At 65.7% G+C, this 57,040-nt stretch carries 49 protein-coding genes (1 of these 49 only partly in view); 30 read left to right on the forward strand and 19 right to left on the reverse strand.

What is annotated here, in order from left to right:
* The first annotated feature begins 530 nt into the window (after window positions 1-530).
* Together CDN36_RS10780 and CDN36_RS10785 are read left to right on the forward strand one after the other, a co-directional pair.
* A complete protein-coding gene (locus CDN36_RS10780) occupies window positions 531-2,270 on the forward strand; it encodes an ABC transporter permease (protein ID WP_150554752.1) in 1,740 nt (579 codons plus the stop codon).
* A 10-nt stretch (window positions 2,271-2,280) separates the two neighbouring features.
* Entirely contained in the window at window positions 2,281-3,597 is a 1,317-nt protein-coding gene (locus tag CDN36_RS10785; protein ID WP_150554753.1) for an ABC transporter ATP-binding protein, read from the forward strand.
* An 18-nt stretch (window positions 3,598-3,615) separates the two neighbouring features.
* On the opposite strand, the gene CDN36_RS10790 is transcribed toward CDN36_RS10785, so the two are convergent.
* Window positions 3,616-4,521 carry an outer membrane protein gene (locus CDN36_RS10790; RefSeq protein ID WP_287496713.1) on the reverse strand — a complete coding sequence of 302 codons (906 nt, stop codon included), beginning with the start codon at window positions 4,519-4,521 and terminating at the stop codon, window positions 3,616-3,618.
* Between the two features lie 463 nt (window positions 4,522-4,984).
* On the opposite strand from CDN36_RS10790, the gene CDN36_RS10795 reads away from it, so the two are divergent.
* Entirely contained in the window at window positions 4,985-5,128 is a 144-nt protein-coding gene (locus tag CDN36_RS10795) for a hypothetical protein (RefSeq protein WP_174966289.1), read from the forward strand.
* Window positions 5,129-5,329: 201 nt separating this feature from the next.
* Here the strand turns inward: CDN36_RS10795 and CDN36_RS10800 are convergent, their stop codons facing one another.
* Together CDN36_RS10800 and kbl are read right to left on the reverse strand one after the other, a co-directional pair.
* Entirely contained in the window at window positions 5,330-6,313 is a 984-nt protein-coding gene (locus CDN36_RS10800) for an NAD-dependent epimerase/dehydratase family protein (RefSeq protein ID WP_174966290.1), read from the reverse strand.
* A gap of 2 nt (window positions 6,314-6,315) precedes the next feature.
* Window positions 6,316-7,533 carry a glycine C-acetyltransferase gene (gene kbl / locus CDN36_RS10805; RefSeq protein WP_287496714.1) on the reverse strand — a complete coding sequence of 406 codons (1,218 nt, stop codon included), beginning with the start codon at window positions 7,531-7,533 and terminating at the stop codon, window positions 6,316-6,318.
* A gap of 217 nt (window positions 7,534-7,750) precedes the next feature.
* Between kbl and CDN36_RS10810 the strand changes: the two genes are divergently transcribed.
* Window positions 7,751-8,341, forward strand: coding sequence for a helix-turn-helix domain-containing protein (locus tag CDN36_RS10810; RefSeq protein WP_174966291.1), 591 nt, complete (start codon window positions 7,751-7,753; stop codon window positions 8,339-8,341).
* A 224-nt stretch (window positions 8,342-8,565) separates the two neighbouring features.
* Window positions 8,566-10,185, forward strand: coding sequence for a methyl-accepting chemotaxis protein (locus CDN36_RS10815; protein ID WP_150554757.1), 1,620 nt, complete (start codon window positions 8,566-8,568; stop codon window positions 10,183-10,185).
* A gap of 165 nt (window positions 10,186-10,350) precedes the next feature.
* Here the strand turns inward: CDN36_RS10815 and CDN36_RS10820 are convergent, their stop codons facing one another.
* Window positions 10,351-11,091, reverse strand: coding sequence for a TetR/AcrR family transcriptional regulator (locus tag CDN36_RS10820; RefSeq protein WP_287496715.1), 741 nt, complete (start codon window positions 11,089-11,091; stop codon window positions 10,351-10,353).
* Between CDN36_RS10820 and CDN36_RS10825 the strand changes: the two genes are divergently transcribed.
* The 3 genes from CDN36_RS10825 to CDN36_RS10835 all read left to right on the forward strand — a co-directional run bounded on the left by CDN36_RS10825 (window position 11,090) and on the right by CDN36_RS10835 (window position 14,051).
* Entirely contained in the window at window positions 11,090-11,353 is a 264-nt protein-coding gene (locus CDN36_RS10825) for a hypothetical protein (RefSeq protein ID WP_287496716.1), read from the forward strand. The two genes, CDN36_RS10820 and CDN36_RS10825, sit on opposite strands and share 2 nt — an antisense overlap.
* A gap of 136 nt (window positions 11,354-11,489) precedes the next feature.
* Entirely contained in the window at window positions 11,490-12,776 is a 1,287-nt protein-coding gene (locus CDN36_RS10830) for an MFS transporter (RefSeq protein ID WP_150554758.1), read from the forward strand.
* A 150-nt stretch (window positions 12,777-12,926) separates the two neighbouring features.
* On the forward strand, window positions 12,927-14,051 hold the full coding sequence (locus tag CDN36_RS10835; protein WP_287496717.1) for an alkene reductase: 1,125 nt from the start codon (window positions 12,927-12,929) through the stop codon (window positions 14,049-14,051).
* 193 nt (window positions 14,052-14,244) lie between these two features.
* On the opposite strand, the gene CDN36_RS10840 is transcribed toward CDN36_RS10835, so the two are convergent.
* The 5 genes from CDN36_RS10840 to CDN36_RS10860 all read right to left on the reverse strand — a co-directional run bounded on the left by CDN36_RS10840 (window position 14,245) and on the right by CDN36_RS10860 (window position 19,161).
* Window positions 14,245-15,483, reverse strand: coding sequence for a mechanosensitive ion channel family protein (locus CDN36_RS10840; RefSeq protein WP_150554760.1), 1,239 nt, complete (start codon window positions 15,481-15,483; stop codon window positions 14,245-14,247).
* A 147-nt stretch (window positions 15,484-15,630) separates the two neighbouring features.
* Window positions 15,631-16,830 (reverse strand): osmoprotectant ABC transporter ATP-binding protein OsmV, encoded by a 1,200-nt coding sequence (locus CDN36_RS10845; RefSeq protein ID WP_287496718.1) that lies wholly within the window; start codon window positions 16,828-16,830, stop codon window positions 15,631-15,633.
* Window positions 16,827-17,474: an ABC transporter permease gene (locus CDN36_RS10850; protein WP_150554762.1), complete on the reverse strand. Its 648-nt coding sequence runs from the start codon at window positions 17,472-17,474 to the stop codon at window positions 16,827-16,829. Before CDN36_RS10850 ends, CDN36_RS10845 begins: the two co-directional genes overlap by 4 nt.
* Window positions 17,471-18,358, reverse strand: a complete 888-nt coding sequence (locus CDN36_RS10855) for a glycine betaine ABC transporter substrate-binding protein (RefSeq protein WP_287496768.1) — start codon at window positions 18,356-18,358, stop codon at window positions 17,471-17,473. The genes CDN36_RS10850 and CDN36_RS10855 overlap by 4 nt, the downstream gene beginning before the upstream one ends.
* A gap of 68 nt (window positions 18,359-18,426) precedes the next feature.
* A complete protein-coding gene (locus CDN36_RS10860; RefSeq protein ID WP_174966293.1) occupies window positions 18,427-19,161 on the reverse strand; it encodes an ABC transporter permease in 735 nt (244 codons plus the stop codon).
* Between the two features lie 878 nt (window positions 19,162-20,039).
* Here CDN36_RS10860 and CDN36_RS10865 point away from each other — a divergent pair.
* Window positions 20,040-21,422, forward strand: coding sequence for a GGDEF domain-containing protein (locus tag CDN36_RS10865; RefSeq protein ID WP_287496719.1), 1,383 nt, complete (start codon window positions 20,040-20,042; stop codon window positions 21,420-21,422).
* A gap of 48 nt (window positions 21,423-21,470) precedes the next feature.
* On the opposite strand, the gene CDN36_RS10870 is transcribed toward CDN36_RS10865, so the two are convergent.
* From CDN36_RS10870 to CDN36_RS10885, 4 genes are read right to left on the reverse strand one after another with little or no spacing between them, the layout of a single operon-like run.
* Complete coding sequence (locus CDN36_RS10870; protein ID WP_150554853.1) at window positions 21,471-21,893, reverse strand: VOC family protein; 423 nt, start codon at window positions 21,891-21,893, stop codon at window positions 21,471-21,473.
* Window positions 21,893-23,437, reverse strand: coding sequence for a SpoVR family protein (locus CDN36_RS10875; RefSeq protein WP_150554765.1), 1,545 nt, complete (start codon window positions 23,435-23,437; stop codon window positions 21,893-21,895). The genes CDN36_RS10870 and CDN36_RS10875 overlap by 1 nt, the downstream gene beginning before the upstream one ends.
* A 48-nt stretch (window positions 23,438-23,485) precedes the next feature.
* Window positions 23,486-24,748, reverse strand: coding sequence for a YeaH/YhbH family protein (locus tag CDN36_RS10880; protein ID WP_150554766.1), 1,263 nt, complete (start codon window positions 24,746-24,748; stop codon window positions 23,486-23,488).
* Between the two features lie 15 nt (window positions 24,749-24,763).
* Complete coding sequence (locus CDN36_RS10885; RefSeq protein ID WP_150554767.1) at window positions 24,764-26,686, reverse strand: PrkA family serine protein kinase; 1,923 nt, start codon at window positions 26,684-26,686, stop codon at window positions 24,764-24,766.
* Window positions 26,687-27,954: 1,268 nt separating this feature from the next.
* On the opposite strand from CDN36_RS10885, the gene CDN36_RS10890 reads away from it, so the two are divergent.
* The 16 genes from CDN36_RS10890 (at window position 27,955) to gloA (ending at window position 43,556) form a co-directional block, all read left to right on the forward strand.
* Window positions 27,955-28,077, forward strand: coding sequence for a hypothetical protein (locus CDN36_RS10890; protein ID WP_277396632.1), 123 nt, complete (start codon window positions 27,955-27,957; stop codon window positions 28,075-28,077).
* On the forward strand, window positions 28,074-28,856 hold the full coding sequence (locus tag CDN36_RS10895) for a metal ABC transporter ATP-binding protein (RefSeq protein ID WP_287496720.1): 783 nt from the start codon (window positions 28,074-28,076) through the stop codon (window positions 28,854-28,856). The genes CDN36_RS10890 and CDN36_RS10895 overlap by 4 nt, the downstream gene beginning before the upstream one ends.
* A complete protein-coding gene (locus CDN36_RS10900; RefSeq protein WP_287496721.1) occupies window positions 28,853-29,716 on the forward strand; it encodes a metal ABC transporter permease in 864 nt (287 codons plus the stop codon). The genes CDN36_RS10895 and CDN36_RS10900 overlap by 4 nt, the downstream gene beginning before the upstream one ends.
* A gap of 11 nt (window positions 29,717-29,727) precedes the next feature.
* The gene (locus tag CDN36_RS10905) at window positions 29,728-30,654 is read left to right on the forward strand and encodes a metal ABC transporter solute-binding protein, Zn/Mn family (RefSeq protein WP_150554770.1); all 927 of its coding nucleotides are present in this window, start codon (window positions 29,728-29,730) and stop codon (window positions 30,652-30,654) included.
* A 196-nt stretch (window positions 30,655-30,850) separates the two neighbouring features.
* A complete protein-coding gene (miaB, locus tag CDN36_RS10910; protein ID WP_150554771.1) occupies window positions 30,851-32,194 on the forward strand; it encodes a tRNA (N6-isopentenyl adenosine(37)-C2)-methylthiotransferase MiaB in 1,344 nt (447 codons plus the stop codon).
* Window positions 32,195-32,308: 114 nt separating this feature from the next.
* Window positions 32,309-33,367 carry a PhoH family protein gene (locus CDN36_RS10915; RefSeq protein ID WP_150554772.1) on the forward strand — a complete coding sequence of 353 codons (1,059 nt, stop codon included), beginning with the start codon at window positions 32,309-32,311 and terminating at the stop codon, window positions 33,365-33,367.
* A complete protein-coding gene (gene ybeY, locus CDN36_RS10920; RefSeq protein ID WP_150554773.1) occupies window positions 33,364-33,927 on the forward strand; it encodes an rRNA maturation RNase YbeY in 564 nt (187 codons plus the stop codon). The genes CDN36_RS10915 and ybeY overlap by 4 nt, the downstream gene beginning before the upstream one ends.
* A 20-nt stretch (window positions 33,928-33,947) precedes the next feature.
* Complete coding sequence (locus tag CDN36_RS10925) at window positions 33,948-34,646, forward strand: gamma-glutamylcyclotransferase (protein ID WP_287496722.1); 699 nt, start codon at window positions 33,948-33,950, stop codon at window positions 34,644-34,646.
* A 128-nt stretch (window positions 34,647-34,774) separates the two neighbouring features.
* The gene (locus CDN36_RS10930) at window positions 34,775-35,650 is read left to right on the forward strand and encodes a CorC family transporter (protein ID WP_150554775.1); all 876 of its coding nucleotides are present in this window, start codon (window positions 34,775-34,777) and stop codon (window positions 35,648-35,650) included.
* Between the two features lie 23 nt (window positions 35,651-35,673).
* Window positions 35,674-37,221 carry an apolipoprotein N-acyltransferase gene (gene lnt, locus CDN36_RS10935; protein ID WP_287496769.1) on the forward strand — a complete coding sequence of 516 codons (1,548 nt, stop codon included), beginning with the start codon at window positions 35,674-35,676 and terminating at the stop codon, window positions 37,219-37,221.
* A 176-nt stretch (window positions 37,222-37,397) separates the two neighbouring features.
* Window positions 37,398-38,336, forward strand: a complete 939-nt coding sequence (gene glyQ, locus CDN36_RS10940; protein ID WP_287496723.1) for a glycine--tRNA ligase subunit alpha — start codon at window positions 37,398-37,400, stop codon at window positions 38,334-38,336.
* Window positions 38,333-40,513: a glycine--tRNA ligase subunit beta gene (glyS, locus tag CDN36_RS10945; protein ID WP_287496724.1), complete on the forward strand. Its 2,181-nt coding sequence runs from the start codon at window positions 38,333-38,335 to the stop codon at window positions 40,511-40,513. The genes glyQ and glyS overlap by 4 nt, the downstream gene beginning before the upstream one ends.
* Before the next feature lie 34 nt (window positions 40,514-40,547).
* A complete protein-coding gene (gmhB, locus tag CDN36_RS10950) occupies window positions 40,548-41,141 on the forward strand; it encodes a D-glycero-beta-D-manno-heptose 1,7-bisphosphate 7-phosphatase (RefSeq protein WP_287496725.1) in 594 nt (197 codons plus the stop codon).
* Between the two features lie 83 nt (window positions 41,142-41,224).
* Window positions 41,225-42,010, forward strand: coding sequence for a lysophospholipid acyltransferase family protein (locus tag CDN36_RS10955; protein WP_287496726.1), 786 nt, complete (start codon window positions 41,225-41,227; stop codon window positions 42,008-42,010).
* An 84-nt stretch (window positions 42,011-42,094) separates the two neighbouring features.
* The gene (locus CDN36_RS10960) at window positions 42,095-43,024 is read left to right on the forward strand and encodes a M48 family metallopeptidase (RefSeq protein ID WP_287496770.1); all 930 of its coding nucleotides are present in this window, start codon (window positions 42,095-42,097) and stop codon (window positions 43,022-43,024) included.
* A 130-nt stretch (window positions 43,025-43,154) separates the two neighbouring features.
* Window positions 43,155-43,556, forward strand: a complete 402-nt coding sequence (gene gloA, locus CDN36_RS10965; protein WP_150554780.1) for a lactoylglutathione lyase — start codon at window positions 43,155-43,157, stop codon at window positions 43,554-43,556.
* Between the two features lie 83 nt (window positions 43,557-43,639).
* On the opposite strand, the gene CDN36_RS10970 is transcribed toward gloA, so the two are convergent.
* A complete protein-coding gene (locus tag CDN36_RS10970) occupies window positions 43,640-45,547 on the reverse strand; it encodes a sulfatase family protein (protein ID WP_287496727.1) in 1,908 nt (635 codons plus the stop codon).
* Window positions 45,548-45,601: 54 nt separating this feature from the next.
* The gene (locus CDN36_RS10975) at window positions 45,602-46,072 is read right to left on the reverse strand and encodes a rubredoxin (protein WP_287496728.1); all 471 of its coding nucleotides are present in this window, start codon (window positions 46,070-46,072) and stop codon (window positions 45,602-45,604) included.
* 264 nt (window positions 46,073-46,336) lie between these two features.
* Between CDN36_RS10975 and CDN36_RS10980 the strand changes: the two genes are divergently transcribed.
* Complete coding sequence (locus CDN36_RS10980) at window positions 46,337-47,227, forward strand: DMT family transporter (RefSeq protein ID WP_287496729.1); 891 nt, start codon at window positions 46,337-46,339, stop codon at window positions 47,225-47,227.
* On the opposite strand, the gene rsmA is transcribed toward CDN36_RS10980, so the two are convergent.
* The 4 genes from rsmA to CDN36_RS11000 are packed head-to-tail and all read right to left on the reverse strand — an operon-like array spanning window position 47,202 to window position 52,873.
* Window positions 47,202-48,035 (reverse strand): 16S rRNA (adenine(1518)-N(6)/adenine(1519)-N(6))-dimethyltransferase RsmA, encoded by an 834-nt coding sequence (gene rsmA, locus CDN36_RS10985; protein ID WP_150554783.1) that lies wholly within the window; start codon window positions 48,033-48,035, stop codon window positions 47,202-47,204. The genes CDN36_RS10980 and rsmA overlap by 26 nt on opposite strands.
* Window positions 48,036-48,045: 10 nt before the next feature.
* Window positions 48,046-49,110 (reverse strand): 4-hydroxythreonine-4-phosphate dehydrogenase PdxA, encoded by a 1,065-nt coding sequence (gene pdxA / locus CDN36_RS10990; protein ID WP_287496730.1) that lies wholly within the window; start codon window positions 49,108-49,110, stop codon window positions 48,046-48,048.
* Between the two features lie 42 nt (window positions 49,111-49,152).
* Window positions 49,153-50,520 carry a peptidylprolyl isomerase gene (locus tag CDN36_RS10995; RefSeq protein WP_287496731.1) on the reverse strand — a complete coding sequence of 456 codons (1,368 nt, stop codon included), beginning with the start codon at window positions 50,518-50,520 and terminating at the stop codon, window positions 49,153-49,155.
* Window positions 50,513-52,873, reverse strand: coding sequence for an LPS-assembly protein LptD (locus CDN36_RS11000; protein WP_287496732.1), 2,361 nt, complete (start codon window positions 52,871-52,873; stop codon window positions 50,513-50,515). The genes CDN36_RS10995 and CDN36_RS11000 overlap by 8 nt, the downstream gene beginning before the upstream one ends.
* Before the next feature lie 163 nt (window positions 52,874-53,036).
* On the opposite strand from CDN36_RS11000, the gene CDN36_RS11005 reads away from it, so the two are divergent.
* The 4 genes in view from CDN36_RS11005 to CDN36_RS11020 are tightly spaced (at most 52 nt apart) and all read left to right on the forward strand, a layout consistent with a single transcriptional unit that may run on beyond the window.
* Window positions 53,037-54,122, forward strand: a complete 1,086-nt coding sequence (locus CDN36_RS11005; RefSeq protein WP_287496733.1) for an aminoglycoside phosphotransferase family protein — start codon at window positions 53,037-53,039, stop codon at window positions 54,120-54,122.
* Window positions 54,123-54,141: 19 nt separating this feature from the next.
* A complete protein-coding gene (murU, locus tag CDN36_RS11010) occupies window positions 54,142-54,885 on the forward strand; it encodes an N-acetylmuramate alpha-1-phosphate uridylyltransferase MurU (RefSeq protein WP_287496771.1) in 744 nt (247 codons plus the stop codon).
* A 52-nt stretch (window positions 54,886-54,937) separates the two neighbouring features.
* A complete protein-coding gene (locus CDN36_RS11015; protein ID WP_287496734.1) occupies window positions 54,938-56,269 on the forward strand; it encodes an aminopeptidase P N-terminal domain-containing protein in 1,332 nt (443 codons plus the stop codon).
* On the forward strand, window positions 56,266-57,040 hold the 5' portion of the coding sequence (locus CDN36_RS11020) for a UbiH/UbiF/VisC/COQ6 family ubiquinone biosynthesis hydroxylase (protein WP_287496735.1). The gene runs 596 nt beyond the window's last position; only the first 775 of its 1,371 coding nucleotides appear in the window; it begins with the start codon at window positions 56,266-56,268; its stop codon lies beyond the right edge, outside the window. Before CDN36_RS11015 ends, CDN36_RS11020 begins: the two co-directional genes overlap by 4 nt.

Genomic DNA, 57,040 nt, shown 5'->3' on the forward strand with positions numbered 1-57,040 from the left:
GGGGGATGAGGGGACGGGCCGGCAAGCCGTTTCTCGGCCGCGGCGTATTGCCGGCGGCCACAGGCGCCGTGGCCCGTGCGAGCGGTGCACACTACATGACCGCACGGCCCGAATCAAGCCGCGCGGATTGGTCCGCGCCGCGCTCGGAAAGTTCATATCTTCACGACAAGACGGCAGGCGGCAAAAACGTCTACGGGTCGCCATTGACGCGATCCGCGATCCGCGTGCCGCCTGCGCCAGCCGTGCGCCCCGCCGGCCGCAAGCCTGGACGCCTGGACGCCGCCGCAACGCAAGCCAGCGGTTCGGTATCACGCAGCGAAACATGGTACTTGCGCAGTGCAGCATAAAAACCACAGTCGGTCACGCAATGCCCGGTTTGCCAGACCGATGCACGCGCTTTAACATCAAACGCCGAGGCAATCTGGTAGCATCCGCTGCCGTCCGTGCGCGCGGGCATCGTCGCTGCCGTGCCGCACACAGACGCTCCAGATCCGTTGTTCGTCCGCCCCCCGCATTCACTCGAGGTACCGATGACGCGCGTAGCCCGTCCGTTCATCCCCGCCACTGCGCGACGCCTGCTGCCCAATCGCTGGGACTTCATTGCCTTCCCGCTCATCATCGGTTTCCTGATGGTCAGCTCCTCGGGCATCCGCCAGACGTGGGCCCCGCTGGCCGACTTGCAGACCGAGGTCATTTCGCTGGACCCGGCCAACCTGCCCGAATACGCCCTGCGCACCACGCTGCGCATGCTCGCGGCAATGGTCGCCTCGCTGCTCTTCACGCTGGTCTACGGCACGCTCGCGGCAAAGAGCCGCCGCGCCGAGAAGCTGCTCGTGCCGATGCTCGACATCCTCCAGTCAGTGCCGGTGCTGGGCTACATCTCGTTTACCGTCACGTTCTTCCTCGCCCTCTTTCCCGGACGCGTGCTCGGCGCCGAATGCGCCGCCATCTTCGCCATCTTCACCAGCCAGGCGTGGAACATGACGTTCTCGTTCTACCAGTCGATGCGCACCCAGCCGCGCGACCTGTCGGAAGTTGCCGTGAATCTGCGTCTTTCGCCGTGGCAGCGTTTCTGGAAGCTCGACGTGCCCTACTCCATGCCCGGCCTCATCTGGAACATGATGATGAGCATGTCGGGCGGCTGGTTCTTCGTGGTGGCGTCCGAGGCGATCACCGTCGGCGACAAGACAGTCACGTTGCCCGGCATCGGCGCCTATCTGGCCACGGCCATCCTGCAGCGCGATCTGCAGGCCGTAGGCTGGGTGATCCTGGCGATGGTCGTCGTCATCGTGATCTACGACCAGTTCCTGTTCCGCCCGATGGTGGCCTGGGCCGACAAGTTCCGCCTGGAAGACACGGTCTCGCAGGCCGCGCCCGAGTCGTGGGTGCTCAACGTGATCCAGCGCACGCGCGCGATCCAGTATCTGCTGCGCCCGTTCGGCAAGCTGCTGCGCACGCTCGCCCGGCTGCGCATGCCGCTGTCGCTGCCCGCGGCGATCCATTCCGAGTCGAAGACCCCGCTCTCGCGCCTGATCGACGGGCTCTGGGCCGCGCTGCTGGTGGTGCTCGGCGTGTCCGCCGCGTGGAAGATCTGTACGTTCGTGCTGGCCGAAGTCGGCTACGCCGAGGTGCTGCGCGTGTTCGGCCTGGGCGTGATCACGCTCGTTCGCGTGGTGGTACTCATTGCGATCGCGTCGGTCATCTGGGTGCCGCTGGGCGTGCTGATCGGCCTGCGCCCGAAGCTCGCCGAGCGCATCCAGCCGCTCGCGCAGTTCCTCGCGGCCTTCCCGGCGAACCTGCTGTTCCCGATCTTCGTGGTGGCCATCGTCCATTTCCGCGCCAACCCGGACATCTGGCTCTCGCCGCTCATCGTGCTGGGCACGCAGTGGTACATCCTGTTCAACGTCATCGCAGGCGCAACGGCCTTCCCGAACGACTTCAAGGAAGCCGCCACGAACTTCCGCATCCGCGGCTGGCAGTGGTGGCGTCAGGTGATGCTGCCGGGCATCTTCCCGTATTACGTGACGGGCGCCATCACGGCCTCCGGCGGCGCGTGGAACGCGTCGATCGTCTCGGAGTACGTGCAATGGGGCGACGACAAGGTCGCCGCGCACGGGCTGGGCGCATATATCGCGCAGACGACCGCCGCCGGCGACTATCCGCGCATTCTGCTGGGCATTGCCGTCATGGCGCTGTTCGTCGTACTGTTCAACCGCTTGCTGTGGCGCCCCATGTACGCCGTCGCCGAAAGCAAGCTTCGCCTGAATTGAAGGGGCCGTGATGCCGAACGATACCCAACCGACCACCGGAAAAGAGATCTTCTCGCTGGCGAATGTCAGCCGCGGCTTCCGCAAGGGCAGCGACGAGCGTCAGGTGCTCGACGGCGTGAACCTGCAACTGCACGAAGGCGAGATCGTCGGCCTGCTGGGCCGCTCTGGCTCGGGCAAGTCGACGCTGCTGCGCATCATCGCCGGCCTGATCCAGCCGAGCACGGGCGACATCCGCTACCTCGGCGAGCCGCTCGAAGGCCCGCCCGAAGGCGTGGCCATGGTGTTCCAGACGTTCGCCCTGTTCCCGTGGCTCACGGTGCTGCAAAACGTGGAAGCCGGCCTCGAGGCGCTCGGCGTGGAGCCGAAGGAGCGCCGCAGGCGTGCGCTGGCCGCCATCGACCTGATCGGTCTGGACGGCTTCGAGAACGCCTACCCGCGCGAGCTCTCGGGCGGCATGCGCCAGCGCGTGGGCTTCGCGCGCGCGCTCGTGGTCAATCCCACGCTGCTGCTCATGGACGAACCGTTCTCGGCGCTGGACGTGCTCACCGCCGAGACGCTGCGCACCGACCTGCTCGATCTGTGGAGCCAGCGCCAGCTGCCGATCAAGTCGATCCTGATCGTCACCCACAACATCGAGGAAGCGGTGTTCATGTGCGACCGCATTCTGGTGCTGTCGTCGAATCCGGGGCGCGTGGTCGCCGAGATCCGGGTGCCGTTTCCGCATCGCCGCAACCGCCTCGACCCGGCCTTCCGCAAGATGGTCGACGAAATCTATGCGCTGATGACCTCGCGCCGCAGCGCGCACACGATGCAGAAGATGCCGCTCGAACTGTCAAGCCCGCTGCACGAGGTGTCGACGAACCTGATGGCCGGTCTGCTCGAGGCGCTCGCCGGGCCGCCGTACAACGGCCGGGCCGACCTGCCCGAGATCGCGCAGACGCTCCTGCTCGAAGTGGACGACCTCTTCCCCGTGGCCGAAATCCTCGACCAACTCGGCTTCGCGGAACTCAAGGAAGGCGACATTCTGCTCACTGCCGCGGGCAAGCGCTTCGTGGACATGAGCACGCAGGAGCGCAAGGTGCTGTTTGCCGAGCATCTGCTGCGCCACGTGCCGCTCGCGGCGAAGATCCGCAGCGTGCTGCAGGAGCGCCGCGGACAGCGCGCCCCGCGCGTGCGCTTCGAGCAGGAACTGGAAGATTCGATGTCGGACGATCTCGCGCAGGAAACGCTCGACACCGCCATCAACTGGGGGCGCTACGCCGAGATCTTCTCGTACAACGACCACACCGAGACGTTCAGCCTCGAGGACATGGAAGGCGGCGGCTGAGCGTCGCCCCGCCGCTCGTCAGAAGGCGTAGCCCACGCCGATCATCCACGTCTGGTTGATCGTCTTCGAATCGGGCTCGTAGGCGCTCGTGCCGGGGCCGACCTGGGTCACGTCGGAGCGGCCGTACTGAAAGCGCGACCATTCGTAGGTGGCGTTCACGTGGAGGTTGCGCGCCACGGCATAGTCCAGACCGAAGCCGGCCGCCACGACCGGCTTGTTGCCCAGCGTGAAGGTGTTCTGCGAGCCGGCCAGCGTCATTGACGAGCCGACCATGGCGCCCGCGCGAATGTCTGCCGTCGCCACGAGCTTCGGCATGATCTCGAGCTGCCCCATCAGCCCGGCGCCCACGACATGGTGGCGATAACGCTCGTAAAAGCCATAGGGATCGCGGCTGCTGTCGCGAATCCAGTCGCGATAGCTGTAGCTCAGGTACGGCACGACCTGCGCATTCCACGTGCCGAGCCGGAACGGAAACGCCCGGCCCGCCCTGAGCGTGACGTCCGTCGTGGTCGAGCGCGTGGTCATGTTGTAGTTGGGCTCAATGACGCGCCCGGCGACATCCTGCAAATAGCCGCCGTAGCTGACGTTCCCGTGCGCCACGCGCACCGAACCGCTGAAGTAGAGATTGGAGAGGCCGAAGAGCTGGCGTTGGGTCGACGCGCCGAGCGCGAATGCGGCCGTGGTGCCTCGTTCCGAATCGCTCTTGCCGGGTCCGATGTCTTCCCAGTAGTGCAGCCGCTGGGCGCCGGCCCCGATCCACACCTGGTTGTTGGCGCGCAGCATGGCTTCCTGCGCATGGGCGCCGGCCGCCAACACGGCGACGCCGGCAAAGGCAGCGCCGGCAATGACGACGCGGGTGATGGCAACGCGGACGCTGGCTGCGCGCTGGCCGCAAGCGATGGTGCGGCGCGTATTGTGCGTCATGGCACGGCCCTCCCCAGGCGTGATCTCGACGACAACTTGGAAGCGGCCATCGGGTGGGCCGCCGTTTTTCGGCATTGTTTCAGCGCGCCGTGCGCCGCGCAAGCGGAGAAATGTGGATGCTTTGCGAACCCCGATCGTCGGGATTCACCCGCGCCGAAGCGTCGCCCCCGCTCGCGGCCTTCCGGCGGCCTCCGGGCGGCCCCTCCGCCGCGCTGGCGCGCCGGGGCAGTGGGCGTCTGTCGCGTTCGAGAGATTCGTCGAAACGTCCGGCGCCTGTTTGCACCGTGTCAAAAAGGCCACACCTATTGGTATAGATACTGATTCGTGGTCGGTTTTGTGCGGTCGCATAATCGATTCAGAACCTGCCCGTCGCGAGTCGAGCGCGCCGGGGGGCGCGGCAACCATGTCCCGGGCAGGTTCTTTCCGCGGCGAAGACCGTGTATCAGACTCGAGAAGACGCAACATGAGCTACTACCATTCGAAAGAAGAAGGGCGGGGACGCGCCATGACCTTCACGGCCGCCCATCGCTGGCGCCGGCGCGCGTTTGCCGTGACCTGCGCAGTGATCGCCGCCCTCGCCTACTACGCGGTCCATCACCCGAAGTAAGCACCCCGGCCCTGGATCGCGCCCGCGGCTCGCTGCGGGCGCAGCGCCAAATGCAACGAGGCGCGCACGACTCGATATCGCACGCGCCTCGTCGGCAACGTCTCGCATTTTTTTCCGCGAATCTCCGCGCTTGCCGCTACCTTCGCCCTGCTTTTCCGTACTTCTGCGCGACGTCGCCCCGACTTCGCCCCGACTTGCGCCTCAGGCCGCGTTTCCCAATGCCGGAGCATGCCAGTCGAGCGGCACGTTGGCGAGCATGTCGTCGACCATCGCATCGAGGCTGAACGCCGGTTGCCAACCCCAGTCGTAGCGGGCGTGGGTGTCGTCGAGCGTATGCGGCCACGTCTCGGCAATGCCCTGCCGGAAGTCAGGCGCGTACTTCACCGTGAAGCCCGGCACGCGGCGCGCGATGGCTTCGGCGAGCGTTTTCGGATCGAAGCTCACGCCGGCCACGTTATACGACGAGCGCACGCGCAGGCGCGACGCGTCCGCGTTCATCAGTTCGAGCGTGGCGCGCACGGCATCGGGCATGTAGATCATGGGCAGCGTGGCGTCTTCCTTCAGGAAGCAGGTATAGCTTTCGCCGCGACGCGCCGCCTGAAAGATGTCGATGGCGTAGTCCGTCGTGCCGCCGCCGGGCGGCGTCTTGTAGCTGATCACGCCAGGATAGCGCAGGCTGCGCACGTCCACGCCGAACTTCGTGAAGTAGTACTCGCACAGCCGCTCGCCGGCCTGCTTGCTGATGCCGTACATCGTAGTCGGGTCCATGATCGCGAGTTGCGGCGTTTCGACGGCCGGCGTATGCGGACCGAACGCGGCGATCGACGATGGCCAGAACACCCGCAGGCCCTTCTCGGGATGACGCGCGTTGTGCTCGCGCGCGAGCTCGAGCACGTTGAGCAGGCCGTTCATGTTGAGCGTCCAGGCCTGCAGCGGGCGCGTCTCGCCGGTGGCCGAGAGCAGCGCTGCGAGGTGGAAGATCTGCGTGATGCCAAATCGCTCGACGAGGGCGGCAAGCCGCGTGGCATCGAGCACGTCGAGCGTCTCGTAATGCACGGCGTGTCGCGACGGCCCCGGGGCGATGTCCGTGGCAATGACGTTCTCGTTGCCGTACCGGGCGGCCAGGGCCTCGACGAGCTCGCTGCCGATCTGTCCGTTGGCGCCGATGATGAGGATCCGTTCCATGTTCAACCTTGTTTGAGAATGCCGAGTTCGTTGCCGGCCTGGGCGAACGCCGCCAGCGCACGGGTGAGATGCTCGCGCGTGTGCGCGGCCGAGAGCTGCACGCGCACGCGCGCCTGCCCCTGCGGCACGACCGGGTAGAAGAAGCCTGTGGCGATCACGCCGAGTTCATACAGGCGCTGCGCGAAACGCTGGGCAAGCGCGGCGTCGAAGAGCATGACCGGCACGATCGGGTGCGTGCCCGGCTTGATCGTGAAGCCGAGCGCCGCCACTTCACGGCGGAAGAAAGCCGTGTTCTCGTGGAGCTGCTCGCGGCGCGCCGAGGAGTGCTCCAGTTCGTCGAATACGGCAAGCGAGGTGCCGACGATCGCCGGCGCGAGGCTGTTCGAGAAGAGGTACGGGCGTGAGCGCTGGCGCAATGTCTCGATCACTTCGCGGCGCCCGGCCGTGAAGCCGCCCATCGCGCCGCCAAGCGCCTTGCCGAGCGTGCCCGTGATGATGTCGATCTTGCCGAGCACGCCGTGGTGCTCGTGCGTGCCGCGCCCCGTCGGCCCCATGAAGCCGGTGGCGTGGCACTCGTCGATCATGATCAGCGCGCCGTATTGCTCGGCCAACGCCACGATGCGATCGAGCTGCGCGATCGTGCCATCCATCGAGAACACGCCGTCCGTGACGATGATGCGGTGGCGCGCGCTGGCGGCCGCCTGCAACTGGCGCTCGAGATCATCCATGTCGTTGTGGGCGTAGCGCAGACGCTGGGCCTTGCAAAGGCGCACGCCGTCGATGATCGACGCGTGGTTCAGGGCGTCCGAGATGATGGCGTCCTGCTCGTCGAACAGCGGTTCGAAGACGCCGCCGTTGGCGTCGAACGCGGCGGCATAGAGAATGGCGTCTTCCGTGCCGAGATAAGCGGCGATGCGGGCTTCGAGCGCCTTGTGCGGGCCCTGCGTGCCGCAGATGAAGCGCACGGACGACAGCCCGAAGCCGAATTCCTCGAGCGCCTTCTGACCCGCTTTGACGAGCGACTCGCTGCCCGAGAGCCCCAGGTAGTTGTTGGCACACAGGTTGATGCGCGTGTGCCCGTCGTCGCACATGACCTCTGGCCCCTGCCGCGACATGAGCACGCGTTCCTGCTTGAAAAGGCCCTGGCGGCGCGTGTCCTCGAGTCGTTCGGTCAGTTGGCGGTAGAAGCCCTCGCGGGCCTGCGAGGCGGGTACGGTCATCGTGCGCATCTCCTGAGTGCGTAGGCCGGCGCCGTTGTGCGGCACCGCCCGGTGAATTGCCGGCGCGAGTGGATGCCGGAAAGTATCGAAAGCGTGGAATGGCTCCAAGACTGCCGCGCGTGCTCTGCTACCATGCAGCCATTCACCTTATCGGAAACTATACTTTATATTGAACTAGTTTCAATATATTGAAAAATTCTAATATCCCGGAATTTATATGGCAAGCCCCACCGTCCCGCCCGCCTTGTCCCCGATCGCGCCGCCGCCCGTGGGCGACATGATCCAGCAGATGCGCAAGGAGCGCGGCATGACGCTCGAGACGCTCTCGCGCGCTTCCGGCGTGTCCAAGTCGATGCTCTCGCAGATCGAGCGCGACAAGGCCAATCCGACCATCGCGGTCGCGTGGCGTCTGGCCAACGCATTGGGCGTGCGGCTCGACCAGTTGCTGGGCGCACCCTCGGGCGACCCCGAACCGGTGCGCGTATTCGGCAAGCACGAGACGCCGACGCTCGCCGGCGCCGAGCACGCCTACACGCTGAAAATCCTCGGTCCGATGGAACTGGCCGGGAAGTACGAGTGGTACGAGCTCACGCTGCAGCCCGGCGCCGCACTGGTCTCCGAGCCGCACGACCCGGGTACGCGCGAGCATTTCACGGTGTTCGACGGGCAGGTCGACATCGAGGTCGACCACTTCGCGCGCCGCGCCAGGCCCGGCGAGACTGCACGCTATCCGGCCGATCGCGCCCACGCGATTCGCAATGCCGGGAAGTCCGTCGCGCGCGGATTGCTGGTCGTGATTCACGGCTGATCGCGGGGCGACTCACGGCCCGGCACGGCGTCGCCGGCGCATTCCCGATCGCCAGTCGCTCAAGTCCCCGCCCGGAATGCCGTTAGCACACGTTCGGTCGGTGCCCATGCGAGGCATCGACGGTCGATCGACAATCGGACCGGACGGGCGCAGGGACACTTCTCGCGCAACGTGCGGCCGCCGTAACGGCACCACCGTGCGGAATCAGTGGGGAAGACGAAGGAATGCAGCGATTGAGTTTGAAAGCGAAGTTGTGGGCCGCAGTCGCATTGATGTGGGCGAGCCTGCTCGCCATGGCGATCTGGGGAGCGTGGGCGCAGCGCGACACCATGCTGGCCGAGCGCCGCGCCGGTCTCACGCACGTGGTCGAGTCCGGCCTGAGTCTGGTGAAGTACTACGCCGGACGCGCCGAACGCGGCGAGATCAGCGTGCCTGAAGCGCAAAAACTCGCCCGCGAGCAGATCGGCGCCATTCGTTATGACGGCGAGAACTATTTCGGTATCTTGAACTCGCAGCGCGTGATCGTCCTCAATTCGGTCAATCCCAAGCTCGAAGGCAAGGACATGAGCCAATTCCGCGACCCCTCGGGCAAGCTCATGTTTTCAGACATCGTCGCGGCCGCACGCACCGACAATCCTTTCGTCACCTACCTCTGGCCCAAGCCCGGCTCGGACAAACCCGTCGAGAAGATCAGCCGCGTGGGCGCATATTCCCCATGGGACTGGTATCTGACGACAGGCGTGTACGTCGACGACATCAACGCCGCGTTCGTCGGTGCGCTGCTTCGCTGGGGCGCAATGCTCGCCGTGATCGGCCTGGCCGTCTCGGGCGTGATGCTGCTCATCATTCGCAACGTCCAGCAAAGCCTGGGCGGCGAGCCCGAATATGCGGCGGACATCGCCACGCGCATTGCCGACGGCGACCTGCTCACGCAGGTGCGCCTGCGTTCCGGCGACAGCGGCAGCCTGCTCTTCGCCATGCAGCGCATGCAGGCCAACCTGCAGCAGATGATCGGACGCATTCGCAGCGGCACCAGCGCCATCACGCTGGCGGCGCGCGAGATCGCCGAGGGCAACACCGACCTGTCGGCACGCACCGAACAGCAGGCGGCGGCCCTCGAAGAGACGGCCTCCTCGATGGAGGAACTCACGTCGACCGTGCGCCAGAACGCCGATAACGCGCGCCAGGCCAGCCAACTGGCGCAAAACGCTTCGGCCATTGCGGTGCGCGGTGGTCAGGTCGTAGACCAGGTCGTCGCCACGATGGAGGGCATCTCGCACAGTTCGAGCAAGGTCGTCGACATCATCGGCGTCATCGACGGTATCGCCTTCCAGACCAACATCCTCGCGCTGAACGCGGCTGTGGAAGCCGCCCGCGCGGGCGAACAGGGACGCGGTTTTGCCGTGGTCGCGGGCGAGGTCCGAACCCTTGCGCAACGCAGCGCCGCGGCGGCCAAGGAGATCAAGGAATTGATCGAGGCGTCGAACGGCCGCGTGCAGGACGGCTCGGTGCTCGTCGCACAGGCCGGTCAGACGATGCATGACGTCGTGCAGGCCGTGCGCCGCGTGACGGACATCATGGGCGAGATCTCGGCGGCCTCCGAGGAGCAGAGTCACGGCATCGAGCAGGTGGGCCGCGCCATCACGCAGATGGACGAGGTGACGCAGCAGAACGCCGCCCTCGTCGAAGAAGCGGCCGCAGCGGCAGCGTCGATGGAAGACCAGGCGCGCTTGCTGGACCAGGCCGTTGCCGCGTTCCGCATGTCGGCCGAGCATGGACAGACAGGCGCGCCGCAGCGGACCGTGGCTTCGGCCGCCGTAGCGCGGCAGCGACTGGCCGCCTGAGAGGAAGAGAAACCACGCGCGCGAGGCGCTGCGGATGCGGCGGCCGGGCGCTGCGGCGCACCGTCAGGCCATCACGCCGTCATACGCGGCCATCCCTGCGCGCGGCCGTCGGCTCAGGCTGCGAGCTCAGGTAGCGAGCTCAGGTAGCGATCTCAGATAGCGATCTCAAGCAGCGAGCTCGCCCGCGAGCCCCGCGTCGATGATCTGACGGGCGACCGCCGGCATGATGCGCAGCGGCGGTGAGCCGGGGCCGAACGTCTGGCTCGCGGCGTAGCCGCCGTCGAGAATCAGCGACAACGCATCGACCAGCGGCGCCGGCGCCTTCAGCCCCGCTGCCGTCGCCAGTGCAGTAAAGCGCTGCACCACTTCCGCCTTGTAGCTCGCCACCGCCTTGCGCGCCGGATGCGTCGGATCGGGAAATTCTGCCGCCACGTTCACGAACGGGCAGCCGCGATAGCCCGGCTTGCTCGCGCGCTCGGCAAGATCCACGAAGATCTGCAGCATCTGCGCGCGCGGGTCGCCCTCGCGCCTGGCGATACTTTCGTCGATGCGCGCGAGGCTCATCGTCTGCATATGCTCGAGGTAGGCGAGAATCAATTCGTCCTTCGACGCGAACTGACGGTACAGGCACATCTTGTTCACGCCGGCGCGCTTGACAACGGCGTCCACGCCGACGGTGCGCACGCCCTCGGCGTGGAACAGCTCCACCGCGGCATTGAGCAGGTACTGCTGCGCGAGCGGCGCCGGCGTGACGTGGCGGGCGGTCTTGCCCCCGCGCGCGGCCGCGCCGCGGCGTCGCACCCCGCCGGTGGCCGGCTCGCCTGCCGACGCTTTCGCGCGCGCCTTGGAAGACCCGGGCGCTTCGGAAGCCTTGATCGACGCCTTCGCATGCGTCGGCGTCATCATGGCCTTCGCGGCTTCGGCCACGCTCGAGGCGTTTGAGACGCTTGAGGCATTTGAGGCATTTGAGGCATTTGAGGCGTTTGCCCCGCTTGCCCCATTTGCCACTCTTGCCGCATTTGTCATTTCCGCCGCCTTCAGCGGCACATCCATCGCCATCGCTTGCGCCGGCGCGCCGGACGTTGTCGACTTGGCCATGCTCTGGTACTCCTGGAATCTGTCGCCGGCAATGCCGGCAATGCCCCTGCCGTCGCCAGGGAATGCTTGACATGTTACCGATCGGTTCATAACATGGCAACCTCATGTTACCGATCTGTCACAACTTGCCACCCCAGTAGACAGCCCGGTCCCCGCAAACGTTCCCGAGGCGGCCTCGAGCGCCGCCCACTGTCAGGATTTCCGCCATGAAGGCTGCTCTCGCAAAGCGCATTAACGGTCGCTTCCACTACGGGTGGATCGTGGTCGGCGTGATTTTCCTCGTTCTACTGGCTTCGGCGGGCATTCGCGCGACGCCGAGCGTGATGATGGTGCCGCTCGAGCATGATTTCGGCTGGAGCCGCGCCACGATCTCACTGGCCATCTCGGTCAACCTGGCGCTCTACGGCCTGACCGGTCCGTTCGCCGCTGCCGCGATGCAGCGCTTCGGCATTCGCCCCACCGTGATGGTGGCGTTGTTGCTCCTCGCCTCCGGCACGGCGCTGTCCTCGCTGATGAGCGCGCCGTGGCAGATGGTGCTGATCTGGGGCGTGATGGTCGGCGGCGGCACCGGCGTTGCCGCGGTCACGCTCGCCGCCACCGTATCCAACCGGTGGTTCCATACGCACCGCGGCCTCGCGATGGGCATTCTCACGGCGAGTTCGGCCACCGGGCAGATGGTGTTCCTGCCCATGATGGCGGCAATCACCGAGCGGTACGGCTGGCGTCCGGTCGTGCTGATCGTGGCGCTCGTCGCCGCCGTCGTGCTGCCGCTCGTGGCGCTTCTCGTGCCGGAGCGCCCGGGCTCGGTCGGCCTGCGCCCCGTCGGCGCCCCGGAGGACGCCCCGGACGTGCCGCTCGGCCAGGGCAACCCGCTCGCGCATGCGCTCTCGGTGCTGCGCATGGCGGCCGGCAAGCGCGACTTCTGGCTGCTCTTCTTCAGCTTCTTCATCTGCGGCGCAAGCACCAACGGATACATCGGCACGCATTTCATCGCCATGTGCGGCGATTACGGCATCTCCGAAGTGAAGGGCGCCGGCATTCTCGCCGCCATGGGCATGCTGGACCTGGTGGGCACCACGCTCTCGGGCTGGCTCTCGGATCGCTACAACAGCCGTGTGCTGCTGTTCTGGTACTACGGACTGCGCGGCCTGTCGTTGATCTACCTGCCCTACGCTTTCGGCTTCGACTTCTTCGGGCTGCCGCTCTTCGCGCTGTTCTATGGCCTCGACTGGATCGCGACCGTGCCACCGACAGTGCGCCTGACGACCGACGTATTCGGCAAGACCCTCGCGCCCATCGTCTTCGGCTGGATCGTGGCCGGACACCAGTTGGGCGCCGCCACCGCAGCGCTCGTCGCCGGTTCGCTGCGCGCCACGCTGGGTAACTACACGATGGCGTCGATGCTCTCGGGCGGCGTGTGCATTCTCGGCGCGTTCATGGTGCTGCGCATCGCGCGCCGGGCCCCGACCAGTGCGGTGCCGGCCAACGCGTGAGCGGGCGGCCGGCGCAAGCGCCGCGCACCACGGCGGTGCGGCTGGCCGTCGTGCGCAGACGATGGCGCCGTCAGCAGATCTTCCGAAATTGCCGTAACCTGTACGGGTTTTGTGCAGCACAGCATTTTCCATTTTCACAGGACCTCAGCAATGACGGACTCGCAACAAACCTCGCTCTCGGCGCTCGATACGGATCTGTTCTCGCCGTACCGGCTTGGCCCGCTCGAACTGAGCAACCGCATCGTGATGGCCCCGCTCACGCGTAGCCGCGCAGGCGCTGGCGACGTTCCGGGCCCGATGGTCGCCGAGTACTACGCACAGCGCGCGTCGGCCGGCCTCATCATCAGCGAAGCCACCAACATCTCGCAGCAGGGCAAGGGCTACGCCTTCACGCCGGGCATCTACACCGACGAACAAGTCGCCGGCTGGAAACAGGTGACAGACGCCCTGCACGCCAAGGGCGGCAAGATCTTCTGCCAACTCTGGCACGTGGGACGCATCTCGCATCCGTCGCTCCAGCCCGGCGGCGCATTGCCGGTCGCCCCGTCCGCGATTCAACCGGCGGGCAAGGCGTTCACCGAGCACGGCTTCGAGCCGCACCCGACGCCGCGCGCGCTGGAGACGTCCGAGATCCCCGGCATCATCGAGCAATATCGTCATGCAGCCCAGTGCGCTAAGCGCGCGGGATTCGACGGCGTGGAAATTCACGCGGCGAACGGCTATCTGCTCGACCAGTTCATGCGCGACAAGACGAACCACCGCACCGATCAGTACGGCGGCAGCATCGAGAATCGCGTGCGTCTGACGCTCGAAGTCACGCAGGCAGTGGTCGACGTGTGGGGCGCCGACCGCGTGGGCATTCGTCTCTCACCGATTAGCCCGGCCAACGATTGCGGCGACAGCCATCCCGAGCCCGTGTTCACTTACGCCGTGGAGCAACTGAACCGTTTCGGGCTGGCATACCTGCACGTGGTCGAAGGTGCGACCGGCGGCCCGCGTGAAGTGGAGAACGGCTTCGACCTGCAGAAGCTGCGCCGCCTCTTCGAAGGCACGTTCATGGCGAACAACGGCTACGACCTGGCGCTGGCGATCAAGGCGCGCAAGGAAAACCTGGCGGATCTGATCGCGTTCGGCAAGCCGTTCGTCGCCAACCCGGATCTGGTCGAACGCCTCAAGCGCGGCGGCCCGTACAACGCGCTCGATCGCGACACGCTCTATGGCGGCGACGCCCGCGGCTACATCGACTATCCCACGCTGGACGAATCGGCGGCGTAAGGACGTCAGCAGCGTAAGCGGATCACAAGCGTAAGGAGATCAGAAGCGGCGCCGAGTCGCCGACACCTCCATGACAAGGGCTCCCGCGGGAGCCCTTGTCGATTGCGCGATGCACTGACGAGCGAAGCCGCGATGGGTCACACAGATGGGCCACGCAAATGGGCCACGCAGATGGGCGGCCGCGCCTTTCTCCTCACGCCGCCCGTTGTGCCTGCCAGCGCACCAGGTCCGCACCGGCCGGGTTCTGATACAGACGCAAGCCGAACTCGGGCAGAATCGCGAGCAGGTGGTCGAAGACGTCGCCCTGCACACGTTCGTATTCCGCCCACACGGTCGTATTCGTGAAGCAATACAGTTCGACCGGAATACCCGTCGCCGACGGCGCCAGCGAACGGACCATGCACGTCATGCCTTCGTGAATGCTCGGATGGGCTTTCAGATACGCCAGCGCATAGGCGCGAAACGTGCCGATGTTCGTCAGACGCCGCGTATTTCCCGGCACGCCCGCGGCCACGCCGAGCGCGGCGTTTGCCTCGGCAATCGCACGTTGCTTCTCGCTCAGGTAGGGCGCGAGCAGATGCAGCTTCGACAGGCGCGCAATCTCGTGCTCGTCGAGAAACCCGATGCTGCCCGCATCGATGCACAGCGTGCGCTTGATACGCCGTCCTCCGGATTGCTGCATGCCGCGCCAATTCCGAAAACTCTCAGAGATCATCCGCCACGTCGGAATCGTGGTGATGGTCTTGTCCCAGTTCTGCACCTTCACCGTGTGCAGCGCGATGTCGACCACGTCCCCGTCGGCCCCGACTTGCGGCATCTCGATCCAGTCGCCCACCCTCAGCATGTCGTTCGACGTCAATTGGACGCTGGCAACAAACGACATGATCGTGTCCTTGAACACCAGCAGCAGCACCGCCGACATCGCGCCCAGTCCCGAGAGCAGCAACCACGGCGAGCGATCGATGATCGTGGCGACGATGGCAATGGCCGCGACCACGTACAGGGCGATCTTGCCCAACTGCACGTATCCCTTGATCGAACGGGTGCGTGCATGCTCGGACTGCGCATAGACCGTCTGCGCCGCGTCGAGGATGCCGACCAGCGCCAGCGTGGCATAGAGCAACGTGGTGGCCAGGGCAACGTTGCCGATCACCAGCACCGCCTTCGGCGGCAGATCCGGCACTAGCCCGATGCCGAACTGGATCACCAGATATGGCAACACATGCGCGGCGCGATGGAACACGCGATGCGCGAGCAAGGCGTCGTCCCAGCGGTTTGCCGTGCGCTGCACGACGATGCGCACCACGCGCACGATCAGAAACTGCGCGATCGTCTGTACCAGCAACGCCGTCAGAACCAGTATGGCCAACGCCCCGGCCAGTCGCGCCCAGGGCGCGCCGTCGAACCACGCCGATATTGCTTCCCACGTCATCCTGCTACTCCTTGCTGCGCGTCGCCCTCGCCATGCGGCGAGCGCGGTGAATGAAAAAAATGACGGCCGCAAAGGGCCGTCATCCTCTGCCGTGCGGGCCGGGGCGCCACCGACGTCCCCCGCCCGGCACGCGAACCGGCCTCGAACTTACACCGGCGCCCCGAACGGCACGCTCGCCACCACGCTGGGAGCCCCCGGATGCGACGGCGCGATGATCGTGCCGCCCGTGCTGCCGCGCGACTTGCCGGAGCTCAGGTAGTCGGCGATGGAGTCCTGCGTCACCTCGCCGAGGTACTGGTTGTCGTCGCCGAGCACCGGCAACGACGCCAGATTGTGCTCATACATCCGCGAGAGCAACACGCGCAGATTGTCGTTCGCCACCGCGCACGCCTTGAAGTCGCGCACCCGCTCGCCGCAGGTGCCCTGTGCGTGACGCGTATCGCGCCGCGCAACGTAGCCGAGCGCGCGGGCGTTCTCGTCCACGACCACCAGCGAACGCGTGTCGAGCTCGTCCATCATGCCGTAAGCCTCGGCGAGCGTGGTCTGCGGTTTGACGGTCGGCAGCGGAGTTGCCGCGTCTTCGGCGCGCACGAGCAGCAGGCGCTTGAGAATTCGGTCGTGTCCCACGAAGCTGGCAACGAATTCGTCGACCGGGCGGGCGAGCAGCGCATCGGGTTGCGCGTACTGCACCAGACGCCCCTGGCGGAAGATGGCGATGCGATCGGCGAGCTTGATCGCCTCGTCGATGTCGTGGCTCACCATGATGACGGTCTTGCCGAGCTGGCGCTGCATCTGCAGGAATTCGTTCTGAATCGACTCGCGATTGATCGGGTCGACCGCGCCGAACGGCTCGTCCATGAGCAGCACCGGCGGGTCGGCCGCCAGCGCGCGGATCACCCCGATACGCTGCTGCTGGCCGCCCGAGAGCTCGCGCGGATAGCGCGACAGGTAGCGCTTCGGATCGAGCGCGACCATGCCCATCAGTTCGGTCGCGCGCTCGCGGCAGCGCTTCTTGTCCCAGCCGAGCAGACGCGGCACGACCGTGATGTTCTCCTCGATCGTCATGTTCGGGAACAGACCGATCTGCTGGATCACGTAGCCGATGTGGCGACGCAGCTCGATTTCGTTGATCTTGCCGGTGTCCTCGCCGTTCAGGAGAATGCGTCCGGAGGTCGGCTTGATGAGCCGGTTGATCATCTTGAGCGTGGTCGTCTTGCCGCAGCCCGACGGACCGAGGAAGACGCAGATTTCGCCCGGCGGCACCTCGAGGCTGACCGAGTTCACGGCGGTCACGGGCGTACCGTCCTTCTGGACGAAGCTTTTGGTGAGATTGTCGAGTGTAATCATACGGTTCGGATTCCTTTCGGTGTCAGCACGCGCTGCAGGCGGTGCAACAGGGTGTCGGCAACGATGGCGAGCAGGCTCACCATCACCGCACCCACGACGAGCTGCCGGGTATCGCTCTGGCTGATCCCCTGGGTGATCAGCACCCCGAGACCGCCCGCCCCGACGATGGCGCCGATGGCCATCACGCCAATATTCATCACGACGGCCGTGCGCACGCCGCCCAGCACCACCGGCACGGCCAGCGGCAATTCCACCAGACGCAGACGCTGCCAGAACGTCATGCCGATGCCGATACCCGCCTCGCGGATGCTCGGATCGATCTGCTGCAACGCGAGGCATGTATTGCGCATGATCGGCAGCAGCGAGTACAGAAACACGGCGGCGACGGCCGGCGCCGGGCCGATGCCCATGCCGTAGATGGACAGCGCGGGAATCATCAGGCCGAACAGCGCGATCGAGGGAATGGTGAGCACGACGGTGGCCAGGCCGAGCACCACGCCCGACAGCCAGCGAAAACGCGTGACCAGCACGCCCAGCGGCACGCCGACCACGATGGCCGCGCCCACCGAGGCGGCAACCAACCAGGCATGCTGGCCCGTCAAGGTCAGCACGCGGTGCCAGTTATGGGTCAGAAATTCAATCATTGCGCGAGCCCTTCCTGTTTGAGGAACTCGCTCGCCACCTGCGACACGCTGCGGTGATCGATATCGACCTGCGCGTTCATGTCGCGCATGTTCTCGTCGTTGATCTTCGCGGCGAGCGCGTTGAGTTCGTCGGCAAGTTTCGGATTGGCGTCGAGCACCTCCCTGCGCACGACGGGCGTGGCGGCATAGGCCGGGAAGAAGCCCTTGTCGTCGGCCAGCACCTTCAGGTCGAAGCCCTTGTTGCGGCCGTCGCTCGTGTAGACGAGGCCGGCGTCGATCTGCTCGTTACGCAGCGCCGTATAGACGAGCCCCGGGTCCATCTGCTTGATGTTGCGGCGCTCGAGATGGAAATCGTAGAGCGCCTCCATCGGCTCGAGGCCGTCGGAGCGGCCGACGAATTCCATGTCGAAGGCGAACTGCATCTTCGGGTTCGCGCGGAATTTGTCGACCAGCTGCGAGACCGTTTCCAGCCCTTCTTCGCGGGCGATCTTGCCCGGCACCGCGAAGGCGTAGGTGTTGTTGAGCGTCGACGGATTGAGCCAGACGAGACCGATCTTGCCGTCGAGTTCCTTCACGCGCTCGTAAGTCTGCTGCGGGTCGAGCTTCTCGGTGACCTTGTTGTAGACGATGAGCGAGGTGCCGGTGTACTCCCAGACGATGTCGAGCTGGTTGCTCTCCATGCCCTGGCGCATGACCACGCTGCCCAGCCCGTTCTTCAGTTCGACGTCGTACCCCTTGCTGCGCAGGTACTGTGCCGTCATCTCCGACAGAATCAACTGCTCGGTGAAGTTCTTGCCGCCGATGGTGAGCGTTGCGGCCTGCGCCGCCGTAGCGCTCGCGGCCATCACGCCAAGCGCCAGGCACGCCGCGCCGAGCCCCCGCATCCAGCGAGCCACGCGGCCGGTGAGCGCACGGGAAATTGAAACTTGCATACGTGTGTATCTCCTTTGTCTCAACGCGTCGCCGCGCCGTGGCGTGCGAACCAGAGGCCGCTCGCGAAGGCGACGAGGCCGTCGAGCACGAGTGCGAGGAGCGCCGTCCCGGCCGCGCCGAGCAGCAACTTCGTCGGATCGTTGAGGTAGATGCCCGGGAAGATCAGCTGTCCCAGGCTGTCCGCGCCGATGAGGAACGCGAGCGGCGCCGTACCGACATTGATCGCCAGCGCGGTGCGAATGCCGCCGATGATCACCGGCATGGCGTTGGGCAGATCGACGCGAAACAGTATCTGCGCCGGCGTCATGCCCATGCCGCGCGCCGATTCGCGCAACGCGGCGGGCACCTGGCGCAAGCCCTCATAGGAATTGCGCACGATGGGCAGCAGCGACGCGAGCCACAACGCCAGAATGGCGGGCCGGTCACCGATGCCGAGCACGGCCATCGACAGCGCCAGCACGGCAAGCGACGGCAGCGTGTTGCCGATGTTGAAAACCTGCACGGCACGCTCGGCGTGCTTCTCGAACATCGGCCGCGAGATCACCACGCCCGCCGGTACGCCGATCGCGATGGCCAGCGCCATCGATATCGCCACGAGCTTCAGGTGCTGTTGGGTGTAATAGATCAGGTCACCCCGGTATTTGGCGAGCGTGTCGACGCCCAGCCAATACACCAGGCCGGTGACTGCGGCGGCGACGCCGAGCAGCCCGAAGCCGGCCAGATAGAGAATGCGATACTGCTTCGCCACGTTCATGCTCCCTTTGAATGGGTTGGCAGCGCTGGCGCGAGGCAATAGCGATCGCCCCGCGTGACAACGCGGTCAAACAAGCATGACAACTGTTAGCTGCCTTGCGAATTGTGAAGTGTTCGCTCCGAAGGTCTGTGATAGACGACGGTGACGAACCAGGCGTCGCGTGATGCGACATGAGAGACGAGCTTTCGACGCCATGAGCGCCTGGGCCTCTCGGTGCACGCTTATTGAAAGCGCGCGAAAGTTTTACTGCACGAACTCATTGCTTGATGGAACGGATCGCCGGCGCAACGAGGAACACCGGCAACGCTTGGATTTCTGTGTTTCTATGGGCCAACCGCAGCGATTGGCTTTTTTTATTCTAGTACAGATAGTGCGTCGATGCCAACCCATAGAGCGCGTTTCGTGAAGAATTCAGGGAAATTACACGCAAATCCGGCACAATTTCCTCCCGTCCGTAGGACAACGAATCAATCGCGTGCGCTGTAATGGCCCGTCATTGCTGGCATAGCGGCCTGCGGCATGCCCTTGTCCCGAAATCCTGCATTTTTGCGTTCCGCATAGCGGTCCTGCGTGCCGCGTCGTTTTATTTTTCCACATGACATCCGTCATTTGTAACGACCGTTTGAAGTGCCCTGCAAGGCGCGTGTCCAGGGGGCCGAACGGATAATTGGAGGCGTCGTTTGGAAACGGGTGCGAAGGCGATAAAACTCGTGTATTCTCCGAGGTTTATCTTAGTTTTCAATCATTTAGCGCAAATTCGGGGAAACACGGCGGCAACGCGAGGCCATGACCTTGCGACCCGTCGTGCGGGTGCGGTGATTGAACGGTGCAAGACGATCGTGCAAGCGCACGAAGGCGTTGATTGGCGAATAACAATTATGAAAAGTACCATCAGCCGTACCGAACAGGGCAACCGCGTTGCCGCGACCACGATATTGGTCGCCTGCGCCGCGTTGACGCTCGCGGGGTTTCTCACACGCGCATTCGAAGGCGCCGTGAACCCGCTGCTGACCTTCTTCCTCGTGTCGGCCGGCGGCATCCTCAATCTTTCCACTGCATGCCTGCTGGGCGTGCAGTACCTCTACAACGGCAAGCGTTATTTCGCCCAGTTCGGCTGTGCGTTTCTGCTGCGCGGCCTGTTCATGTTCACCGAGGGCGTGCTGCTCGCCAACCAGCTCGCCGGCATTGCGGCGCATGTCACGCGCGCGCCGTTCTGGCTGGCGCTGGTGGCCGAAGCCAGTTTTGCAGCATACGTCGTGCTCAGCGTGCGCAGCTACGCCCGCACGCGCAGCGATCCGCACACGCGGCCGGGCTATCGGGAGGCGGCGCGCTATGGCGCGACCGTCCTGTTCATCTGGGTGGGGGTATCGCTCTCGCTCATCGCGCTCGTCGGTGCGGGGCGCACGCTGGTCACACCGCATCTCGCCGGAGGCCTCGACGCCGAGACGCTTGCGCTCGGCGCGCTCTTCGTCGCTTACGTGGCGCTCTGGTGGCGCGTCGCGGCGGTAACGCGCCTGTCACACAAGCTCTTCCTGCTGGTGTGGGTCGTGGTGACCATCTCGCTGTGCCAGCTGCTGCTCTCGCTTACGGCACCAAGCGAAGCGTCCTATCAATGGTACGCCGCGCGCCTGCTCGCGCTGGCCTCGCCGGGCGTGGCAACGCTCGCACTCGTCTGGGAGATCACCCGCCAATACCAGTCGCTCGCGCTGACGAACACGGATCTGGTGGAGAAGGTCTTCATCGATCCGCTCACCCACATCTACAACCGTCGCTATTTCGACAACCGGATTCGTCTGGTGGCCGAGCGCGTGCAGCAGCGCTCGATTCCGCTCTCGGTGCTGCTCATCGACATCGACTATTTCAAGCAGGTGAACGACCGCTACGGGCATCCGTTCGGCGACGCCGTCCTGCAGCGCATCGCCAACACGATTCAGCACTGCATCCGTTTGCCGAGCGACTTTGCCGTGCGGCTCGGCGGCGAGGAATTCGCCGTGGTACTGCCCGAAATCGATCAGCATGCGGCGCTGCGCGTGGCCGATCGCATCCGTGAATCGGTCAAGCGCGCGAGCACCGACCTGCTACCGGCCAAGGCGCGCGACGACGGCGAGTCGATCACGATCAGCGTGGGAATTGCCTCCTGGCAGCCGGGCGAGCCGCTGATCATCAGCTCGATGCTCGAGCGCGCCGACCAGGCGCTCTATCAGGCCAAGCACAAGGGGCGCGATCAGAGTGTGCTGGGCGGCGGACAAATGGCCGCGTGAGGCCGGATCGTGGCAGGCCGGACGAAACGGCGGCCGCCGCGGGCGGCCTCACCCGCCGCGCGACGCGTTGGGCGGCCCCTTGAGCTCGATGGTGTTGCCGTCCGGATCGTTGAGATAGCACGACGGCCCTTCACCATGCGCGCCATAGCGCTGCACGACTTCACCGAGCGTCACCCCATGCGAGGCGAGCCCGCGCCGGATGGCCTCGTCATCGAATGGCTCGACGCGCAAGCAGAAGTGGTCCATGTTGCGAGCCTCCGCACCCGGCGCGGCCCCGCCCCGGCGGCCGATCGTGCCGTCCACGTCGACCAGATCGATCAGCGAATCGCCCGCCCGCAGCTGCACGAGCCCGAGATCGGCCTGCGCTTTCTCCAGCGTGCACCCAAGCACATCGACATAGAAGTGCTGGAGCCGGGCCACGTCGTTGGTGCGCAGCACGACATGGTCGAGAGCGACGAACGGGATTTTCATCATGCGCTCAACGCGTAGCGCCGCCGCTTCTCGACCTTGGTCTCGTGGGTCATTTCGCTGCGGCCGTCTTCGAATACGGTCTCGAGCCGCACCGTGAATCCCCACAGGCGCGCAACGTGCTTGAGCACTTCCTCGAAGCTGTCGTCGAGCGGCTTGCGATCGCTTTGCACATGACGCAGCGTAAGCGATCGGTCGCCATGCAGGTCGACGTGCGCGACCTGGATGTTCGGCTCGAGCTGGCTCAGGTTGTACTGCTGCGCGAGCATCTCGCGGATCTCGCGGTATCCCGAGTCGTTGTGAATCGCGGTGACGCGCAGGCGGCTGTCGCGGTCGTCGTCGAGCACCGAGAACAGTTTCAGGTCGCGGATGACCTTCGGCGAGAGGAACTGCTGGATGAAGCTCTCGTCCTTGAAGTTGCGCATGGCGAAGTCGAGCGTCTTGAGCCAGTCGCTGCCGGCGATGTCGGGCGCCCAGCGACGGTCCTCGTCGGTCGGCGACTCGCACATGCGGCGAATGTCCTGGAACATCGCGAAACCGAGTGCGTACGGATTCAGGCCGCTGTAGTACGGACTGTCGAACGACGGCTGATAGACCACGTTCGTGTGCGCGTGAAGAAACTCCATCATGAAAGCGTCGTTGACGAGCTTCTCCTTGTAGAGCTGCTGGAGAATCGTGTAGTGCCAGAACGTGGCCCAGCCCTCGTTCATCACCTTCGTCTGGCGCTGCGGATAGAAGTACTGCGCGAGCTTGCGCACGATGCGCACGATTTCGCGCTGCCACGGGGCGAGCTTCGGGGCGTTCTTCTCGAAGAAGTACAGCAGATTCTCCTGCGGCTCGCTCGGGAACGGCGGCTCCTCCGATTCGGTAGGGTCGAGCCCGTCGTCCTCGTCGTCATCGTGCAGCACGTGGTTGGGCAGCGTGCGCCAAAGGTCGTTGATCTGCATCTGCAGATAGTTCTCGCGCTCCTTCTGGCGCGCCTGCTCCTGTGCGAGTGACAGGCGCTTGGGCCGCTTGTAGCGATCCACGCCGTAGTTCATGAGCGCATGGCACGAATCGAGCAACAGTTCCACGGCCTGCTCGCCGTAGCGCTGCTCGCACTCGGTGATGTAATTGCGCGCGAAAAGCAGGTAATCGACGATGGCGTCGGCGCTCGTCCACGTGCGGAACAGGTAATTTCCCTTGAAGAACGAGTTATGGCCGTAGCTGGCGTGCGCGATGGTCAGCGCCTGCATCGTCATGCTGTTCTCCTCCATCAGGTACGCGATGCAGGGGTTCGAGTTGATGACGATCTCGTAGGCGAGCCCCATTTGCCCGCGCTTGTAGCCGCGCTCGGAAGACAGGAAGTGCTTGCCGTAGGACCAGTGGTGATAGCCGATGGGCAGGCCCACGGTGGCGTAGGCGTCGAGCATCTGCTCGGCAGTGATGATCTCGATCTGGTTCGGGTACGTGTCGAGCCGGAAGTCCGACGCGATGCGCGCGATCTCCTGCTCGTAGCGCTGAATCAGTTCGAACGTCCATTCCGATCCGGTGGATATGTACGCCATGATGCGTCCTCGTTGCGGTGCGGGCTCCGGGGCGGCGCCGGGCGGCGATCAGGCCGCCTTCTTCTTGAACAGATCGTGCAGCACCGGGTAGATTTCGGCCGCTTCCATGATGCGTTGCATCGCGAAATTCGGGTACTGCTGCTTGACCGACAGGTATTCGTTCCACAGATTCTGCGGCTCGGCGCTGGCGACTTCGACATACGCGAAGTACTGGACCGCCGGCATGATCGTCTGGAGCAGCAGATCGCGGCAGATCGGCGAATCGCCGTCCCAGTTGTCGCCATCGGAGACCTGCGCGCCGTAGATGTTCCAGTCGCTCGGCGAGTAGCGATCCGCGATGATCTCCGTCATCAGCTTGAGCGCGCTCGACACGACGGTGCCGCCGGACTCGCGCGCGTAGAAGAAGTCGTCTTCGTTGACCTCCTTGGCGGTCGTATGGTGACGGATGAGCACGAGATCGATGCGCTCGTAGTTATGCCGCAGGAACAGGTACAGCAGCATGAAGAAGCGCTTGGCGAGATCCTTGCGGCTCTGGTCCATCGACCCGGATACGTCCATCAGGCAGAACATGACGGCCTGCGCCTGCGGGCGCGGCTGCATGATCCGGTTCGAATAGCGCAAATCGAGCTTCTCGATGTAGGGAATTGCCTCCACGCGAGTGCGCAGGTGCGTGATCTCGTGCGCGAGCGCCAGCGCGCGCGGCGAGGTGTCGCCCTCGCGCGAGACCACCTCGGCGTACTCGGCCTCCAGCTCGCGCAACTGCTTTCGATAGGGTGCCGTGAGCGCGATGCGCCGCCCCAGCGAGCTGCGCATCGTGCGAATGACGTTCAGGTTCGACGGCGTACCGTCGATGGAATACCCCGCGCGGACCTTGCGGAACTCCGGAATCTGGGCGAGCCGGCGTTTCGCGAGGTCCGGCAGGGCCATGTCCTCGAAGAAAAACTTCAGGAATTCCTCGCGCGAGAGGTTGAAGACGAAATCGTCCTCGCCCTCGCCCGAATCGCTGGCGCGGCTGCCGCCGCCACCCGCGCCCGATGGCGGACGCTCGAAGTTGTCGCCCACCACGAACTCGCGATTGCCGGGATGCACCATCTCCCGACGCCCGCCAGGCCCGTGGTGGAACAACGGCTCCGAGATGTCCTTGACCGGGATCGAGACCTGTCCGCTGCCATCGATGTCGGTGATCTTGCGCCCGCCCACCGCCTTCGCGACCGCACGACGAATCTGCTCGCGGTAGCGTTTGATGAACCGTTGCTGATTGATGGCGCTTTTGTTCTTGCCGTTTTGCCGTCTGTCGATGATTGCTGACATAGTGGCCCCGATGGATTACGAGGATTTGCGCACGCGCAGATACCATTCCACGAGCAGGCGGACCTGCTTCGGGGTATAGCCTTTTTCCACCATCCGGTTGACGAAGTTGGCGTGCTTTTCCTGATCCTCCTTGGAAGACTTCGCGTTGAAGGAGATCACCGGCAGGAGATCTTCCGTGGTCGAGAACATGCGCTTTTCGATGACGGCCCGCAGCTTCTCGTAGCTCGTCCAGAGCGGATTCTTGCCCGCGTTGTTGGCGCGCGCGCGCAGGACGAAGTTCACGATCTCGTTGCGGAAATCCTTCGGGTTCGTGATGCCGGCCGGCTTCTCGACCTTCTCCAGCTCGTCGTTGAGCGCCGTGCGATCGAGAATCTCGCCGGTGTTAGGATCGCGATACTCCTGATCCTGAATCCAGAGATCCGCGAAATTCACATAGCGATCGAAAATGTTCTGGCCGTACTCGGAATACGACTCCAGGTACGCAGTCTGAATTTCCTTGCCGATGAACTCCACGAACGGCGCGGTCAGATACTCCTTAATATAGGCCAGATAGCGCTTCTCGACTTCGCTCGGATACTGCTCGCGCTCGATCTGCTGCTCGAGCACGTAGAGCAGATGCACCGGGTTGGCCGCCACTTCGGTGTTGTCGAAGTTGAAGACCTTCGAGAGCACCTTGAACGCGAAGCGCGTGGACATGCCCGTCATCCCTTCGTCCACCCCGGCGTAGTCGCGGTATTCCTGATACGACTTCGCCTTCGGGTCGATGTCCTTGAGGTTCTCACCGTCGTAGACGCGGACCTTGGAGAAGATGTTGGAATTCTCCGGCTCCTTCAGACGCGTGAGCACGGCGAACTGGGCCAGCATCTTGAGCACGTTCGGCGCGCGCGGCGCGTTGGCGAGCGAGCTGTTCTTCACGAGCTTCTCGTAGATCTTCACCTCGTCGGTCACGCGCAGGCAGTACGGCACCTTCACGATGTAGATGCGATCGAGAAAAGCCTCGTTGTTGCGGTTGCCCTTGAAGCTCTGCCACTCCGCCTCGTTCGAGTGCGCGAGCACGATGCCGTCGAAGGGAATCGCACCGAACCCCTCCGTTCCCTTGTAGTTGCCCTCCTGCGTGGCGGTGAGCAGCGGGTGCAGCACCTTGATGGGCGCCTTGAACATCTCGACGAATTCGAGCAGGCCGCGGTTGGCCAGGCACAGGCCGCCGGAATACGAATAGGCGTCCGGGTCGTCCTGCGGATACTCCTCGAGCTTGCGGATGTCGACCTTGCCCACGAGCGACGAGATGTCCTGGTTGTTCTCGTCACCCGGCTCGGTCTTGGCGATCGCGATCTGCTGGAGCACCGACGGGCGCACCTTCACCACGCGAAATTTTGTGATGTCGCCGTTGAACTCGTTCAAACGCTTGGTGGCCCACGGCGACGGAATCGTGTTCAGATACCGCACCGGAATGCCGAAGTCCTCTTCCAGAATCTTGCCGTCTTCCTCGGGCGAGAACAGCCCCAGAGGCGATTCGTGCACCGGCGATCCCTTCAGGCAATAGATGGGCACGTCCTCCATCAGCGCCTTGAGCTTCTCGGCCAGCGACGACTTGCCGCCCCCCGGGGGCCCGAGCAGATAGAGGATCTGCTTGCGTTCCTCGAGACCCTGCGCGGCGTGCTTGAAGAACGACACGATCTGCTCGATCGTGTCTTCCATGCCGTAGAAGTCGCGAAACGCCGGGTAGATCTTGATGATCTTGTTCGAGAACAGCCGCGAGAGTCGCGGGTCGTGGTGCGTGTCGATGAGCTCGGGCTCACCGATGGCGCGCAACATCCGTTCGGCCGCCGTGGCATAGGCCGTGGGATCCTTCTTACAGATCTCCAGGTATTCCTGGATGCTGTACTCCTCCTCCTTGCGTGCTTCGAAACGTGTCGTGTAGTGGCTGAAAATATCCATATGCCTCACCCCCGCTTCATCGGAAAACACCGCGACGCGATGCCCGCTCTGTTGCCTAAGACTCGGATGACTGCGCAATGGTTTCGACCTGGCTCACTGCATGCCGGAGCGACTGTCGCGAAACCCTTCGCACTGTCCCCTCCCTCACATGAACGACTCAAAATCGGTTTAGGTTGACTTTAAACTTGTCGCTGGAAATTGCAACCGTTTACTCATCATATGCACAAAACAAAAAAACTGTCGCTAGATATTTTCCGCAGCGCTAAGCAATCGCGATAACCCGCATCGCACAAGGGTTTCCGCGTCATCTACGCACTGCGCATGTTGCGCGAATCATGCCAAAATTCGAGCGATTTTCGACGCCATCTCGCACGCACTGCGCATTCGGGTTTGCCTGCATTTCGAATCGCCTCCGTCGCAACGTGAATTCATTACGGAATCCTATCTATCAGCCAGAATTCAGCGGAAAGATTCAGTGCACGATGTGCCGGGTTTTCGTGAAAAAAGTGGGTGGCCCGACGACGTCGACGCAATGCGAAGACGTGGGCGCGAGAGAATTGCTTTCCTGAGCGAGCGTCGCGAGTGCGCGGGTCGCGATGGTCGGGCGAACGTCGTGCCGCGAAGGCAGAATCCGCGAGCGGAAAGTCGGGGGCCGGATGATCGAACGGGAAAACCTCCTCGGCGGTAACGGCATGTTGCCGCACGGTCCGCCCGATGCGCGGGATGCTCCCCGCGTCACCTTGCGCCGCACCATGCCACCGTCTCATCGATGCCTTGCATATTGCCGATCTCTGGAATGAAGCGAACAGCGTGCCAGTCGACCGAGCGTGAACCCATGTTACGCCGGTTCGCAAAAATATGCTGCCCCGATATGTAACGTCTTGTGTAGCCGCCCGTGATCGCCCGCCGCAGCGGGCTTCGGCACGCCAGCATGGCCGCCGCGGCGCGCCGCCCTGCTGCCGGCGGCGCGTCGGCCCGATCCGCCCTCGCACTGCCGGCGCGCCGCTTTCGAGTGCTTGGTCCCTGACATTCGCCCCGACATTCGCCCCGACATTCGCCCCGAGGTTCGCGCCGAGGTTCGCGCCAAGGTTCGCGTCGGCATTCCCCCCATATATCTGCTCCGCATGCGCGCTCGATATATTCGCCCCGATGTTGGCGCCAATAGTCGGCTCCAATACGCCGCCGCGATATTTCGTGCAATAATGCAACTTTGTTGCATTTATTATCCAGTTGCAATCCGCTCGGCTTGCCTGCGCATCGTCCCGCTCATGATCCGCTTTTCCGTTTGGCTCTACCGTCTCGCCGGCTGGGAGCGCACCGCCCTGACGCTGCTGGTGCTCGCCCCGCTGTGGGCGCTCGTCTACTGGGCGCTGCAAGGGGTAGGCTCGTGATCGGCTGTCGCGACCTGTCGGTGCGCTACGGGCCGAACGTGGCGCTCGAAGCGGTGAGCGTCACGTTCGCACCGGGCGTGCTGAGCGCCGTGGTCGGGCCGAACGGCGGGGGCAAGACCACCCTGCTGCGCGCGCTCGCCGGGTTGCAGAAAGCGTCGAGCGGCGAAGTCGTCAGCGACGCGGCGGTGGCGTATCTGTCGCAGCGTCCCGAGACCGATCACCGCTTCCCCATGTGCGTCGAGGAGTATGTCCTGACCGGCACCTGGCGCCGCACCGGCGACGCGCGCCGTCTCAGCCGCGAGGAATTCGGGCGAGCCCACGAGGCGCTCGCCCGCGTCGGGCTGGCCGACAAGCGCGCCCAGGCGCTCGAAGCCCTGTCCGGCGGGCAATGGCAGCGGGCGCGCTTCGCCCGGCTGATCGTCGAGGACACGCCCGTCGTTTTGCTGGACGAACCGCTCACCGGCATCGACGTCCCGTCTGCGGAACTGTTGCTGGCCTTGCTGGATCAATGGCGCAGCGAGGGCCGCACGGTGGTGACCGTGCTCCACGACCTGCCGCTGGTGATGGACCGCTTCGAATACGTGGCCGTGATCGCCGGCCGGCTGATGGCCGCCGGCGCACCGGCCGACTGCCTCTATGGCGGCCGCGGTGCGCGGGAGGGCCGCACGCCGAACGGCGGCGACCATGGCGGCCTGTGGGGTGCGGGCGGCTACACGGCGTTCGCGCCGCGGCCAGCGACGGCGCAGCGCGCATCACCCGCTCCGGGAGGCCGGCGGTGAGTCAGGTGCTGAGTCTGCTCATCGGTCCGTTCGCGGAATTCGACTTCATGCGCCACGCGCTCGTCGGCAGTCTCGCGCTGTCGCTCGGCTGCACGCCCGTGGGCGTGTTCCTGCTGCTGCGGCGCATGAGCCTGATGGGTGACTCGCTCTCGCACGCGGTGCTGCCCGGTGCGGCCATCGGCTACCTGATCGGCGGCCTGTCGCTGCCGTGGATGGCGGGCGGGGGCATGGCGGCGGGGCTGCTCGTCGCGCTGCTCGCGGGCGTCTCGAGCCGCCGCACGCGTCTGGACGAAGGTGCCTCGTTCGCCGGCTTCTATCTGCTGGCACTCGCGGGCGGCGTGGTGATCGTCTCCAAGTGGGGCAACAGCGTCGACCTGATGCATTTGTTGTTCGGCTCGGTGCTGGCGGTGGACGATCCGTCGCTGCTGCTCGTCGCCGCGATCGCCTCCGTGACGCTGTTGTGGTTCGGATGGCATTATCGCGGTCTCGTGCTCGATAGCGCCGACCCGGCGTTCCTCGGTCAAGGCCGGGGCGGGAGCGTGCTGCGCTACCACCTCGGCTTCACGGTGCTCACGGTGATGAACCTGGTCGCGGGTTTCCAGGCGATGGGCACGCTCATGGCCGTAGGGCTCATGATGCTGCCGGCCGCCACGGCACGGCTGCTTGCCCGCACGCTGCCCGGCATGCTGCTCGTCGCGTGGGTCGTGGCAAGCGCGTCGAGCGTGATCGGCCTGTTGATTTCGTATTACCTGGCCTGTCCTTCGGGACCGGCCATCGTTTTGACGGCGGGCATCGCCTATCTGGGCGCGCTGCTTGCCTCGTCGGGCCGGTCCGGCACGTCCGGCGCCCCGGCGCTTTGAGAGAGGAAAACATGTTCGGATTGGAAAAATCGGGCCGCGGGTCGTGGCTGGCAACGCTTCTCGCCGCGGGGTTCGCCCTCGCGCTGGCGTTCGCCGCCCCGGCGCGTGCGCAGGACACACGTCTGCCCGTCGGCGCGAGCTTCAGCATCCTCTCCGACATCGTGAAAGTGGTCGGCGGCGACCGCGTCGACGTCACCACGCTCGTGGGCCCGGACCAGGACACGCACGTCTACGAGCCGACGCCCGCGGACGTGGCCCGGATCTCCGGCACGAAGCTGTTCTTCGTAAACGGCCTGGGCTTCGAAGGCTGGCTGCCGCGCCTGATCAAGTCGAGCCACTACGCCGGCACGCTCGTCACCGTGACCCGGGGCCTCAAGCCGCGCACGATGCTCGACGAGGGTCGCACGGTGGCCGACCCGCACATGTTCCAGGACCCGGAGCGCGTGAAGACGATGGTGGACAACATCGCCGCCGCCCTGTCGCAGGCCGACCCGGCCGGGCGCGCGTACTACGCCGAGCGGGCGAAGAACTACCGCGGCGCGCTCGACGATCTCATCACCTGGGCCAACAAGCAGCTCGCGCCGATTGCGCCGGCGCGCCGCGTGGTGCTGACCTCGCACGACGCGTTCGGCTACCTCGGCCAGCGTTTCGGCATCAGGTTCGTGGCGCCCGAAGGCGTATCGACCGAAAGCGAGGCGAGCGCCAGGGACGTCGCCAACCTGATCCGCGTGATCCGCCGCACCGGCATCCGCGCGGTGTTCATGGAGAACATCTCGAATCCCCGTCTGATCCAGCGCATTGCCCACGACGCCAAGGTCACGGTCGACGGCAAGCTCTACTCCGACGCCCTGTCGCAGAACCCCGAAGCGTCGACATATCTCCAGTTGTTCCAGCACAACATTCGCGCCATCGCCGCGGCAATGAAGGACAACCGCTAGGCGTGCCGCGCCTGGACGGTGCACGCGGTATAATGCGTGCACCACACACCGGCCCCGCCAGGAGGTCCGGACAGGCCGGCCACGCCGGCTTTTGCGTTTGGGCCGCCGCTTTTCTCCCGCGGCCCCACGAAACTGAACCCCTGAAACATCCAGAACGGACGCCCCCAGGTCAACCACTGCGAACGGCGCACACTCAATGGCAAAGAAGATTTACATCAAGACGTTCGGCTGTCAGATGAACGAGTACGACTCCGACAAGATGGCGGACGTGCTCGGCGCGGCGGAAGGCCTCGAAAAGACGGACACCCCCGAAGACGCCGACGTCATTCTGTTCAACACCTGCTCGGTGCGCGAAAAAGCGCAGGAGAAGGTATTCTCGGACCTGGGCCGCATGCGCGCCCTCAAGGAAATCAAGCCGGAGCTGGTGATCGGCGTCGGCGGCTGCGTGGCGAGCCAGGAAGGCGCCGCGATCGTGCAGCGCGCGCCCTACGTGGACGTGGTGTTCGGCCCGCAAACGCTGCATCGCCTGCCGCAGATGCTCGAGGCGCGCCGCGCGACGGGTCGCGCGCAGGTCGACATCTCGTTCCCGGAGATCGAGAAGTTCGACCATCTGCCGCCGGCCAAGGTGGAAGGCCCGACCGCGTTCGTGTCGATCATGGAAGGCTGCTCGAAATACTGCAGCTACTGCGTGGTGCCGTACACGCGCGGCGACGAGGTCTCTCGCCCGTTCGAGGACGTGCTCACCGAAATCGCCGGTCTCGCCGAGCAGGGCGTGCGCGAAGTCACGCTGCTGGGCCAGAACGTGAATGCCTATCGCGGCCTGATGGCCGACGGTGAAATCGCCGACTTCGCGCTGCTCATCGAATACGTGGCCGAAGTGCCTGGCATCGAGCGCATTCGTTACACGACGAGCCATCCGAAGGAATTCACGCAACGCCTGATCGACACCTACGCCAAGGTGCCCAAGCTCGTGAGCCACCTGCATCTGCCCGTGCAGCACGGCGCCGATCGCGTGCTCTCGGCCATGAAGCGCGGCTATACGGTGCTGGAGTACAAGTCCATCATCCGTCGCCTGCGCCAGGTGCGTCCCGACATGTCGATGTCGTCGGACTTCATCGTCGGCTTCCCCGGCGAGACCGAGGAAGACTTCGACAAACTCATGGCGATGATCCACGAGATCGGCTACGACACGAGCTTCTCGTTCATCTACAGCCCGCGCCCAGGCACGCCGGCGGCCAACCTGCCGGATGACACGCCGCGCGAAGTGAAGCTGCGGCGCCTGCAACACCTGCAGGCCGTGATCGAAGAGAACGCCGCGCGCATCAGCCAGCGCATGGTCGGCTCGCGCCAGCGGATTCTGGTCGAAGGCGTTTCGCGCAAGGATCCGAACGAGCTGCAGGGCCGCACGGAGAACAACCGCGTGGTCAACTTCCCGGTCCCCGAGGCGCAGCGCGCCGCGCTGATCGGTCAGATGACCGACGTGGTGATCACGTTCGCCTACCCGCACTCGCTGCGCGGCGAACTGGCCACCACGCACTGAACGAAGCCGCGAACATGAACGGGCGCGATGCCAGCGGACCGGCGTACCGCCGCTGCGCACCCGCCGCCCGACGACTCGCTCGACTGACCTGAACAGGCATCCGGCCGGACCATCTTGAAAGCACCCACCCAGGAATTCACCGCCCCGCGCGACGACAACCGCCGTCTGGCCAACCTCTGTGGCCCGCTCGACGAAAACCTGCGCCAGATCGAACAGGCGCTCGACGTCTCGATCTCGCGGCGCGGCCATCGCTTCTCCATTCGCGGCAAGAGCGCCGTAGTCGCCACACAGGCCCTCGAGAGCTTCTACAACCGCGCCAGCGAGCCGCTGTCGGTCGACGACATCCAGCTCGGCCTCGTGGAGACCCGGCAAGGGCACGTCCCGAGCGTGCGCCATGGCGACGACAACCCGTTCGCCACGGGCGAGTCGGAAGACGGCTCGCCGGTGCTGCACACGCGGCGCAGCGACCTGCACGGCCGCACGCCGGCGCAGCGCGAGTATCTCAAGCAGATCCTCTCGCACGATGTGACCTTCGGCATCGGCCCGGCCGGCACCGGCAAGACGTATCTCGCCGTGGCGTGCGCCGTGGACGCGCTCGAGCGCGACGCCGTCAAGCGCATCGTGCTCACGCGCCCGGCCGTGGAAGCGGGCGAGCGTCTGGGCTTCCTGCCGGGCGATCTCGCCCAGAAGGTCGACCCGTACCTGCGCCCGCTCTACGACGCGCTCTACGATCTGCTCGGCTTCGACAAGACGCAGAAGTACTTCGAGAAGCAGATGATCGAGATCGCGCCGCTCGCGTACATGCGCGGGCGCACGCTCAACCACGCGTTCATCATCCTGGACGAGGCGCAGAACACCACGCCCGAGCAGATGAAGATGTTCCTCACGCGCATTGGCTTCGGCAGCAAGGCCGTCGTCACCGGCGATACCACGCAGGTGGACCTGCCTCGCGGCCAGAAGAGCGGGCTGATGGAGGCGCAACTCATCCTGAAGAACGTGCGCGGCATCGCCATGACGCGCTTTACCAGCGTGGACGTGGTGCGCCACCCGCTCGTCGCGCGCATCGTCGAGGCCTACGACGCGCACGCCCAGCACACCGAAGCCGGCCTGGACCTGCCCGCATCGACCGAGCAGGAACTGCGCACCGCGCGCGCGCCGCGAGGCAAGGCATGAGCGCCGCGGCGCCGCGCCACGCGCTCACGCTGACGAGCCAGTTCGTGGCCGGCGCGGACTTCGCCGCGCACAAGGCGCTGCTCACGCGCGCGCGCCTGCGCCGCTGGGTGCAGGCAGCGCTGCTGGCCGACGCGGAACTCACGCTGCGCTTCGTCGACGCCGAGGAAGGCCAGGAACTCAATCGCGGCTATCGCGGCAAGGATTACGCCACGAACGTACTCACGTTCGCATACGCGCAGCACGAGAGCGATCCGGTGAGCGGCGACATCGTGCTGTGCTGCCCGGTCGTCGAGCGCGAGGCGAACGAACAAGGCATCGCGCTCGAAGCGCACTACGCGCATCTGATCGTACACGGCGTGCTCCACGCGCAAGGCTACGACCACGAGGACGACGACGAGGCGCAGGAGATGGAGGGGCTCGAGACGGAGATTCTCGCCGGGCTCGGCTATGCCGATCCCTACGCGTCGGAGAAGCCCGCGGCGGCCGCGCCCGCAGGCGCCGTTCCCGCGAAAACCGCCAAACCGGCAGCAAAGGCGCCCGCCCGCGCGCGCCGGGCCTGACCCGACACCGCCAGAACCGCATGGACCGCAATCCCGAGCGCCCGACCGCCCCCGAGCCCGCACCGGCCAGCGCATCGTGGGGGCCGGGGTGTACGCAATATCCGCCGGACATCGGCCTGGGCCGCCATCTGAGCCCCGAAGAACTCGCCTCGTCGCTCGACGCCGCCCTCACCGGCTGGGACGGCCGGCAGGATCTGTGGATCTTCGCGTATGGCTCGCTCATCTGGAATCCCGGTCTGCCCATCGAGGAAAGCCTGCACGGCCGCGTGTACGGCTATCATCGCGGCCTGTACCTGTGGTCGCGCGTCAACCGGGGCACACCGGAGCGCCCGGGACTGGTGCTCGCGCTCGACCGCGGCGGCTCGTGCGCCGGCGTAGCGATGCGGCTCGCGGCGGCCGGGGCCCGCGAGCGGCTCGAGACGCTCTGGTATCGCGAGATGGCCATGGGTTCGTACCGTCCCGCGTGGCTCAATTGCGCGCTCACCGACGGCCGCACCGTGTCGGCGTTGGCTTTCGTGATGCGCCGCGACGTGCAGAGTTACGCGGGCCGGCTGCCCGACGACATCATCCGCCAGGTGTTCGAGCAGGCGCAGGGACGCTACGGCACCACCCACGACTACGTGGCGCGTACGGTCAAGGCGCTGCGCGAGGCCGGCATGCCCGATCCGGCGCTCGAAGCCGTGCTGCACCGCTGCGGTGCGCGCCGCAATACGCCGTAATTCCGTGCGCCGCGCGGCCGGGCCGCTGCCCCGGCAATGCGACCGGCTGTCGCAGCACCGCCGCGCATTTGTTGTATCCTTGAGCTTCCTGTAACAGCTCGGCGTCCGCCCAACTTGGACGCGCCGTCATGAACGACCCTTATCCCAGTCGACCCGGTCCAAAGAAAACCGACAAACCTCGCTCTCTGCTCGAACGCCTCACCGATCTGATTTCCCCGGAGCCGGAGTCGCGTGCAGAGTTGCTCGAAATTCTGCAAGACGCTCACGCCCGCAACCTGATGGACGCCGATTCCCTGGCGATGATCGAGGGCGTATTCCAGGTGGCCGATCTGTGCGCGCGCGACATCATGGTGCCGCGCGCGCAGATGGACGCCGTCAACATCGAACAGACGCCCGAAGAGTTCATGCCGTTCGTGCTGGAGCAAGCGCACTCGCGCTATCCGGTCTATGAAGGCAACCGCGACAACATCATCGGCATCCTGCTCGCGAAGGACCTACTGCGTTACTACGCCAATCACGATTTCGACGTGCGCGACATGCTGCGCCCGGCAGTGTTCATTCCGGAGTCGAAGCGCCTGAACGTGCTGCTGCACGACTTTCGCGTCAACCGCAATCACATCGCCATCGTCGTGGATGAATATGGCGGCGTGGCCGGCCTCATCACCATCGAGGACGTGCTCGAACAGATCGTCGGCGACATCGAGGACGAGTACGACTTCGACGAGGAAGAAGACAACATCATCGCCGCACCGGACGGCACGTATCGCATCCGCGCGCTCACCGAGATCGAGCAGTTCAACGAGGCGTTCGGCACCCAGTTCGTCGACCCCGAGAACGACACGATCGGCGGTATGATCACGCACCAGTTCGGTCGTGTGCCCCGTCGCGGCGAACGTTTGCGCATCGGCAATCTCGTGTTCGAGGTGCTGCGCGCCGACGGCCGCCAGATCCACATGCTGCTGCTGCGGCGCGTGGAGCCGGCGCCGGCCGTTCAGCCCGAGTAATTCTCCATCGATCCATGCAGGAAATGACCGTCCACGCGCCCGAGCGGCGCTCGTGGCCGGCCTGGCGTGCGCGTGCGCTCGCCGGTCTGGCCGGTATCGCCCAAACGCTCGCCTTCGCGCCACGCGACGCGTGGTGGCTGCAACTGCTCGCCGCCGCCGCGCTGTTCGCGCTCGTCGAGCGCACCGCCTCGCGTCGTGACGCATTGTGGCTCGGGGGCAGCTTCGGCGTGGCGTCGTTCGTCTCGGGCATCTGGTGGCTCTACATCAGCATGCACACGTATGGCGGCATGCCCGGCGCGATGGCCGGCGCGGCAGTCGTCCTGTTCTCGGTCTATCTCGCGATCTACCCGGCGCTCGCGGCGTTCTTCACCCGCTGGGTGGGGGCGACCGGCCCCTGGCGCGCGCTCGCCTTCGCCGGCGCCTGGACGCTTGCCGAATGGCTGCGCGGCACTGTCTTCACCGGCTTCCCGTGGCTCTCGCCCGGCTACGCCCACGTCGACGGCCCGCTTACCGGCTTCGCGCCGCTCGTGGGCGTCTACGGCATCGGTGGGCTCGCCGCGCTCGCGGCGGCATGGCTCGCGCGCGGCGTGCTGCCCGCGCACGCCGGCGCGCGCCCGGCCCGGCGCCTCGCGGCCGTGCTCGGCGTGCTGATATTGCTGGGCGCCGGCGCGGGACTGGCGCGGCACGCGTGGACGAGCCCGTCGGGCACGCCGCTCACCGTGCGTCTGCTGCAAGGCAACGTGGCGCAGGACATGAAATTCGAGCGCGCCGGCATCGAGCACGCCATGGCGATGTATCGCGACATGATCGTCGCGGCGCCGGCCGATCTGATCATCACGCCGGAGACGGCCTTCCCCGTGCTGCTGCAGGGCATCCCGCCCGAAGTGGCCGGCCCCGTGCGCGAGTTTGCCGATCGCACCGGCTCTCACGTGGTGCTGGGCGCCGTGGGCGCCACGCTCACCGAGCGGGGACCGACCGACCTGACCAACAGCCTGTTCGGCGTGACGCCGCGCGACCAGACGCTCTATCGTTACGACAAGCATCATCTCGTGCCCTTCGGCGAGTTCATTCCCTGGGGCTTTCGCTGGTTCGTCGAAATGATGCACATCCCGCTGGGCGACTTCCGGCGCGGCACCGCCACGCCGTCCGGCTTCCCTGTGCGGGGGCAGCGCGTGGCGCTCGACATCTGCTACGAGGACTTGTTCGGCGAAGAGATCGCACGCTCGCTGCGCGAGGTTGCCGAGCCCGCCACCGTACTGGCCAACGCGACCAACCTGGCCTGGTTTGGCGATACCATCGCGCTCGACCAGCATTTGCAGATCGCGCGCATGCGCACGCTCGAGACGGGTCGCCCGATGCTGCGCGCGACCAATACGGGCGCGACCGCCATCATCGACGCCCACGGGCGCGTGCAGGGCCGTCTGCCGACGATGACCACCGGCGCGCTCACCGGCAGCGTGCAGCCGTACAGCGGCCTCACTCCCTACGTGCGTTTCGGCAATGGACCCGCGCTGGGCCTTGCCATCGTCGCCCTGGGCCTGGGTCTGGCGATGACGCGCCGCAAGCGCTGACGCGATGCCGGCGGACGTGAAAATCCCCCTGTTGCCGCTCGCACTGGGCGGCAACCCCCCATTCGGGTCGAATTCCCGCTAAAATTCAACGTTTTAGTCCGCTGGCCGCGCTCGCGGCCGGGCCAGCAGACTGCGCAAAATCCGCATTTTTTCCTGTTCGTCCGCGCGAATTCATCATGCTTACCTTTCAACAAGTCATCCTGACGTTGCAGGATTACTGGGACAAGCAAGGCTGTGCGTTGCTCCAGCCTTACGACATGGAGGTCGGCGCCGGCACCTCGCACACTGCCACGTTCCTGCGCGCGATCGGCCCGGAGCCGTGGCGCGCCGCCTATGTGCAGCCGTCGCGCCGTCCCAAGGATGGCCGTTACGGTGAGAATCCGAACCGCATGCAGCACTACTACCAGTACCAGGTGGTGCTCAAGCCGGCGCCGGAGAACATTCTCGACCTGTATCTGGGTTCGCTGCGCGCGCTCGGCCTGGATCTGACCGAGAACGACGTGCGCTTCGTCGAGGACGACTGGGAAAACCCCACGCTGGGTGCCTGGGGCCTGGGCTGGGAAGTCTGGCTCAACGGCATGGAAGTGACCCAGTTCACTTACTTCCAGCAGGTCGGCGGCCTCGACTGCAAGCCGGTGCTGGGCGAAATCACCTACGGCATCGAGCGTCTGGCCATGTATCTGCAACAGGTCGAGAACGTGTACGACCTCGTGTGGACCGAGTGGGAGGAGCAGACGGCCAACGGCCCCGTCAAGCGCCGCCTGACCTATGGCGACGTGTTCCACCAGAACGAAGTCGAGCAGTCGACCTACAACTTCGAGCATTCGAATCAGGCGATGCTGTTCGGCTTCTTCGACAACTACGAGAGCGAAGCGAAGCGCCTCATCGAGGCCGAACTGGCGCTGCCCGCCTACGAAATGATCCTCAAGGCCGCGCACACGTTCAACCTGCTCGACGCGCGCGGCGCCATCTCGGTGACCGAACGCGCGGCCTACATCGGCCGCATCCGGGCGCTCTCGCGTCTGGTCGCCCAGGCCTACTACGCCTCGCGCGAGAAGCTCGGCTTCCCGATGCTCAACGCCCCCGCCGCCCAACACCAAACGCAAGCCGCATGATGAGCACCGCACAACGCACCCTGCTGGTCGAACTGCTGACCGAAGAATTGCCGCCGAAGGCGCTGGCGCGTCTGGGTGACGCGTTTGCCGACGGCATCGCCAACGGCCTGCGCGCGCGCGGGCTCGTCACGGGCGAGAGCGTCGTGACGCCCTACGCCACGCCGCGCCGCCTCGCCGTCTCGATCTCGAACGTGCTCGAGCGCGCGCCCGACGCCACCATCCGCGCGAAGGTGCTGCCCGTGTCCGTGGCGCTGGACGCCAACGGCAACCCCACGCCGCCGCTGGCCAAGAAACTCGCCGCCATGGGTTTCGCGGACCTGCCGCTCGCGAGCCTGGAGCGCGCGATGGACGGCAAGGCCGAAGCGTTCTTCCACACCTACACCGCCGCGGGCGCCCGGTTGGCCGACGCACTGCAGGCCGCGCTCGATGAAACGCTCGGCAAGCTGCCGATCCCGAAGGTGATGAGCTATCAGCGCCCGGACGGCGAGACGGTGCAGTTCGTGCGTCCGGTGCACGGCCTCATCGCCCTGCACGGCGAGACGATCGTGCCGGCCACGGCCATCGGCCTTACGTCGAGCAACAGGACGCAAGGTCACCGCTTCCTCTCCAGGGGTGAGGTCGTCGTCGCCAATGCCGATGCCTACGCGGCGACGCTGGAGAGCGAGGGCAAGGTGCTCGCCAGCTTCACGGGCCGCCGCGACGCCATCCGCGAGCAATTGCTCGCGACGGCCGGCAGCGACCACGTGGTCATGCCGGACGCGCTGCTCGACGAAGTCACCGCGCTCGTCGAATGGCCCGCGATCTACGCCTGCTACTTCGAGAAGGAATTCCTCGCCGTGCCGCAGGAATGTCTGATTCTCACGATGCAGACGAACCAGAAGTATTTCGCCCTGACGGACAAGCCGCTCGCCGAGGGCGGCCGTCTGACGAATCGCTTCCTGATCGTCTCGAACATCGCCACCGCGCATCCCGAGCAGATCATCACGGGCAACGAGCGCGTGGTGCGCCCGCGTCTGGCCGATGCGAAGTTCTTCTTCGAGCAGGACAAGAAGAAGACGCTTGCCGAGCGCGTGCCGCAGTTGGCCAACGTCGTGTATCACAACAAGCTGGGCTCGCAGCTGGCGCGCACCGAGCGCCTCGTCAAGCTCGCCGGTGCGATCGCGCAGATGCTCGGGGGCAATCTCACACTCGCCGAACTCGGCGACGAGACAGCGCAGGCGGACGATCGCGACCGCCCGCTGACCGAGCTCGCCCAACGCGGCGCGCTGCTCGCGAAAGCCGATCTGTTGACCGACATGGTCGGCGAGTTCCCCGAACTGCAAGGCACGATGGGCACGTACTACGCCCGTCACGACAACGAGCCGTCCGCCGTCGCACTCGCCTGCTCGGCGCACTATCAACCGCGCTTTGCGGGCGACGCGCTGCCCGCCGGCTATACCGGCACGGTCGTGGCGCTGGCCGACAAGCTCGAGACGCTGGTGGGCATCTGGGGCATCGGCCTGCAACCGACCGGCGAGAAGGATCCGTTCGCGCTGCGCCGCCATGCGCTCGGCGTCGTGCGCATGCTCGTGGAAAAGCGCCTGCCGCTCATGCTCCGGGACTTGCTGAAAGCGGCCTACGCGCAGTTCGCTTCCGGTGTGGCCGAGTCGGGCTATCTGGCAGACGTGGAAGCCTTCGTGCTCGATCGCCTGCGCGGCTATCTGCGCGAGCGCGGCTACGCGGCGAACGACATCGAGGCCGTGCTTGCGCACCCGCATGCGATGGACGCGAGCCTGGGCGACCTGCTCGACCGGCTGGAGGCCGTGCGCGCGTTCTCGGCGCTGCCTCAGGCCGAAGCCCTCGCGGCGGCCAACAAGCGCATCGGCAACATCCTCAAGAAGACGGCGCATCCGGCCGAGGGCAAGGTACACGAATCGGCGCTCGTGGAGCCGGCCGAAATCGCGCTCCATGCCGCGCTGCAGAAAGTCACGCCCGAGCTCACGCGCCACTCGCAGGCGCACGAGTACACGCAGGCCCTGTCGGCGCTGGCCCAGTTGCGCGACGCCGTCGATGCGTTCTTCAACGACGTGATGGTGATGGCCGAGGACGAGACGCTTCGCAACAACCGCCTCGCGCTGCTGTGGCAACTGCACGTGCAGATGAACCAGGTGGCCGACCTGTCGAAGCTCGCCGCATAATCTCTTCGCATCACTTCGCCTCCGACGCTCGCACATGGATTCGCGCAAAGACCGCACCCTCGGCCCCGCCGCTCGCAAACTGGTGATTCTCGACCGGGACGGCGTGATCAACGCCGACTCCGACCAGTTCATCAAGTCGACCGACGAATGGGTGCCGCTGCCCGGCAGCCTCGAGGCCATCGGCCGGCTGAACCAGGCCGGATACCGGGTGGTGGTCGCGACGAACCAGTCGGGCGTTGGCCGCGGGCTGTTCGACATGGCGACGCTGGGCGCGATGCACGCGAAGATGTCGAAGCTGGTCGCCGCCGCCGGCGGGCGCATCGACGCGGTATTCTTCTGTCCGCACACGTCGGCCGACGCCTGCGATTGCCGCAAGCCTAAGCCGGGGCTGTTCCAGGAAATCGCGCGACGCTACGAGATCGACCTGACCGGCGTGCCGGCCGTGGGCGATTCGCTGCGCGATCTGCAGGCCGCTGCCGCCGTGGGCGCGCAGCCCCACCTCGTGCTCACCGGCAAGGGCCGAAAGACGCTGGCGGCCGGCGATCTGCCCGAGGGCACGCGCGTTCACGACAACCTGGCGGCGTTCGTGACCGACTTGCTCGCCCAGGCAGAAACCAAAGGCGCATGAACGGCGGCCGCCGCATCACGCAAGACGGCCATCGAATGGCATAGGACAATCGCTCAGGCGACTCATACCGACACACCCCACCGATGCTGCGACTCCGCTCGATTCTGTTCTTCATCTTCCTGATCGTCTGGACGGTCCCCTATGCGATCGCGTGCATCGTCTCGTTCCCGTTCCTGTCGCGCGTGCGACGCTACTGGTTCGCGGTGGGCTGGTGCCGGGTGGTGCTGCGCGTGGCCGAGGCGCTGTGCGGCATCCGCTACCGCGTGATCGGCCGCGAGAACCTGCCGGACACGCCGGCGATCATCCTGTCGAAGCACCAGTCGGCGTGGGAGACTATCGCGTTGCCCGCCCTCATGCCGCGCCCGCTGTGCTACGTCTTCAAGCGCGAACTGCTCTATGTGCCGTTCTTCGGCTGGGCGCTGGGCCTGCTGAGCATGATCCACATCGATCGCAGCAAGGGCACGGATGCGTTCCAATCGGTCGTCCAGCAAGGCCGGCTGCGGCTCGCCGAGGGCGCATGGATCATCATGTTCCCCGAAGGCACGCGCACGAAGACCGGTTCGCGCAACAAGTACAAATCCGGCGGCGCGCGTCTGGCCGCGACCACCGGCACGCCCGTCGTGCCCGTGGCGCATAATGCAGGACGCGTCTGGCCGCGCAATTCGTTCATGAAATATCCGGGGGAAGTGATCGTGTCGATCGGCCCGGTGATCCAGACCGAAGGCCGCACGGCCGAAGCCGTCAACGCCGAGGTGGCCGAATGGATCGAGCGCGAAATGGTGCGCATCGACCCGGCGGCCTATACGTCGAAACCGAGGACGCACGCCGCCGATGCGACCGACACCTCCGACGCGACACCACGAACCTGATCCGCATTCCGAGACCGTCTCATGTCGAAAGACCAGCCCGCTACCCGCGACACCCGATCCCGGCATGAGACGCCTGCTCCCCAGATGGAGCTCGATCTGTTCGGCAGCCCGGGCGCGGAAGCGAACGGCGTCGCCACCGACGTCACACTCTCCCCTCTCGCCCCGCCAGCGCCCCTCGCGCGGCCGGCGCCCATCACGCCGGCCGTACCCAGCGGCGCGGCCGCATTGAGCCCTTCCGCGTCCGACACCAACACGCTGCAGGCGCCGCCCGGCCCGCGCCGCACGCCCGCCAACGGCGAGCGCGTGATCATGCTCGACGGGCACGCGCTCTACTACCGCTTCAAGCGCTCGTCGCGCCGCACCATCGGCTTCATCATCGACGAGTCGGGCCTCGCGGTGACGGCGCCGCGCTGGGTCACGCTGGCCGACGTCGAAGCGGCCATCGTCGAGAAGAAGCGGTGGATCTTCAACAAGATCGCCGAATTTCGCGAACGTGCCGCGCGGCGCGTGATCCCGCGCGTGAGCTGGACCGACGGCGCCACGCTGCCCTACCTCGGCCACACGCTGACCGTGCGGCTGGGCGGGCGCGCCGGCGCAGCGCAATACGACATCCACACGCATACGCTGTGGCTCGACCTGCCGCCGCAGGCCGCCGCCGAACAAATGCGCGACCGCGTGCAGGGCTGGCTGCAACAGGAAGCCCGCAAGCTCTTCACGACGCGCCTGGAGGTCTACGGCGAGCGGCTTGGCGTGCGCTACAGCGCGCTGGGCCTGTCGTCGGCCGCCACGCGCTGGGGCAGTTGCAGCGCCGATGGGCGCATCCGGCTGAACTGGCGTCTGATTCACTTCCCGCTGGGCGTGATCGACTACGTGGTCGCGCACGAGCTGGCGCATCTGAAGGAGATGAATCACGGCCCGCGCTTCTGGCAAGCCGTGGCGTCGATCTTCCCGGAGTTCGAGGCCGCCCGCGACACGCTCAAGTCGCACGCCCCCGAATGGCTGCCGGAATTCTGAGCGTGCACTGCCGCCCTGGAGCCCGCGCAAGCCTCACCGCGTAGATTGTTTCAACGCCACGTGAACTGGGCTCATTCCCACGGGCGCGGGTACAATCGAGGCTTCGTTGTCCCCACACCGTGAAAACATCATGCGAATGCTCCACACCATGCTGCGCGTTGGCGACCTGCAGCGCTCGATCGACTTCTATACGCGCGTGCTCGGCATGCAACTGCTGCGCCAGAGCGAGAACGCCGAATACAAATACACGCTGGCTTTCGTCGGTTACGGCCCCGAATCGGAGAATACCGTGCTCGAGTTGACGTACAACTGGGGCGTGGACAAGTACGAGATCGGCACCGCCTTCGGTCATCTGGCCGTGGAAGTCGACGACGCGTACAAGGCATGCGACGCCATCCGCGCCGCGGGCGGCAAGGTCACGCGCGAAGCCGGTCCGGTCAAGGGCGGCACCACGGTCATCGCCTTCGTCGAAGATCCGGACGGCTACAAGATCGAGCTGATCCAGAAGCACTCGACGAAGGGCGGCCTGTAAGTCGACATCGACTGCGCTACGTCCGCGAGCCACCCTTGGGTGGCTCGTTTGCATTGGGACGGCAGGTTTTGCCGACGCCCCAATTACTCGATCGCGCGTTGCGCCAGCCAGGGATGAGGTTTGTCGATGGGCAGATAATGCCCGTCGTCGACGCCCACCTCCTGCGCGATGAGACGATTGAGCTTTTCGTTCATCGACATGACGATGTCCCGGTGTGCCGTCAGATCGCGCGCCAGATTGTTCATCTCATGGGGATCGGCCTGAAGATCGAACAATTCGAGATCGTTCATCGCGGTCAACTCGTCGAGCGTGCGTGGCACGTGGTGATGGCGCAGCGAAAAATAGCGGGCGAACTTGTAGCGCCCGTCGTTGATCGCGCGAATCGCGGAGCGCTTGTTCAGATCGATGTGCAGCGCCGCCGTGCGCTTCGCCTTCTCCTGCGCCGACAAGCCCCGCGCGCGCTGGATCGCCTGCACCTGGCCGATGTAGTCCGCATCGGCGTACAGCATCATGCTGTAGCAGTAAAGGCTCGACTCGCGCACCGCATGCACGGAAGCGCGATCCGGCGCCGCCAGTAGCGGCGACGCATCCTTGCCCTTGCGCTCGCCCAGGATCTGGCGACGCAGCCCTTCGGGCGCCCCCGTCAGACCGAGCAATGTCGGCGCCAGATCGAGGTGGCACGTCATCGCGGAACATGTCTTCCCGCCCGGGTACGCGGGGTGACGGATAACGAATGGCACATGCATCTGTTCGCGATACACCGACGATCCTTTGCCATGCATCTGATGATGCCCGCCAAGCTCGCCGTGATCGGCCGTGAAGACGACGATGGTCCGCCCGGCGATACCGAGTGCGTCCAGTTCGCTAAGCAATCGCGCGACATGGGTGTCGCAATCGCGAATGCAATTGAAGTAGTAATCCTGGAGTTTGCGCCAGCGACGGTCTTCGTCCGGAAACTGACCGACGAGCGCCGCGCGCGCCCGTTGGTATTCCAGATGCGCCGGGGGCCTACCCGGCTCGGAAAACGATTGGTGACGGCTCGCAGGAAGGGGGACATCCGGCCATGTGGCCCGATACAACGCATGTTGTGGCGGCTGCGCCGGCGCCATGCCCACACCGCCGTCATTGTCCTGTCCGGTCCATTGCACCGGCGCGCCGGGCTGATCCGTGTCGAGGAACATCACGTCGTGCGGATTGACGAGATTCACCGCAAGAAACCACGGCTTGCCCGCACTCCGGAGTTGCTCGGCGGTGCTGCGCAACCAGTTGACGCTCTCGCCCGTCGTCACGGCGTCGTACAGGTAACCGCCTTGCGACAGGCCGATCACGTCGCCCACGCCGTGATAGTCCCGAAAACCGTATTGCTCCATGATGCGATGAAGTTCCGGCCTCGGCTGGAGCCCGAGATCCTCCGGATGCGCCACCGCATCGATCTTGTCGTTGAGGTGCCACTTGCCCTTGTAGGCGGCGTAGTAGCCCGCGGCGTGCATCATCGAGCCAAGCGTGCCCAGCTTCGGGTCGAGACTCAGACCCTGTGTGAAGGGCAGCCCGAGATTGTCGAACATGCCCGTCTGCGGCATATGCAAGCCGGTGTACATCACCGAGCGCGACGAAGTACACACGTTCGTATTGTTCTCGTGATGCAGGAACGTGACGCCCTCACGCATGAGACGCTCTCTGCCCGGCACCGGAAACGGATAGCCGCCATCGAAGTGGCGCTCCTGATCCGTCACGATCAGGAGGATGTTGTAGCCAGCGGGAAGTTGGGCCGGGATGGGGGCAGCCGGGGTCGAATCGAATGCGGAAGCGGGGGCAGAAGCGGAATTGCGGCCGGAGGGCGGATTGTCGCCACTCGGGGCCGCATGGGCGACGGTGCCCGTCAATGCTCCCGATGCAGCTGCGACGCCGGTCGCCAGCAAGAAGCGCCGTCGTTCGGCGCTCGCGGGATCTCGCGGGTTGTCGGGCGTTTCGTCATCTCTGGCGTCCACCATTGCATCCTCCCAATCGACCGGCGTTTATCGGAATGCATCACATACTTGGCAGTGTCAGAACTCTACCATCGCGAAATCTTCCTTGCCGACATCGCATAGCGGGCAGCGCCAGTCGGTCGGAACATCTTCCCAGCGCGTGCCCGGCGCAATGCCGTCTTCAGGATAGCCGGTGGCTTCGTCGTAGATCCACCCGCAAATGACGCAGACCCATTGACGCGACGCCGCTGCGGCCTGGGCACCTGCGGCATCGGACGCCGCCGCTTCGCCGGCCTCGTTCCCCTCAACATACTTCGTCCGCGCTTGCGCGTCCGATCCTTGCACGGCGCCCGGATCGAGCAATGTGAAGATCATCGGCGACTCGGTGCCCGGGGTGTCGGCCGCGGAGCGGGCCAGATGCGATTGCAGGGATTCGAGAAGCGCCTGCGCTTCGTCGCGGGTCAGGTCGATCCAGAACGGATCGCCCGCGCCGTCATTGAGCCGCGACGGGGAAAATTGCAATTCGACGGCAGAGCCTTTCTTGTACATACGCGTTGATGCTGGTGATGATGGGCACGATCGAAGGGCGACCGCCCCCTCGCGGAGCATTGTATCGGCGCACGATCGCGGAATAAATCAGCGATTCGGGGAGAGATTGTGCCGTATTACGGAACAATGGCAACAATGAACGCACGCTGGCAGCGCCATTACCCGCACTGACTGCACCAGTATGATGCGTACGGTGTCAGGATCGGTGACAATGGCCGACACTGCGCAGCGCGTGCGCGATACGTCGCTATCCGAATCAATCTCATGAAAACCTCCCCGCGTCCGGTCGACGCCACTGCACTGGCCATCATGTTGGGCTTGTGCATGATCTGGGGCGGCCAGCAGGTCGCCGTCAAACTGGCGGTGCCCGTCGTGCCTGCCGTCTTGCAAGCGGGCCTTCGCTCTGTCGTTGCCACCGTGCTCGTCGGCGCCTGGATGCTATGGCGGCGGCAGCGCCTGATCAGCGGCGACGGCACCCTCGGTGCCGGTCTGCTCGCCGGCGCGCTGTTCTCGCTGGAATTCCTGTGCATCTTCGTCGGCCTCACGCACACGACCGCATCGCGCATGGCCGTCTTTCTGTATTCGGCCCCCTGTTTCACCGCCATCGGCCTGCACTGGACCGTGCCCAGCGAGCGGCTGCGTCCCATGCAATGGCTTGGCATGGCGCTCGCATTTTGCGGCATCGTGGTGGCATTCTCGGACGGCAGCAATACGGACCTGGCGAAGACGTGGCCCGGTGACCTGCTGGGCATCCTCGCCGGCGCATTGTGGGGGATGACGACCGTTGTCGTACGCGCCTCGCGTCTGGCCACGGCCGCCGCGTCGAAGACACTGCTCTACCAGCTTGCGGTCTCGGCGGTCCTGTTGTGCGCGCTGGCGCTCGCGACGGGGAACGTGCAGATCGGGCCGATGACACCCACGGTCTGGATCAGCCTCGTCTACCAGTCCATTGGTGTGGCGTTCGCCAGCTATCTGATCTGGTTCTGGCTGCTCACCCGTTACAGCGCCGCGCGTCTGGCCTCGTTCTCGTTTCTGAGTCCGCTTTTCGGCGTGACGTTCGGCGTGCTGATTCTCGGCGAATCGGTCGGCTGGCGCTTCGGTTGCGCCGTCGTGCTGGTATTCGTGGGTATCAGCCTTGTGAACCGGCGCCGCTGATTGCGCGCGACAGATTCACGTATTCGTCGACCGGCACGTCTTCGGCGCGACGCGTGAGGTCGAAGCCGAGCGCGTCGAAATCGATCCGGTCGCGATAGCTGTGCAGCGTATTGCGCAGCATCTTGCGACGTTGGGAAAACGCCTGCGCCACGACCGCTTCGAACACATCCAGATCCACCTCGGGCAAATCGGCCACGGCGCGCGGAATCATGCGCACCACGGCCGAGTCGACCTTCGGCGGCGGATTGAAGGCGTCGGGCGGCACGTCCAGCACCTTGTCCATCCAGTAGCGGTACTGCAACATGACGGACAGGCGGCTGTAGTTGCTCGAACCGGCCGGCGCCACCATGCGCTCGACCACTTCGTTCTGCAGCATGAAGTGCTGGTCGCGCACGAGCGTCGCGTAGCGCATCAGATGGAACAGCAGCGGGCTGGAGATGTTGTAGGGCAGGTTGCCGACGATGCGCAGCGGGGCTTCGTCGCGGCGCGCATCGGGGACCAGCGAGCCGAAATCGAAGTCGAGGGCGTCGCCCGCGTGCACGCTCACGCGCTCGCCGAACCTGCGCGTGAGACGCGCGACCAGATCGCGGTCGAGCTCGACCACGTGCAGGTGCGAAATCCACTCGGTGAGCGGCGTCGTCAGCGCCCCCAGACCCGGGCCGATTTCGACCATCAGGTCGTCGGCGCGCGGCGAGATGGCGCTCACGATCGCGTCGATCACGCCCATGTCGACGAGAAAATTCTGGCCGAAACGTTTGCGGGCCACGTGGCCCTGTTGGACGCCCGTGCGCTTCGTTGCACTACTCATGTGAAATTCCTCAGGAACGCGGTGCGCGCGTGGTCGCAGTCGCGGCGTCGGCGATCGATTGCGCATGGGTGGCGGCGTTGGCGGCCATGGCCGCGGCGGTGCGCAGCGCCTCGAGCAGGCTGCCGCTCTCGGCCTTGCCCGTGCCGGCGAGGTCGAGCGCCGTGCCATGGTCGACCGACGTGCGGATGATCGGCAGACCGAGCGTGATGTTCACGCCCGCGCCGAAGCTCGCATATTTGAGCACCGGCAAACCCTGGTCGTGATACATCGCGAGTACGGCGTCGGCGCCTTCGAGATGCCGCGGCTGGAACAGCGTATCGGCCGGATAGGGCCCGCGCGCGTCGATGCCCGCCGCACAGGCGTCTTGCAGCGCCGGCGTGATGACGTCGATCTCCTCGCGGCCGAGATAGCCCGACTCGCCCGCATGCGGGTTCAGCCCGGTCACCAGAATGCGCGGACGCGTCACGCCGAAGTGGCGCATCAGGTCGTGATTCAGGATGACGAGCGTCTCGAGCAGCTCGTCACGGCGAATCGCGCCGGGCACGTGCGCGAGCGGCAGGTGCGTGGTGGCGAGCGCCACGCGCAGACCGCCGCCGGCGAGCATCATCACGACACGCGGCGTGCCGGTGCGCTCGGCGAGATATTCGGTGTGCCCGGTAAAGGCCACGCCGCAGTCGTTGATCGTGCTCTTTTGCAACGGCGCCGTGACGATCGCGTCGTATGTCCCGGCGAGTGCGCCGTCGATGGCGTCGTCGAGCAGGGCGAGCACGTAGCGTCCGTTGGCGGCTTGGAGCTGCCCGGGCTGCGCCGGGACCGCCAGCGAATGGTGCACGACGCGTACCCGGCCGTCAGCCAGCAAATCGCGCCATGCGTCGCCGAGGCCGACCGCTTGCGCGCGCGCGGCGAGCAGCGTGGCGTCGCCGAGCACGGCGAACCGGCAACGGGCGAGGGCGTTGGCGGCGAGCTCCGGCGGCGACGCCAGACATTTCGCGAGCGCCTGCACTGTAAGCTCCGGCCCAACGCCCGCCGGTTCACCCGTGGTGATGGCGAGGACGAAGGGCCGGTCGGAAGTCATGCCTGAAAAGATAAACGGATGGCGAAACGTCTCACGCGGCGCTTACTGCTGCGCGGTGTTAAGACGATAGTCGACATAAGCGCTGTCGCGCAGTTGCTGCAACCAGTCGCGATACTGCTGCTCCGCCTTGCGGCCGCGCAGTTCCTGCATCGCGAGATTGCGTTCCTGATCGCCCGAGACCTGCGACTCGCGATGGCCCAGCACCTGAATCAGGTGATAGCCATACTCCGAGCGCACCGGATCGCTGATCTGGCCGTCCTTGAGCTCGGACATCGCACGCTCGAACGCCGGCACGGTCTCGCCCGGCGAAATCCAGCCGAGGTCCCCGCCCTGTGCGGCCGAGCCGTCCACCGAATTCTTCCTGGCCAGATCGGCGAAGTCGGCCTTGCCGGCCTCGATCTGCGCCTTGAAGTCGGCGAGCTTCTGACGCGCCTGCGCTTCCGAGACGCCGTCTCCCACGCGAATCAGGATGTGACGGGCGTGGATCTGCGGCACGGTCATGCCCTGATCGCCGCCCTGCTTGCGCGTCTCGACGAGTTTGATGACATGAAAGCCGTTGTTGCTGCGCAGCACCTGCGGCACGAGCGTGCCCGGTTGGAGCTTCTGGACCTGGTTCAGATAGAGGTCGGGAATACGCTCGGGGATGCGGTAGCCCATGTCGCCACCGTTGGCGGCGTCGGCAGCATCCGAATATTGCTTGGCCAGCGCCGCAAAGTCGCCGCCCGCCTTCGCCTTTTCCAGCGCCTCGCTGGCCTTCTTCTGGGCGGCGTCGATCTGCTCCGGCGTGGCGCCGTCGGGCAACTTCACGAGAATTTCGCTGATGCGGTATTCGGTCTCCGACGGCGTTGCCGTAGCACCGCGCTGCGCGGCGAGGAACGTATTGATTTCCGACTCGCTCACCTGAATCTGGCTGTCGACTTCGCGGTCGCGCAGACGCGCCAGAATGATCTGTTCACGCACTTCCTTGCGGAATGCATCCCAGGGCACGCCGGCCTGCTGCAAACGCGCCTTGTATTGATCGACGCTCAGGCGGTTGTCGGCGGCGATGCGCTGCAGCGCCTGCTCGACGTCGGCATCCTTCACGACGATACCGTCTTCCTTCGCGCGCTGGAGCTGCACCTGCGTGACGATCATCTGTTCGAGCACCTGGCGTTGCAGCATGTCGGCGTCCGGGATTGGGCGCTTGGCAAGCGTGAGCTGGTGCTTGGCCTCCTCGATGCGTGCGTCGAGCTCCTTGCGGGTGATCACGCTGTCGTTGACCACGGCGACGATGGAATCGATCGAACGCGTGGACGACGCGGGCGCCCCGGCCGCCCGGGCGCTCACCGGCGCCGGCTGAGCTACCGCCACCCCGGCGGCAAGACACAGGCCCGCCAGCAGCGAGGCACGCTTCACAAACATGTCATTCATAGTTGCTGAATCGAGAAGGAATCTGGTTCGTCGGCGGTGGCTGGTAGCCCGGCACGCCTACCTTGAAGGCTTCCGTGGCGCTGTTGCCCGACTTGGTCAAGCCCTTGAGCTCCAACTGCGCGAAGACGCGCGACGTCGTCGTGGTGGCGTTGGTCGCGTAGCGCTGGAGCCCGATCCGGAAGGCCCAGCAGTCGGCATCATACTCGAAACCCGCCAGGGCATCGATGAACGTCTTGTCGGTGATGCTGTAGTTCAGGCGGCCAACGACCCCGAGGCGAGGTGTGATCGGCCATTGGCCCGAAAGTTCGATCTGGTTGATCGGGCTGGTCGTAAGCGAGGTCTGGCCCACGACCGCCGGCGGATTGCGCAGATAGCGGTAATACAGATTGAACACGCGACGCTCGCCCGGGCGCCACGTCACGCCGACGTCCGAGCGCTTGAACTGGGAGGTGTCCGGACTGTACTGCACCGCCGTGCTGAACGTGATGTTGCTGTAGAGCAATGCGGAGCCGCCGACCAGGAAGTCCGACACGCCGGGGTTTTCCGGCGTGCCGCCCGGCATCGTCACGCGCGACTGCTGAATGTTGTAGCGCTGCGCGTACCAGATGCGCGCGCGCTCGATCCCCGACTCGGCATCGATCAGGCGTGAAGTCAGCGCCATCGTGACGCGGTTGGCGTCCTGAATGCGGTCCACGCCGATGAACGAGTTCTCGCTGAAGATTTCGGCGAGGTTGAAGTCGGAGACCGCGCTGTCGAAAATCGGAATCGAACTCTGATCGCGATACGGCGTGTAGACGTAGAACAGGCGCGGTTCCAGCGTTTGCTTCATGGCCGACCCGAACAGGTTGACCGGCCGCTCGAACGTCAGGCCGGTATCGAGACTGACCGTCGGCACGGTACGCGTGATCGACGACTGCATGGTCGATCCGTTCGGATAGTCGACGTTGTACGACGCCGCATTGAAGATCACCTTCGGCACGACGAAGTAGCCCGGCGTCAGAATCGGGTAGCTCAACGTCGGCTGCGCATACAGACGCTCGCCATTGGGCTGGCCAGTCCATGAAGCAATCTGGAAGCGGTTGTACCGGATCGGCATGGTGAAGTCGAAGCCGTGGAAGTCCGACTTGCTGTAGGTCGCGGCCAGTTCCGGCACCGATTCGTATTGGGGCGTGCTCGGCGCGAGCGTCTGATACTTCAGCACGCGGGCGAGGAAGGACCAGTTGCCGTATGCCCACGTCAGGCCGGCTTCGCGGTTGTACACGCGCTGCACGCCGGTCTGGAAGTTGGTGCCGGCGCCAAAATCGTCCGGATAGGTGTCATCCGACACCTTGGTGAAGTTGACGTAGGCGTTCACGCCATAGCCGAGCGACTGGCTGTGCTGCCAGGTGAACGTGTAGCGGGCCTCCCCCGTCACGCGGTCCTTCGGCAGGTATTCGATGTGAAACAGCCCGGCGTAAGTCGGCTCGAGGTACCGGAAATCGCCGTTGAGCATGACGCCGCGCTTGGTCATGACGCGCGGCGTGAGCGTCAGATCACGGTTGGGCGCGATGTTGAAGTAGTACGGCGTCGCCAGCTCGAAGCCGGTGCGGCTCGACTGCGTGAACGTGGGCGCCAGAAAGCCGGAGCGGCGCTCGTTCGACGTCGGAAACGACAGGTAGGGGCTCGCGAAAATCGGCACGCCCTGGAAGAACAGAATGCCGTTATAGGCCGTGCCTTCCTGCTGTTCCTGGTCGAATTCGAACTCCGACGCCTTGATGTACCACGCCGGCGTCTTGCCGTCCTCGGTGCAGGCGCAGGCCGAATAGGTGCCGCGCTGCAGCGTCACGAGGTTGTTCGCCTCGATGTCGCCGCGCTCCGACTTGCCGCCGCCGCCCGACACGAGCCTGTAGGTCGGCGTCAGCATGTAGCCGTCGCCGGCGCCTGTATACATATGGGCCTCGGGCCCGATGAACAGATTGCCGGCCTGCGACAGGCGGGCATTGCCATGCGCCACGACTTCGTCCGTGTCCTGATCGTAGGTCAGGCGATCGCCCTTCACGAACGAGCGGTACTTGCGCGCCTCCGCATCGCCGTCGACCGTCGCGTCGACATTGGTCCGGCCAGTGAGATGCATGCCGCGCACGTACATCGGCACGTCTTCTCCCGCACCGAGCGGGTTGTCGACGAGCGCGGGGACCGTGCGCAGCACGAGGCCGTCGCTCTTGGCAATATCGGGCGGCGGGGCTTCCTGCGCGCCGGCGATCGAGCACCACACTCCGGGCACGGAGAGCAGCAACGCCAGCGGCTTGCGCCGCGCGCGCACCAGGCGCCGCAGCGATGAAACATCATTCGTATGGACTCGTTTATGCGGCATGTACGCAAACAGCGAGACAATCGAGGCGCCGCTTGCGGGCAGCCAATCCCGCGTGTCCGCACGGCATTGCCGGGACATTCGGGACGGTCGATCGAGGTCGAGAAACGGGGCGTCGAGAAAACATGATCGGGTATTATATGGCAAGACGTTTACGGCCCTCATCATGACCGCACACCCCTCCGCTCGCGCGAGCGTTTCCGGCGCTTCCCACTCGCTCTCCGGCACCACCGATCCCCGTCTTCAGGCCCTCGGCAACTGGCTAGCCGGCGTGGCCGAACCGTTCTCGCTCGACCTTGCGCAGTGGGCGCCGGCCTCGAGCGACGCGAGCTTCCGGCGCTACTTCCGCATCGGCAGCCGCGACCCGGCACATCCGACCCTGATCGTGATGGACGCCCCGCCGCCCCAGGAAGATTGCCGTCCGTTCGTCCACGTCGCGCAATTGCTTGACGAAGCAGGCCTGCAAGCCCCCAGGGTGCTGGCCGAGGATCTCGCACAAGGCTTTTTGCTGCTCACCGACCTCGGTAACCGCACTTATCTCGACGTGCTCAATGACGACAACGCCCGCACGCTGATGCGCGAGGCCATCGACGCGCTGGTCGTCTGGCAGAAGAGTTCCCGCCCGGACGTGCTGCCGCCCTACGACGCGGCGCTGCTCAGGCGCGAGCTCGACCTGTTCCCGGACTGGTACGTGGGCAAGCACCTGAAGACCGAACTCACGGCGCAGCAGCGCGCCACGCTCGAGCGCATCAACCAGTTGCTGATCGACAACGCGCTGGCGCAGCCGAAGGTGTTCGTACACCGCGACTACATGCCGCGCAACCTCATGCCGGGTCTGCCCGGCGCGCCGGGACCGGGCATTCTGGACTTTCAGGACGCCGTCTACGGGCCGCTCACCTACGACGCCATCTCGCTCGTGCGCGACGCGTTCCTGAGCTGGGACGAAGAGCGCGAGCTCGACTGGCTCGTGTACTACTGGGAACGCGCGCGCAAGGCCGGTCTGCCGGTCGACGCGGACTTCGGCGAGTTCTATCGCCAGGCCGAATGGATGGGGCTGCAGCGCCACCTGAAGGTGCTGGGCATCTTCGCGCGCATCAACTACCGCGACGGCAAGCCGCGCTACCTGGCCGACACGCCGCGCTTCTTGCGCTACGCGCGCAAGGTCGCCGACCGCTACACGCCGCTGCGCCCTCTCGCGCAGTTGCTCGACACGCTGACCGGCGAGCAGGCCAGTGTCGGCTATACGTTCTGAGGCGCGCCGCATGAGCGCCATGAAGGCGATGATCTTCGCGGCCGGACGCGGCGAGCGCATGCGTCCGCTCACGGACCTCACCCCCAAGCCGCTGCTGCCCGTCGCCGGCAAGCCTATCGTGGTCTGGCAGATCGAAGCGCTCGCGCGCGCCGGCTTCACGGATATCGTCATCAATCACGCCTGGCTCGGTGCTCAGATCGAAGCCGCGCTCGGCGACGGCGCCGCCTTTGGCGTGCGGCTCGCCTACTCGGCCGAAGGCGAGGCGCTCGAGACCGCGGGCGGCATCGTCCAGGCGCGCCCGCTGCTCGAAGGGGCGGGCAACGTCTTCCTCGCCGTCTCGGGCGACATCTTCACGGCATTCGACTACGGCGCGCTGCGCGCACACGCCGAGCGCCTGGCCGCGCAGCCGTCGCCCGGCATGCATCTGGTGATGGTGCCGAACCCGCCGTTTCATCCGGCGGGCGACTTCGCGCTCGACGCCGCGGGGCGACTGCACCTGCCCGACGCGGCGCCGGCGGGCAGCACGGCACTCACGTTCGGCAACATCGCGCTGTACGACCTGCGTCTGTTCGACGGCATTGCCGCGGGCACGCGCATGGCGCTCACGCCGGTCTATCGCCGCGCGATCGCCGAGGGGCGCGCGAGCGGCGAGCGTTTCGACGGCGCCTGGGAGAACGTTGGCACACCGGCGCAACTCGAGGCGCTGAACGCCGCCGTCCTGGCAAGCGGGCGCAGCCGCGCATCAGGGCGCGCCCGGCAGTAAAATCGCTTCAATGCACTCGAAATCGACCGAATCGACAGAAATGGAGCCCGCGATGTCCGAATCCCCGTACCGCGCCCGCCGAGAGCGGGTCATCGAACAGATGCGCAAGGCCGGCGGTGGCGTGGCCATCGTCCCGACGGCGCCGGAAGTGCCGCGCAACCGGGACAGCGACTATCCGTATCGCCACGACAGCTATTTCTATTACCTGTCCGGGTTCACGGAGCCCGAAGCGGTCGTCGTGCTCGACAGCCGCACGGGCCACTCGATCCTGTTCTGCCGCGCGAAGAGCGAGGAGCGCGAAATCTGGGACGGCTATCGCTTCGGCCCGGACGCCGCGCGTGAGGCGTTCGGCTTCGACGCTGCCTATCCCATCGACGAGATCGATACGCGCATGCCGCAACTGCTCGCCGACGCTCCGGCGCTGTACTACGCGCTCGGGGCATCGGCCCAGCAGGACCGTCAGGTGCGCCACTGGCTCAATGCCGTTCGCGCGCAGAGCCGCTCGGGCGTGTCGGCCCCGTCGGCCGCGCACGACGTTCGCAGGATCCTCGACGAGATGCGTCTCGTGAAGGATCAAAGCGAGCTCGACATCATGGCGCGCGCCGGCAAGATTTCGGCCGACGCCCACATACGTGCGATGAAGGCGTCGCGCCCGGGCCTGCGCGAATACCATCTCGAAGCGGAACTGCTGTACGAGTTCCGTCGCAACGGTTCGCAGTTTCCCGCCTACGGTTCGATCGTCGCCACCGGCGCTAACGCGACGGTGCTGCACTACCGCGCGGGCGATGCGCAGCTGCGCGACGGCGACCTGTGTCTGATCGATGCGGCCTGCGAGCTCGACGGGTACGCGTCGGACATCACCCGCACCTTCCCGGTCAACGGCAGGTTCACACCGGCGCAGCGCGAACTCTACGACATCGTGCTCGCCTCGCAGCAGGCCGCCATCGAGGCGACGCGCGCGGGCGTGCCGTTCGACGCGCCGCACGAAGCCGCGGTGCGCGTGCTGGCGCAGGGCATGCTCGACACGGGGCTGCTCAAGCGCGACGCCGTCGGCACGCTCGACGACGTGATTGCCGCCAAGGCTTACAGCCGCTTCTACATGCACCGCACCGGCCACTGGATCGGCATGGACGTGCACGACGCCGGCGAGTACCGCGAAGACGGCCCGAACGGCGAGCGTCCGTGGCGCACGCTGGCCGCGAACATGGTCACGACGATCGAGCCGGGCATTTACGTGCGCCCCGCGCCGGACATCGACGAACGCTACTGGAACATCGGCATTCGTATCGAGGACGACGCGGTCGTCACCGCGGCGGGCTGCACGTTGCTCACGCGCGGCGTGCCGGTGGATGCCGACGAAATCGAAGCATTGATGCGCGGATGATCGGCACGCAGCCCCCCGACGCTTCCATTGCGCCTCGCGTCGACGAGGCCGGCGCGGCCCCCGCCGCGCCGCTCGCGCCCGGCCGCCGTTTCGATCTGGCGATCATCGGCGCGGGGCCGGTCGGCACGACCCTGGCGCTGCTGCTCGCGCAGCGCGCGCCGCAATTGCGCGTCGCGCTGGTGGACGCGCGCGGCCCGCAAACGGGATACGACGACCCGCGCACGCTGGCGCTCTCGCACGGCAGCCGCGAGATCCTGGCGCGTGCCGGCGCATGGCCGCAGGCGAACGGGCTCGAGAGCACGCCGATCCGCCACATTCACGTCTCGCAGGCGCGCCGCTTCGGCAGCACGGAGATCGACGTCGCCGAGCACGGGGTCCCGGCGCTCGGTTACGTCGTGCGCTACGGCGCGCTCATGCGCGCGCTGGATGCCGCAATGGCCCGGGTCACGACCCGTTTCGAGCACACGCCTTCGGCGCCGGCATCGGTCCCGGACTCCCCTGCCGGCCTGCATCATTTCCGCCCGTATCGCGCCATCGCCCTTCGTCAGGATGCGCATGGCGTCACGCTCACGCTCGGCACGTCCTCGGACGATCACGCCCAGACGCTGCAAGCTGCACTGGCCATCAATGCCGAGGGCGGCCTCTTCGAGAGTCAGGCGACCCGGCCGCGCGCACGCGACTACGGTCAGACGGCGCTCGTGGCATTCGTCACCTGCGAGCGCCCGCGCCCCGGCTGGGCGTGGGAACGCTTCACGCCCGAGGGTCCGCTCG

This window comes from Pandoraea sp. CB10b_02 (genome assembly GCF_002216225.1).
In the GTDB taxonomy this organism is placed as follows: Bacteria; Pseudomonadota; Gammaproteobacteria; order Burkholderiales; family Burkholderiaceae; genus Pandoraea; species Pandoraea nosoerga.

Bases quoted from the DNA above. Each gene is read 5' to 3' on its own strand.
- CDN36_RS10780 (WP_150554752.1), top strand. From the start codon at position 531: ATGACGCGCGTAGCCCGTCCGTTCATCCCCGCCACTGCGCGACGCCTG.
- CDN36_RS10785 (WP_150554753.1), top strand. From the start codon at position 2,281: ATGCCGAACGATACCCAACCGACCACCGGAAAAGAGATCTTCTCGCTG.
- CDN36_RS10790 (WP_287496713.1), bottom strand. From the start codon at position 4,521: ATGACGCACAATACGCGCCGCACCATCGCTTGCGGCCAGCGCGCAGCC.
- CDN36_RS10795 (WP_174966289.1), top strand. From the start codon at position 4,985: ATGAGCTACTACCATTCGAAAGAAGAAGGGCGGGGACGCGCCATGACC.
- CDN36_RS10800 (WP_174966290.1), bottom strand. From the start codon at position 6,313: ATGGAACGGATCCTCATCATCGGCGCCAACGGACAGATCGGCAGCGAG.
- kbl (WP_287496714.1), bottom strand. From the start codon at position 7,533: ATGACCGTACCCGCCTCGCAGGCCCGCGAGGGCTTCTACCGCCAACTG.
- CDN36_RS10810 (WP_174966291.1), top strand. From the start codon at position 7,751: ATGGCAAGCCCCACCGTCCCGCCCGCCTTGTCCCCGATCGCGCCGCCG.
- CDN36_RS10815 (WP_150554757.1), top strand. From the start codon at position 8,566: ATGCAGCGATTGAGTTTGAAAGCGAAGTTGTGGGCCGCAGTCGCATTG.
- CDN36_RS10825 (WP_287496716.1), top strand. From the start codon at position 11,090: ATGGCCTTCGCGGCTTCGGCCACGCTCGAGGCGTTTGAGACGCTTGAG.
- CDN36_RS10820 (WP_287496715.1), bottom strand. From the start codon at position 11,091: ATGATGACGCCGACGCATGCGAAGGCGTCGATCAAGGCTTCCGAAGCG.
- CDN36_RS10830 (WP_150554758.1), top strand. From the start codon at position 11,490: ATGAAGGCTGCTCTCGCAAAGCGCATTAACGGTCGCTTCCACTACGGG.
- CDN36_RS10835 (WP_287496717.1), top strand. From the start codon at position 12,927: ATGACGGACTCGCAACAAACCTCGCTCTCGGCGCTCGATACGGATCTG.
- CDN36_RS10840 (WP_150554760.1), bottom strand. From the start codon at position 15,483: ATGACGTGGGAAGCAATATCGGCGTGGTTCGACGGCGCGCCCTGGGCG.
- CDN36_RS10845 (WP_287496718.1), bottom strand. From the start codon at position 16,830: ATGATTACACTCGACAATCTCACCAAAAGCTTCGTCCAGAAGGACGGT.
- CDN36_RS10850 (WP_150554762.1), bottom strand. From the start codon at position 17,474: ATGATTGAATTTCTGACCCATAACTGGCACCGCGTGCTGACCTTGACG.
- CDN36_RS10855 (WP_287496768.1), bottom strand. From the start codon at position 18,358: ATGCGGGGGCTCGGCGCGGCGTGCCTGGCGCTTGGCGTGATGGCCGCG.
- CDN36_RS10860 (WP_174966293.1), bottom strand. From the start codon at position 19,161: ATGAACGTGGCGAAGCAGTATCGCATTCTCTATCTGGCCGGCTTCGGG.
- CDN36_RS10865 (WP_287496719.1), top strand. From the start codon at position 20,040: ATGAAAAGTACCATCAGCCGTACCGAACAGGGCAACCGCGTTGCCGCG.
- CDN36_RS10870 (WP_150554853.1), bottom strand. From the start codon at position 21,893: ATGAAAATCCCGTTCGTCGCTCTCGACCATGTCGTGCTGCGCACCAAC.
- CDN36_RS10875 (WP_150554765.1), bottom strand. From the start codon at position 23,437: ATGGCGTACATATCCACCGGATCGGAATGGACGTTCGAACTGATTCAG.
- CDN36_RS10880 (WP_150554766.1), bottom strand. From the start codon at position 24,748: ATGTCAGCAATCATCGACAGACGGCAAAACGGCAAGAACAAAAGCGCC.
- CDN36_RS10885 (WP_150554767.1), bottom strand. From the start codon at position 26,686: ATGGATATTTTCAGCCACTACACGACACGTTTCGAAGCACGCAAGGAG.
- CDN36_RS10890 (WP_277396632.1), top strand. From the start codon at position 27,955: ATGATCCGCTTTTCCGTTTGGCTCTACCGTCTCGCCGGCTGGGAGCGC.
- CDN36_RS10905 (WP_150554770.1), top strand. From the start codon at position 29,728: ATGTTCGGATTGGAAAAATCGGGCCGCGGGTCGTGGCTGGCAACGCTT.
- miaB (WP_150554771.1), top strand. From the start codon at position 30,851: ATGGCAAAGAAGATTTACATCAAGACGTTCGGCTGTCAGATGAACGAG.
- ybeY (WP_150554773.1), top strand. From the start codon at position 33,364: ATGAGCGCCGCGGCGCCGCGCCACGCGCTCACGCTGACGAGCCAGTTC.
- CDN36_RS10925 (WP_287496722.1), top strand. From the start codon at position 33,948: ATGGACCGCAATCCCGAGCGCCCGACCGCCCCCGAGCCCGCACCGGCC.
- CDN36_RS10930 (WP_150554775.1), top strand. From the start codon at position 34,775: ATGAACGACCCTTATCCCAGTCGACCCGGTCCAAAGAAAACCGACAAA.
- lnt (WP_287496769.1), top strand. From the start codon at position 35,674: ATGACCGTCCACGCGCCCGAGCGGCGCTCGTGGCCGGCCTGGCGTGCG.
- glyQ (WP_287496723.1), top strand. From the start codon at position 37,398: ATGCTTACCTTTCAACAAGTCATCCTGACGTTGCAGGATTACTGGGAC.
- glyS (WP_287496724.1), top strand. From the start codon at position 38,333: ATGATGAGCACCGCACAACGCACCCTGCTGGTCGAACTGCTGACCGAA.
- gmhB (WP_287496725.1), top strand. From the start codon at position 40,548: ATGGATTCGCGCAAAGACCGCACCCTCGGCCCCGCCGCTCGCAAACTG.
- CDN36_RS10955 (WP_287496726.1), top strand. From the start codon at position 41,225: ATGCTGCGACTCCGCTCGATTCTGTTCTTCATCTTCCTGATCGTCTGG.
- CDN36_RS10960 (WP_287496770.1), top strand. From the start codon at position 42,095: ATGGAGCTCGATCTGTTCGGCAGCCCGGGCGCGGAAGCGAACGGCGTC.
- gloA (WP_150554780.1), top strand. From the start codon at position 43,155: ATGCGAATGCTCCACACCATGCTGCGCGTTGGCGACCTGCAGCGCTCG.
- CDN36_RS10970 (WP_287496727.1), bottom strand. From the start codon at position 45,547: ATGGTGGACGCCAGAGATGACGAAACGCCCGACAACCCGCGAGATCCC.
- CDN36_RS10975 (WP_287496728.1), bottom strand. From the start codon at position 46,072: ATGTACAAGAAAGGCTCTGCCGTCGAATTGCAATTTTCCCCGTCGCGG.
- CDN36_RS10980 (WP_287496729.1), top strand. From the start codon at position 46,337: ATGAAAACCTCCCCGCGTCCGGTCGACGCCACTGCACTGGCCATCATG.
- rsmA (WP_150554783.1), bottom strand. From the start codon at position 48,035: ATGAGTAGTGCAACGAAGCGCACGGGCGTCCAACAGGGCCACGTGGCC.
- pdxA (WP_287496730.1), bottom strand. From the start codon at position 49,110: ATGACTTCCGACCGGCCCTTCGTCCTCGCCATCACCACGGGTGAACCG.
- CDN36_RS10995 (WP_287496731.1), bottom strand. From the start codon at position 50,520: ATGAATGACATGTTTGTGAAGCGTGCCTCGCTGCTGGCGGGCCTGTGT.
- CDN36_RS11000 (WP_287496732.1), bottom strand. From the start codon at position 52,873: ATGCCGCATAAACGAGTCCATACGAATGATGTTTCATCGCTGCGGCGC.
- CDN36_RS11005 (WP_287496733.1), top strand. From the start codon at position 53,037: ATGACCGCACACCCCTCCGCTCGCGCGAGCGTTTCCGGCGCTTCCCAC.
- murU (WP_287496771.1), top strand. From the start codon at position 54,142: ATGAAGGCGATGATCTTCGCGGCCGGACGCGGCGAGCGCATGCGTCCG.
- CDN36_RS11015 (WP_287496734.1), top strand. From the start codon at position 54,938: ATGTCCGAATCCCCGTACCGCGCCCGCCGAGAGCGGGTCATCGAACAG.